Raw genomic sequence first — 57,671 nt, 5'->3', positions numbered from 1 at the left:
CGAACTGCCGGACGCCGGCCCCTTGCAGGGGGCCGGCGTTCTGCTGTCCGGGCCCTGCGACCGGCCGGAGCCTGCCGCCCACCGGTGTGCCCGGACGGTCGGGCCCGGAAGGTCGGCCGCAATCCTCACTGCTGTCGACGGGCGGATTCGCAGCAGTGAGGTTGCGCGCGAGCCGTCAGTCGGCGAGGGCGTCGAGGTCGGCGCCGCTGTAGCCCAGCTCCGTCAGCACCTCGCGGGTGTGGGCGCCGAGGGCGGGGACGGTGCCGTCGGGGGCGGGCCAGGCCGAGGAGTCGACGGGCGGCACCGCCATCGGCACCGTCGCGCCGCCGGGGACGGCCACCGGGCGCCACCGGTCCCGGGCGACGAGCTGCGGGTGCGCGGGCAGGTCGGCGACCAGCCCGACCCGGGTCCAGGCGATGTCGGCCTCGTCGAGCAGCTCGCCGGCCCGCTCGGCGGTGATCGTCGCCAGGCGGCGGTCGATCTCGTGGTGCAGCGCGTCCCGGTCCGCGACGCGGCCGCGCACCGTCGTGAAGCGGGGGTCGGTCGCCAGGGTCGCGTCGCCGAGGACGACGGCGCACAGCCGCGCCCACTCGCGTTCGTTCTGGACGGCCAGGTGCACCGAGACGCCGTCGCCGCAGAGGAACGGCCCGTAGGGGGCGATCGAGGGGTGGTGCCCGCCGGTGCGCGGGGGCGGCGCGCCGGTGCCCAGCGCGTAGAGCATCGGCTGGTGCATCCACTCCGTGAGCGCCTCGAGCAGCGAGATGCGCAGGGTGGCGCCCTCGCCGGTGCGCTCGCGGTGCAGCAGCGCGGCGAGGACGGCGGCGTGGACCTGTACCCCGGCGGCGATGTCGGCGACGGAGATGCCTGCGCGGGCGGTGACGGGACCGTCGCCGGTGAGCTCGAGGAGCCCTGCCTCGGACTGCATGAGGGCGTCGTAGGCCTTGCGGCCGGCAGCGGGTCCGCCGTCGCCGTAGCCGGTCAGCTCGCAGGTGACGAGCCGGGGGAGCCGGGCGCGGAGGGTGTCGCCGTCGAGGCCGAGCCGGGCGGTGGCGCCGGGGCCGAGGTTGGCGAGCACGACGTCGGCGGTGTCGACGAGCCGGTGCGCGGCCGCGAGCCCGGCCGGTGACTTGAGGTCGAGCACGACGGACCGCTTGCCGCGGTTGATCCATGCGAAGTAGGAGGAGACGTCGCCCGCCGCCGTGTCGTAGAAGCGGGCGAAGTCGCCGCCGGGCCGCTCGACCTTGACGACATCGGCGCCCAGGTCGGCGAGCAGCCGCCCGGCGTAGGGGACGGACACGGCGTGGTCGAACGTCACGACGCGGATGCCGTCGAGGGGGAACGTCATGGTCCGAGCCAATCACGCCCGACCCGGAGGCCCGAGCCCGACACGGGACTGCCCGCGACCGTGGCCGGACATCCGCCGCGCCGTCTTGCCGCTGGAGAAGGGCCTGAACATCTCCGGTGTCGCGAGCTCGCTGCCGTTCCAGCTGGGCAGGGTGATGCTGGGACTGTCGGCGGCGGTGTTCGGGACGCGTGTCGACCGCAACGGGCCGCGCTGGGCGACGCTCGTGTCGTCGATCTGCTTCGTCGCGGGCTTCCATGTCCGAGTCGTACCTGTTCGGGCACCTGAGTGGTCTGCGTCACCAGTACTGTTCCCGTGGGGCGAGGTGCTCGCCGTCGTCCTGGGGCTGATCGCGTTCCCGGTGCTCGGCATCGGCACGCCGTGGGGGTTCGGGTCGGGACTGTCCCTGGTGCTCGGGGTCGTCGGCATCGCCTACGGGCCGGTCGGTGGGCAGCTGCCCGAGCTGTTCGCGACGCGCTACCGCTACACGGGCGCCGCCATGGCCTACAACCTCGCCGGGGTGCTGGGCGGGCGCGGTCACCCCGCTGCTGGCGACGCAGCCGGTCCCGACGTTCGGAGGTCTCGCCGTCGGCCTCTACCCGGCGTTCGTCGCCGTGGTCAGCACGGTCGCATCGCTGCTGGTGAGCGACACGCGCAGTGCCGGCCTCGCCGAGGACCCCGTCGGCGCCCGGGTGTGAGCGCAGGCCCTGTGGGTAGGTTCCGGGCGTGAGCGACGATTCGAAGGCCATGTCCGAGTGGGTCACCGCAGTGCGCCGGGAGCTGGGGCTGGAGGACGCCGTCGACGCGGACGCACTCGTCGACCGGATCCTCGACCTGACCGCCGACGTGGCCCACGGCGTCAGCCGCCCGGCCGCCCCGGTGACCGCGTACCTCCTGGGCCTGGCAGCGGGCCGGGCCGCCGACCTGACCGTGACGACCAACGACTTCGCCGGCGTCGTGAGCAGGCTGGCGGAGGGCTGGGACGCCGACTCCGAGCGCGGCGTCGCCGCCGACGAGCAGGCGGAGCGCGGCTAGTCAGCCCGCGACCGCCATGTGCGCGATGACCTTGGTCGGGCGCAGGCGCACGACCAGCTCGCCGGGCACGCCGTTGCGGCGGCCGTACTCCTGGGCACGGTCGGTGCCCATGTAGCGGGCGCCGAGCGCGGTCGCGGTGCGGACGAGCTCGCCGGGATCCTCGCTGGTCTCGGCGACGCCCTGGACCTGCACGAACGCGAACGGCGGCTCGGCGACGTCGACGACGAGGGTCACCCGTGGGTCGCGAGCCAGCGCGCGGCCCTTGGCCGTGGCGGCGCCCGTGTTGAACACGAGCGCCCCGTCCTCGACGACGAACCACACCGGCGCGGCCAGCGGGCGCCCGTCAGCGGCGGTGAACGCGAGGATGCCGGTGCGGGTGCCGGTGGACAGGAAGTCGACGACCTCGGGGGACAGGACTGCCGGCGCGGCGTCGGTGCTGCTGCTCATCCCCGCCGAAACCCCGGACGCCCGGGATAGATTCCCCGGGTGCGGACGATCTCGGGGTTCGGGCGCCGGGTGCAGGCGCTTCTCGGTGGTGCGCCACGGGCGGCGATGACCGCGTCCGTGGGCCCGGCCGTGGCCGGGGAGACGGTGCGGCCCCTGGCGATCCCGGGACGCCCGCTGCTGGACGACGAGCCGGGGGAGCAGCGCCGCGGCGGGGTCCGTCTCGACCAGGTCGACGGGACGACGTGCGGCAGCGCCGTGCTCGTCGCGCTCGCGGCGTGGGCGGCGCCCGATGAGCTGGCACGGCTGGAGCCCGACGGGCCGGACCCGGTCGTCGGCGGCATCCGGCGCGGCTTCGGTGCCCGCTACGACGCCCGGCAGAAGCAGGTCCACCGCGAGACCAACCGGCTGTGGCCGCAGGCGCTGGGCACGACGCCGTGGGCCATGGTCCGCTGGCTCACCCGCAACGTCCCGGCCGCCGGGCGGTACCGGGTGCGGCTCGTCGACGACAGCTCGGCGCACGACGTCGGTCCGCTCGTCGACGAGGTGGGCGCCGCCCTGGCCGTCGGCAGGCCGGTGCCGCTGCTCGTCGGCACCGCGGTGCCCCGGCACTACTGCCTGGCCCTCAGCGCCCGCGACGACGGGTACTGGCACGTCTACGAACCCACGTCCGGGCAGGTCAGAGCCCTGGACCCGCAGCTGATCGGCCGTCGGGCGCTCGGCCCGGTCCTGGGGTTCGACCACCTGCACACGGCCCTGCTGCCCCGGGTGTGAGCCGCCGGAAACCGGATGTGCCGGGCTCGTAGACTTGACAGCGTGACCGAGACCCTCCCACCGCGCACGTCCGACCTGCCCGCCAAGTGGAACCCGGGCGAGGTAGAGGGCGGCATGTACCAGCGGTGGGTCGATCGCGGGTACTTCCAGGCCGATCCGACGTCGGACGCCCCGGCCTACAGCATCGCGATCCCGCCGCCCAACGTCACGGGCAGCCTGCACCTGGGCCACGCGATGGACCACACCCTCATCGACATCCTCACCCGCCGCCGCCGGATGCAGGGCTACGACACGTTGTGGCTGCCCGGCATGGACCACGCGGGCATCGCGACGCAGAGCGTCGTCGAGCGCCGGCTGGCCGAGGCGGGCGAGCCGTCCCGTCGTGAGCTGGGCCGCGAGGAGTTCGTCCGGCGCGTCTGGGAGTGGAAGGCCGAGTCGGGCGGCGCGATCCTCGGCCAGATGACGCGCCTGGGCGACGGGGTCGACTGGTCGCGCGAGCGCTTCACCCTCGACGAGGGGCTGTCGCGCGCGGTCCAGACCGTCTTCAAGCGGATGTTCGACGACGGGCTGATCTACCGGGCCGAGCGCCTGGTCAACTGGTCACCCGCGCTGCAGAGCGCGATCTCCGACATCGAGGTCGACCACAAGGAGGTCGAGGGCGAGCTCGTCTCCATGCGCTACGGCGACGGCGACGCCTCCATCGTCGTCGCCACCACCCGCGTCGAGACGATGCTGGGCGACACCGCGGTCGCGGTCCACCCGGACGACGAGCGCTATGCCCACCTCGTCGGCACCACGATCCGGATGCCGATCACCGGCCGCGACATCCCCGTCGTCGCCGACCCGTACGTCGACCCGGCGTTCGGGTCCGGCGCGGTCAAGATCACCCCGGCGCACGACCCGAACGACTTCGAGATGGGCCGCCGCCACGACCTGCCGATGCCGACGATCATGGACGAGTCGGGTCGCATCGCGGGCACGGGCACCCGGTTCGACGGCATGGACCGGTTCGAGGCGCGCGAGGCTGTCCGTGAGGAGCTGCGCGCGCAAGGCCGCATCGTCGCCGAGAAGCGCCCCTACCTGCACAGCGTCGGGCACGACTCGCGCACCGGCGCCGTCATCGAGCCGCGGCTGTCGCTGCAGTGGTTCGTCCGCGTCGAGACCATCGCGAAGGCGGCGGGCGACGCCGTCCGCAGCGGAGAGACCACGATCCACCCGCCGGAGATGTCGTCGCGGTTCTTCGACTGGGTCGACAACATGCACGACTGGTGCATCTCCCGGCAGCTGTGGTGGGGCCACCGCATCCCGGTCTGGTACGGCCCCGACGGCGAGACCGTCTGCGTCGGCCCGAACGACGAGGCGCCGACCGGCGAGGGCTGGCGGCAGGACGAGGACGTCCTCGACACCTGGTTCTCCTCGGGTCTGTGGCCGTTCTCCACGCTCGGCTGGCCCGACTCCACGGCCGACCTCGAGCGCTACTACCCGACGTCCGCGCTGGTCACCGGCTACGACATCCTGTTCTTCTGGGTCGTCCGGATGATGATGTTCGGGACGTACGCGATGGGCGCGAGCCCGTTCGAGCACGTCTACCTGCACGGGCTGATCCGCGACGAGCACGGTCGCAAGATGTCGAAGTCCAAGGGCAACGTCATCGACCCGCTGGAGCTTATCGACGCCTACGGTGCCGACGCGCTGCGCTTCACCATCGCGCGCGGCTCCAACCCCGGCACCGACATGTCGCTGTCCGACGAGTGGGTCGCGGCGTCGCGCAACTTCACGACGAAGCTGTGGAACGCCACCCGCTTCGCCGTCGCCAACGGTGCCGACGCCGCCGCCGGGCTGCCCCCGGCCGCCGAGCTCACCGACGCCGACCGCTGGATCCTCGGGCGTCTGCACCAGGTCCGCGACCAGACCGACGCGCTGCTGGAGGACTTCCAGTTCGCCAAGGCCACCGAGGGGCTGTTCCACTTCACGTGGGACGAGCTGTGCGACTGGTACCTCGAGCTGGCCAAGCCCCAGCTGGCCGACACGGCCGGCACCACCGCCGCACACACCCGGGCGGTCCTCGGGCACGTCTTCGACGCCCTGCTGCGGCTGCTGCACCCGATCACCCCGTTCATCACCGAGGCACTCTGGACGGGCCTGACCGGCGGCGAGTCCGTCGTCGTCTCCCCGTGGCCCGCCGACGCGGGCCTCGCGCCCGATCCGGCGGCCACCGAGCGGGTCCTGGTCGTGCAGCGGCTCATCACAGAGGTCCGCCGGTTCCGCACCGAGCAGGGCCTGCCCGACCGGCGATCGGTCGCCGCGCGGCTCGTCGGCCTCGACGCGGCCGGCCTCGGCGGCCACGAGGGCGCGGTCCGGTTCCTCACCCGCCTCGACCTTCCGGGCGACGACTTCTCGCCGACGGCGACCGTCGAGATCGGCAACACCCACGTCGAGCTCGACACCTCGGGGGCGATCGACGTCGCCGCAGAGCGGGCCCGGCTGGGCCGCGACCTCGCCGCCGCGCAGAAGGAGCTCGACGCGGCCGACAAGAAGCTCGGGAACCCCAGGTTCACCGAGAAGGCCCCGGCCGACATCGTCGACGGCATCCGCGCGCGCCGGGAGGCCGCCGCCGCCGACATCACGCGGGTCACCGCACGCCTCGAGGCGCTGCCCGCATCGTGAACGACCACGATCCGGGACACGACGACGACCTCCCCGAGGGCGGCGTGGACGGCTACGCCGACGAAGGCGACCTGCCCGAGGGCGAGGGCGCGGTCGCCTCGCCCGAGGAGGCCACGGAGGACGCGGTCATCGCGCACGTCCTCGACGCGATCCGCGGCGCCGACACCCCCGACGTCGTGCCCGTGGGGTCGACAGTGGCGGGGTTCGCGGAGTTCCTCGCCGTCGAGGCGGTGCTCGACAAGCGCTGGCCCGAGACCGTCATGGAGCCCTCGCTCGACCGGATCGCCGCGCTCGTCGACGCGCTCGGCGAGCCTCAGCGCGGGTACCCCGTCGTCCACATCACCGGCACCAACGGCAAGACGTCGGTGGCCCGGATGGTCGACGCACTGCTCTCGGAGATCGGGCTGCGCACCGGCCGCTACACCAGCCCCCACCTGCAGCGGGCCACCGAGCGGATCAACCTCGACAACCGGCCGGTCCCGGCAGAGCGCTACGTGTCGGTCTACCGCGAGGTCGAGCCGTTCGTCGAGCTGGTCGACGCCAAGCGCGGCGAGGGCGAGCCGGCCCTGTCCAAGTTCGAGGTGCTCACGGCGATGGCGTTCGCCGCGTTCGCCGACGCACCCGTCGAGGCGGCCGTCGTCGAGGTCGGGCTGGGCGGACGCTGGGACGCGACCAACGTCGTCGACGGCACCGTCGCCGTGATCACCCCGATCGGGCTCGACCACGCCGAGTTCCTCGGGAACGACATCCTCGGCATCGCCCGGGAGAAGGCCGGCATCATCAAGCCCGGCTCGATCGCCGTGCTCGCCACCCAGGAGCGCGACGTCGCCGCGGTCCTGCTGGAGCGGGCCGTCGAGGTCGGCGCCCAGGTCGCCCGCGAGGGCGCCGAGTTCGGGGTGCGGGAGCGCGAGATCGCCGTCGGCGGGCAGCGCCTGGAGCTGCAGGGCCTGTCCGGCCGTTACGACGACATCTTCCTGCCGCTGCACGGCGAGCACCAGGCGTCCAACGCCGCCATCGCACTCGCTGCGGCGGAGGCGCTGATCGGGGCGGGCCCGGCCCAGCCCCTCGACGCCGACGCCGTGCGCGCCGCCTTCGCGTCGGTGCGCACACCGGGCCGGCTGGAGCGGATGCGCAGCGAGCCGGGCACCCCCACCGTCCTGATCGACGCCGCGCACAACCCGCACGGCGCCCGCGCCCTGGCGGCCTCGCTGCTCTCGGAGTTCCGCTTCACCCGGCTCGTCGGCATCATCGGCGTGATGCGCGACAAGGACGCCCGCGGCCTGCTCACCGAGCTGGAACCCGCGCTGCACGAGATCGTCGTCACCGCCGCCGACACCGCGCGCGCGATGAACCCCGACGAGCTGGCGGCGCTCGCCGTCGAGGTCTTCGGCGCGGAGCGGGTCAGCGTCGAACCCCTCCTCGCACGAGCGATCGAGCAGGGCGTCGAGCTCGCGGAGGAGGGCGGCGACTCCGGGGTCGGCGTCGTCGTCACCGGGTCGGTGGTCACGGCCGGTCAGGCCCGCGCGCTCTACGGGAAGGAACCGGAGTGAGCACCCCGGAGACCCCGCCCGCGGTCCCGCCGCCCGCGACCGACCCCATGAAGGGCATCCGCGGGGTCTTCGCCATGACGTTGGTCCTCGAGGCCGTCGTCGTGCTGCTCGCGATGCTGGTGCTGCCCAAGTTCGGCGAGGGCGCCACGACCGAGGGGGTCGTCTCCATGACCGTCCTCGCGGTGGCCATGATCGTCGGCTCCGGGCTCCAGCGTCGTCCGTGGGGGCTGGCCTACGCGCTCGTCCTGCAGATCGGCGTGTTCGCCTGCATCGCGTTCGTCCCGGCGATGTGGGTCATCGGGATCGTGTTCGTCATGGTGTGGGGCGGGCTGCTGCTCCTGCGCCGTGACGTCGCCCGCAGGATGGCGCGCGGGGACCTCCCCTCCCAGCGGACCTGAGTCCGCCGCTCAGGACGCGTCGGCCTCGCTGCACGTCTCGTGGCCGGGGCAGCTGCGCACCAGGTGCACCTCCGGCGGCGCCGTGACCGTCCGTGGCGCCGCGCCACCACCGGGCCAGTGGATCGACACCACGATCGACGACGAGTTGTTCTCGTAGTCCTTCTCCAGGAGCTGCCGGTCCGGGTTCACCGTGTTGACCAGCGTGTACGTCCCCGACGGCACCGTCGTGACGTCGAGCCACTGGTAGTCGACGGTGTAGTCGTAGTTGTCGCCGCTGCCCACCGAGATGCCCTCGGCGACGTCGAGCGCCTCCGGGTGGTGCATCCGGCAGTCGTTGGCTGCCAACGCGTCGCCCAGCACCGCCTGCGGCGATCCGTCGTCGGTGACGATGTGGGCCAGCGTGTCCGTCGTGTAGATGTCGTAGCGGTCGCCCAGACAGAAGCCGTTCTTGCGGTCCGACACCACCGTGTGGCCGTCGGCGGCGACGAGCCGGAACCGGTCGAACGCCAGCAGGTGCCAGTGCTGGTGCATCGTCGCCGGCTCGTAGTACATCGACGCGCCCGGGACCGGCCGCTGGGCGTCGGCGAACGACGCGGGCAGCGGCGCATCCTCACCGGGCTGCAATGCCTGGCGCACCGCCATGGTCGGCGTCGCCGTCGAGTCGCGGTGGCCGTAGAGCAGCAGGGGACCGTCGCCGACGTTCTCCTCCGACGACGTGAACCGCAGCCGCACCTGCCGCATCGGGCCCGACGTCACGCACTTCGCGTGCGGGTTCTGCGGGTCGGCGACCGGGCACACGTCCCAGGCCGTGCAACTGCCGGGCGCGATCTCGGTGGCCGGGGCGCACCCCACCGGGGCCTGGGTGAGATCGGGCAGCAGCGGCGGGTCGAGGTCCTGACACGCGGCGAGGAACGTCGTCGCCAGACCGATCACGAGCGCCGCGGCCACCGCTCGTGCCCGCGTCCGCCGTCTGCTCCTCGCACCGAACCCCACATCCACGTCCAACGAGCGGGCACGCGGGCGGTGGCGGGGCCGAACAGGTGACGGGCCCGTTCCCGGGGACGCGACGGTGCGTCGATACGCTGACGCGGTGACTGAACGCACCCTGGTCCTCGTCAAGCCCGACGGCGTCGAGCGCCGCCTCATCGGCGAGGTCGTCTCGCGCATCGAGCGCAAGGGCCTCTCGCTCGTGGCGCTCGAGCTGCGCGCGGTCGACCGTGAGCTCGCCTCCCAGCACTACGCCGAGCACGACGGCAAGCCCTTCTTCGAGTCGCTCCTCGAGTTCATCACCTCCGGCCCGGTCCTCGCGGCCGTCGCCGAGGGCCCGCGCGCCATCTCGGCGTGGCGTCAGCTCGCCGGGGGCACCGACCCCGTCGACAAGGCGGCCCCCGGCAGCATCCGCGGCGACTTCGGCCTCGAGGTGCAGTACAACCTGGTGCACGGCTCCGACTCGCCCGAGTCCGCCGCCCGCGAGATCAAGCTGTGGTTCCCGAATCTCTGAGTCCGTCGACGTACGTCGTCGCCGACCCGGGCGCCGAGCTCACCGAGGCCTTCGCCTCGCTGTGGCTCGAGGTGACCCGGGCCGGTGGCGCGGTCGGCTTCCCTGCCGACGCCCCCGCGGCCGACGTCCGCGCCCTCGCCGCCCGCACCCTCGACCAGGTCCGCGCCGGGCAGCTGCACATGCTGGCCGTGGGTGAGGAGAACGACCTGGCCGCCGTGGTCTTCCTGCGCCGCGGCGCCGGCCCCGTCGTGTCCCACCGCGCCGAGATGATCCGGCTGATGGTGCGGCCCGACCTGCAGGGTCGCGGGCTGGGCGGCTCACTGATCGACGCCGCGATCCGCCGTGCCGGCGAGCTGGGCTGCGACCAGCTGCTCGCCTCGGCGCGCGGCGGTACCGACCTGCCCGGCTTCTACGTCGCCCGCGGCTGGGTGGAGGTCGGCCGGTTCCCCGCCGCGCTGCGCATCACCCCCGATGACGTCCGTGACGAGCACTGGCTGCAGTACCGCATCCGCTGACCGTCCGACACCGCTGCGCGGCGGCGCTGCGGGAGTCGGGGCGCCCGCCTCCCGGTAGACGGGCCGCCCCTGCGCGGTCATCGCGGGGTGTTCGCGGTCGGCGGCGATGCCACGACCCGCGCGCTGACCCCACTTGCCGGCGCGCCATGCGCGTGGCGCAGGTGCGGTGTGCGAGGTGCGGCCGGTGATCGCTGCGCGTCCTGTCGGTGCGCCGGGTTACGGTCTGGTCGTGTCCGACGCGCTCGTCCAGGCCCGAGGTCTGCGTAAGAGTTTCGGCGCGGTCGAGGCGGTCCGGGGGATCGACGTCGATGTCGCGCCGGGTGAGGTGTTCGGTTTCCTGGGCCCCAACGGCGCCGGGAAGTCGTCGACGATGCGGATGATCGCCTGTGTGTCGCCGCGCACCGGCGGCACGCTGTCGGTGCTGGGGATGGACCCGGGCGCCGACGGGCCGCGGATCCGCGCCCGCATCGGCGTCGTCCCGCAGCTCGACAACCTCGACGCGGAGCTGTCGGTCCGCGAGAACCTGGAGATCTACGGCCGATACTTCGGGCTGCCGCGCCGCCACGTGCGGGAGAAGGCCACGGAGCTGCTGGAGTTCGCCCAGCTCACCGAGCGGGCGGGCGACACGGTGGAGGAGCTTTCCGGCGGGATGAAGCGCCGGCTCACGATCGCCCGGTCCCTGGTCAACGACCCGGAGCTGCTGCTGCTCGACGAGCCGACCACGGGGCTCGACCCGCAGGCCCGGCACCTGCTGTGGGACAGGCTGTACCGGCTCAAGCGCGAGGGCGTCACGCAGATCGTCACCACCCACTACATGGACGAGGCCGAGCAGCTGTGCGACCGGCTCGTCGTCATGGACGGTGGGGTGATCGCCGCCGAAGGCTCCCCGGCCGAGCTGATCAGCCGCTACTCCACCCGCGAGGTCCTGGAGCTGCGGTTCGACCCCGAGCGCCGCCCGGGCGCCGCGGCCCTGGAGCGCCACGCCGACCGGGTGGAGGAGCTGCCCGACCGCTTCCTGCTCTACACCGCCGACGGCGAACGCACCCAGGGCGACGTCGTCGGTGCCGGGTTCGTGCCGCTGTCGTCGCTGGTACGGCGCTCGTCGCTGGAGGACGTCTTCCTCCGTCTCACCGGCCGGACCCTGGTCGACTGATGGCGGTTCCCACGGTGGCCGCACCCTCGACGGGCTTCGCCCCGACGGCGCTGGGCGGCGTCGGGCGCGTCGTCGAGCACCACTGGCGCTGGTACCGGCGCAACTGGCGCGCCACGGCGGTGTCGTCGATCCTGCAGCCGCTGCTGTTCCTGCTGGCGTTCGGCGTGGGTTTCGGGGCGCTCGTCGGCAGCGGACCGAACGCCGCGGCGGCGACCGGCGGGGTGCCCTACCTGGTGTGGCTCGCGCCGGCGCTGCTGGCGATGTCGGCGGCGCAGAGCGCGGCGTTCGAGTCGACGTACCCGATCCTGTCGGGCTTCAAGTGGCAGCGGATCTACGTCGCGATGGCGTCGGGTCCGCTCACCGGGGCGCAGATCGGGCTGGGTGTGCTGTCGTGGACCGGGCTCAAGATGCTCGGCTCCGGCATCGTGTACGTGCTGGTCATCGCCGTGTTCGGCGGTGTGGCGGGCCCGGGGATCGTGGTGTCGTTGGCGGCGGCGGTGCTCACCGGGCTCGCGGTCGCGTCGCTGATCACGGCGTTCGCGGCCACCGTGGAGAACGAGGGCAACGCGTTCAGCGCGCTGTTCCGGTTCGTCGTCATCCCGATGACGCTGTTCTCCGGGACGTTCTTCCCGGTCGACCGGCTGCCCGAGTGGGTCCGGCCCGTCGTCTGGGTCTCCCCGTTGTGGCACGGCACCGAGATCGCCCGCGGCGCCGCGCTGGGCACCTGGACGCTGGTGCCGACGCTGGGTCACCTCGCCGTCCTGCTCGTGCTGCTGGCGGTCGGAGGGGTCCTGGTGGCCCGGCTGTTCACCCGCAGGCTCGCCGCATGAGTGCTCCCACCGTGCCACCGGCGCCGCAGGTGTGGCGGTTGCTGCCCGCGGGCAGCTATGCCGGCCGGGCCAGGATGATGATGGTCCGCTCGGCCGCGGCGTCGCGGCGGACGTGGCTCGCGTTCGTCTCGGGCTTCTTCGAGCCGCTGTTCTACCTGCTCGCGATGGGCACCGGGCTGGGCTCGCTCGTCGGTGACCTGCCGGGACCCGACGGGCAGCCGATCTCGTACGCGGCGTTCATCGCGCCCGGCCTGCTGGCGGCGTCGGCGATGAACGGCGCGGTGTTCGACTCGACGTACAACGTGTTCTTCAAGCTGCACTACGCCCGCCTGTACGACTCGATGCTCGCCACCCCGCTCGGGCCGGTCGACGTCGCGCTGGGGGAGATCGGCTGGGCGCTGCTGCGCGGTGGCCTGTACGCCACGGCGTTCCTGTCGGTGATGGCCGGGTTCGGGCTGATCGCGTCGCCCTGGGCGCTGCTGGCGCTGCCCGCGGCGCTGCTGGTCGCGTTCGCGTTCGCCGCGGTCGGGATGGCGGCCACGTCGTTCATGCGGTCCTGGCAGGACTTCGACCTGGTCACCCTCGCGGTGCTGCCGATGTTCCTGTTCTCCACGACGTTCTACCCGCTCTCGGTCTACCCCCGCTGGCTGCAGATCGTCGTGGAGTGCCTGCCGCTCTACCACGCCGTCGAGCTGATGCGGGGGCTGACGACGGGCGTCGTCGGTCCCGGCCTGCTCGCGCACCTGGCGTACTTCGTGGTGATGATCGGCATCGGGGTCGTGATCGCGTCGCGGCGGCTGGAGAAGCTCCTGCTGCGCTGATCCCCGCCTGCCGGCCTCGACCCGGCAGGCCCGTCCTGTCGCGGCCACCGGGTTCCACGACGGGCGGGTTCGCAGGCGGGGCTCGTCGGGACCGGCGCGTCCGTCGCGGCGGGGACGCCGCTCGTCGGGATCGAGTGACCGGTGTCGGACGACGTCCGGCGCGCCGCGACCGGGCGCGCCGGGATCCGACTGGCCGGACCGGCCTCGCGGCGGGAGCATGGCGCCATGACCGTCACGGTGCCGCGCAGCACGATTCCCGATCTCGTCCGTGGGGCCGTCGTCCTCGTACTGGCAGTCGTGCAGACGGTCGTCGCCACACTCGGCGGCTCCGGCGCGATCGGGGAGGGCGTCGGCGTCGTCGCCAACGACTACCAGACGCCGCTGCTGGCCGCGGGCTGGGCGTTCAGCATCTGGGGGCTCGTCTACCTGGGTTTCCTGGCCTACGCCGTGTTCGCGTTGCTCCCGTCGCAGCGGTCGCGGGCCGTGCACCGGCGCACCGGCTGGTGGCTCGCGGTGTCGGCGGTGCTCAACCCGCTGTGGATCCTCGCGTTCGGCACCCGGCACGTGCTGGCGGCGGAGATCGTCATCGTCGCGCTGCTCGTCTGCCTGGCGACCGTGTTCGGCCGCCTGTCGCAGGAACCGGCGGCGACCCCGCTCGAGCGGGCCCTGTTCCGGACGCCGCTGGCCGTCTACACCGGCTGGGTGTCGCTCGCGACGGTGCTCGGCACGGCCGCGACCGGTGTCGCCGAGGGACTGCCGGGCGAGGGGGCCCTGCCCCTGGCGGCTGCCGTCACCGTGCTGCTGGTGACCGCCGCGATCGTCTGCTGGGTCGTCAGCACCGGGACGTCGATCCTCGGGTACGCGGCCGCGGCGGTGTGGGCGCTCGTCGGTGTCGCGACCAACGACCGCCCGCTCGCGGTGTCGGTGACCGCGCTGATCGCGGCCGCGATCATCGTGACGGTGACCGTCCGCCGGGTCGGCCGTTCGGTGCAGCCCACGCAGCTGGCCTGGGGCTGACCGGTCCGGGGCCGCACGTGGCCCGGACCACGGGGACTCGGCCGGACCGACCCGGCCGGGTAGCGTCGTCGCCCGGCATCCCGGCCCGGCGCGAAGGACGTACACCATGATCACCGGCAGCATCGTCGCCATCGTCACCCCGATGCGGGTGGACGGCACCGTCGACATGGACGCCCTGGCCAAGCTGGTCGACCGCACGATCGAGGCCGGTACGGCGGCCGTCGTGTCGGTCGGGACGACGGGGGAGTCGGCGACGCTCTCGGTCGAGGAGCACACCGACGTCATCCGCCACACCATCGCCGTCTCCGCCGGCCGGGTGCCCGTCATCGCCGGCACGGGTGCCAACAGCACCACGGAGGCCATCCACCTCACCCGGGCCGCGAAGGCCGCCGGAGCCGACGCCGCCCTGCTCGTCACCCCGTACTACAACAAGCCTCCGCAGGAGGGCCTCTACCGGCACTTCAAGGCCGTCGCCGAGGCCGTCGACCTGCCGCAGTACCTCTACAACGTCCCGGGCCGCACCGCCTGCGACATGCTGCCGTCGACCGTGGAGCGGCTCGCCGAGGTCGGGAACATCGTCGGGCTCAAGGAGGCGAAGGGCGACCTCGACCGGGTCCGCGACCTCGTCGCGCTCGGCCTGCCCGACTTCGCCCTCTACTCCGGCGACGACGGCACCGCCCGTGCCAGCATGCTGGCCGGCTTCCACGGCGACATCTCGGTGACGGCCAACGTCGCCCCCGAGGCGATGGCGAGGATGTGCAACGCCGCCGTCGCCGGTGACGACGAGACCGCGTCGGAGATCGACGCGACCCTGGCCGGCCTGCACCGCGCGCTGTTCTCCGAGCCCAACCCGATCCCGGTCAAGTGGGCGCTGGCCGAGCTGGGGCTGATCGAGCCGGGCATCCGGCTGCCGCTGGTCCCGCTCGACGAGATGCACCACGAGGACGTCCGCGCGGCCCTGCGCTCGGCGGGCCTGCTGGAGTAGCCGGACCGCAGTCGCGCGTTCGCATGCGCACAGGCCTCGGGGGCGGCGGCGTCGCCCCACGGGCCACGCGACTACCCTCGCGTTGCGTGACCTCCGTGTTCCCCGACCTCGAACCGCTGCTGCCCCGCGTCTCCAAGCCGGTGCAGTACGTCGGCGGCGAGCTCAACGCCCAGGTGGCAGACGAGGACGAGTGGGACGCGACGCCGGTCCGCTGGGCGTTGATGTACCCCGACGCCTACGAGGTGGGGCTGCCCAACCAGGGCATCATGATCCTCTACGAGGTCCTCAACGAGCGCCCGGACGCGCTGGCCGAACGCTGCTACGCGGTGTGGCCCGACCTCGAGGCCCTGATGCGCGAGCACCGGGTGCCGGCGTTCACCGTCGACGGGCACCGCCCCGTCGGGGACTTCGACGTCCTCGGCGTCAGCTTCTCCACCGAGCTCGGCTACACCAACCTGCTGACGACGCTCGACCTCGCGGGCATCCCACTGCACACCGTCGACCGCGACGAGACCCATCCGGTCGTCCTGATGGGTGGGCACGCCGCGTTCAACCCCGAGCCGATGGCCGACTTCGTCGACGTCGTCGCGCTCGGCGACGGTGAGGAGGTCGTCGGCGACATCACCGACGTCGTCGCTGCGTGGAAGGCCGAGGGCGGCCCGGGCGGGCGCCGGGAGCTGTTGCTGCGACTCGCCGGCACCGACGGCTGCTACGTCCCCGGCCTCTACGACGTCACCTACGACGCCGACGGTGCCATCGCCGCGGTGGAGCCCGCCGACCCGCGGGTGCCGCGCAGCGTGCAGAAGCGCACCACCCGAGACCTCGACGACTGGCCCTACCCCAAGGCGCCGCTGGTCCCGCTGGCCGAGACGGTCCACGAGCGGGCGAGCGTCGAGATCTTCCGGGGCTGCACCCGCGGCTGCCGCTTCTGCCAGGCCGGGATGATCACCCGGCCGGTCCGGGAGCGGTCGCTGGAGGGCATCGGCGCGATGGTCGACTCGGCCGTGCGCGCCAGCGGTTTCGACGAGGTCGGCCTGCTGTCGCTGTCGAGCGCCGACCACTCCGAGATCGCCGAGATCACCAAGGGGCTCGCCGACCGCTACGAGGGTTCCAACACCTCGCTGTCGCTGCCCTCGACCCGTGTCGACGCCTTCAACATCGACCTGGCCAACGAGATCTCCCGCAACGGCCGCCGCTCCGGGCTGACGTTCGCCCCCGAGGGCGGGTCGGAGCGCATCCGGCGCGTCATCAACAAGATGGTGTCCGAGGAGGACCTCATCCGGACGGTGTCCGAGGCGTTCGCGCAGGGCTGGCGACAGGTGAAGCTCTACTTCATGTGCGGCCTGCCCACCGAGGAGGACGAGGACGTCCTCGAGATCGCCGGGATGGCGCACCGGGTCATCAAGGCCGGGCGGGCGGCGTCGGGGCACAACGACGTCCGCTGCACCATCTCGATCGGCGGTTTCGTCCCCAAGCCGCACACCCCGTTCCAGTGGGCCCCGCAGGCCCACCCCGACGTCGTCGACGAGCGGCTGCGCAAGCTGCGTGAGGCCGTCAACTCGGACCGGCGGCTGGGCCGCAACATCGGCATGCGCTATCACGACGGCAAGCCGTCACTGATCGAAGGCCTGCTCGCCCGGGGCGATCGGCGCGTCGGCCGGGTCGTCGAGCGGGTGTGGCGCGAGGGCGGCCGGTTCGACGGCTGGAGCGAGCACTTCTCCTTCGAACGCTGGACCGGCGCGGCCGAGGCCGAGCTCGGCCCGCTCGGGGTGTCGCTGGACTGGTTCACCACCCGGGAGCGCGAGCGCGACGAGGTCCTGCCCTGGGACCACCTCGACTCCGGCCTGGAGCGCGACTGGCTGTGGGACGACTGGCAGGAGGCCCTCGCCGGCGGCGAGCAGGACGACTGCCGCTGGACGCCGTGCTTCGACTGCGGTGTGTGCCCGTCGACGGGCCAGGACATTCAGGTGGGCCCGACCGGGACGCAGCTGCTCCCGCTGACGGTCGCGAACCCCGTCGGCGGGAACCGGTTCGGGAGTGCCTGAGCCCGCATCGGCCCCCGCGTCCGGCTCCTGGGGGCCGGGCTCGGCGGCGCGGCCGGAGTTCGTCGTGCGGGTCGCCGACGAGCGCGACGTCGAGGCGCTCGCCGCGCTGCGCCGCGCGTGGCTGGAGGAGCGGGCGGGCGCACCCGTCGACGACCCGGGGTTCGAGGCCGCCTTCGCGCAGTGGTGGCGCACCGAGCAGCCACGACGGACGTTCTGGCTCGCCGAGGTCGGGTCCGACCGGGCGGGCTGGACGCCGATCGGGTCGATCAACGTCGTCGAGATCGTGTCCATGCCGCGGCCGGGGTCACGAGGTGGCCGGGTCGGGCAGGTCGGGAACGCGTTCGTGCTGGCCGGGTTCGCCGACCGGGGCGTCCCGCGCGCCCTGCTGGAGGCGGCCGTCGACCACGCGGGGGAGCGTCGCTACCGGCGGCTGATGCTCGCGCCGACGGCGGGCAGCGCGTCGTTCTACCGGCGGGCCGGGTTCGCGCCCGCGGGGGAGACGCTGCTGGTGCTCGACCCCTTCGCCGCCCCGGATCCGGGCTGACCGGCGCCACCTCCGTACCCTTGCGGGTATGGCGCGCGTGCGGCCCGGCGAGGCGGCGAACCCGGCACCCCCGACGGTGCAGCGGATTCGGCTGCGCTTCGCCAAGCGGGGCCGGCTGCGCTTCCTGTCGCACCGCGACATCGCCCGGGCGTTCGAACGTGCGGTGCGCCGCGCGGGGGTCCCGGTGTCGCACTCGCACGGGTTCAGCCCGCACCCGCGGCTGTCCTGGATCGGCGCCGCGCCCACCGGCACGGCCAGCGAGGCCGAGTACCTCGAGATCGGCCTGACCCGCGAGGTCGACCCGGCGGTGCTGGTCGACGCGCTCGACCGGGCCCTGCCGTCCGGTCTCGACGTGCTGGAGGCCGTCGTGGCATCGCCACCGGCGCTGGCCGACCGGATCGACGCGACGCGCTGGGCGATCGAGCTGCCGGGGGTCGCCGAGGCCGACCTGCGCGCGGCGGTCGACGCGCTGCTGGCGGAGGAGTCCGTCGTCATCGAGCGTGTCACGCCGTCGGGTCGCAAACAGATCGACGTACGCAAAGCCCTGGTCAGCGCCACCGTCGTGACCGCGAGCAACGGTCCCGGGCTCGTGAGTGGCGCCGCAGCGGTTGCGGGCTGTGCGATACTGACCGTGGTCGTACGGCAGACGACACCCGCCGTTCGACCCGACGACGTGTTGGGTGCGCTCGACGTTGTCGCAGGCCTCACGCCGCCGGTCCCCGCGAGGGCGACCCGGATGGCGCAGGGACTGCTCGACGACTCGGGACACCTCGCCGATCCGCTCGGCTCGGACCGGGTCACCGCCCAGATCTGAGCGGCTCGACGTGAAGCGGCGCCCCCTGCGCCGTGTCTCGGCCGCCGTCGAGATTCACCGCAGCTGAGGATTGCTCCCCGCGCACCGCGTGGGGAGAGAACGAATGACGCATGGCCCCTGCGCGGCCGCCCCCTCACCAGGAGGCGCCCGGGGGCGAAGGAGCTGAATGTCGAACAACGATGCGCCCGCCGGTAGCACCGGCGGGCCGTCCGTGCTGGCCGATCTGCCCGCCAAGCTGCGGGTGCACGCCCTGGCCAAGCTGATCGGACGTACCAGCCGCGAGGTGCTCGCGACCCTGTCGGAGCTGGGCGCCGAGGTGCGCAGCCCGCAGTCGAGCGTCGACCGGTCGCTCGCGGAGCGGGTCGTCACGGCGCTGCTGCCCGATGCGGGCGCCGAGGACGAGACCGCTGTCGTCGACGACGCCTACGAGGACGCGACGACGACGGTCCCCGCGCCTGCGCTGCCCGACATCCCGGCCGGCCTGCTCACGGAGCCGGCCCCGGCCGCGCCCGTGAGCGAGGCCGCCGCGCCGCCGCCACTGTTCGCCGCCCCGGTGTTCCAGGCCCCTGCGGCCGAGCGCCGCGCCACCCGGCGCGCCCGGGCCGCGTCGACGGCCCCCGACGCCGCCGACCCGTTCCGCGTCGTGACGCCCGCCCACAGCACGGGTCCGGACGCCGCCGCCGAGGACCCGACCGACGACGCCGTGACCGACGCGGACGACGCCGCCGACGACATCGCCGACCCGTCCGATGACACCGCCGACGACCGGACGGACGACTCCGCCGACGACACGGCCGACGGCGCGGACGACTCCGACGGCGACGACGAGGACGGTGCGGGCCGCAGGCGCCGGCGTCGTGGCCGTCGTGGCCGCGGCCGCGGCAAGGGGTCCGACGCCGAGAACGGCGACGGCTCCGACGACGACACCGACGCCGCGACCGGCGGCCCGTCCGACGACCCGGCCGCCGGCGACGACCCGACGTCCCAGGACTCGTCGTCCGAGGACGACTCCGACGACGACGAGGACGACTCCGACGAGGCCTCGGACGACGCGGGCAGCTCGCGCCGCCGGCGTCGCCGCCGTCGCCGCCGTGGCAGCGGCGACGACTCCGACTCGTCCTCCGACGACCCGCCCGGCACCGTCACCCGCGTCCGCGCCCCCCGCGAGCGCGGCAACGACGACGAGGCCTCCGACGGCGTCCAGAGCGTCCGCGGCTCGACCCGGCTCGAGGCCAAGCGCCAGCGCCGCCGCGACGGCCGCGACGCCGGCCGCCGTCGCGTCCCGATCCTCACCGAGGCCGAGTTCCTGGCCCGCCGCGAGTCCGTCGACCGCTCGATGGTCGTCCGCGAGCACGGCGACCGCATCGAGATCGCCGTCCTCGAGGACGATGTGCTCGTCGAGCATTTCGTCGCGGGCGGCACCGCCGACGGCAACGGCCCTTCGGGCTCGTCGATGGTGGGCAACATCCACCTGGGCCGCGTGCAGAACGTGCTGCCCAGCATGGAGGCGGCGTTCGTCGACATCGGTCGTGGCCGCAACGCCGTGCTCTACGCCGGCGAGGTCGACTGGGACGCCGCCGGCCTCAACGGCAAGGCCCGTCGCATCGAGCAGGCCCTGTCCACCGGCGACAGCGTCCTCGTCCAGGTCACCAAGGACCCGATCGGGCACAAGGGTGCCCGGCTGACCACGCAGATCAGCCTGGCCGGGCGCTTCCTGGTCTACGTCCCGTCCGGCGGCACCGCCGGCATCAGCCGCAAGCTGCCCGACACCGAGCGCAAGCGGCTCAAGGACATGCTCAAGGAGATCGTCCCGTCCGAGGCCGGGGTGATCATCCGGACCGCGTCCGAGGGTGTGACCCAGGAGGCCCTGGAGCGCGATGTCCGCCGCCTGCAGGCGCAGTGGGACGTCGTCAAGACCAAGGCCGACACCACCGGTCCGGGCCGGGTGAAGGCGCCCGCGCTGCTCTACGAGGAGCCGGACCTGCTGGTCAAGGTCGTCCGCGACCAGTTCAACGAGGACTTCACCCGCCTGGTCGTCTCCGGTGACGACGCGTGGGAGACCGTCTCCAACTACATCCGCCACGTCGCCCCGGAGCTGTCCGAGCGGCTGCACCGCCACACCGGCCCCGGTGACGTGTTCACCGAGTTCCGGGTCGACGAGCAGCTGCTCAAGGCGCTCGACCGCAAGGTGTGGCTGCCCTCCGGCGGCACCCTGGTGATCGACCGCACCGAGGCGATGACGGTCGTCGACGTCAACACCGGGAAGTTCACCGGGTCCGGCGGCAACCTCGAGGAGACCGTCACCCGCAACAACCTGGAGGCGGCCGAGGAGATCGTCCGTCAGCTGCGGCTGCGCGACATCGGCGGCATCATCGTCGTCGACTTCATCGACATGGTGCTCGAGGCCAACCGCGACCTGGTGCTGCGCAGGCTGACCGAGTGCCTGGCCCGCGACCGCACCCGCCACCAGGTGGCCGAGGTGACCTCGCTGGGGCTGGTGCAGATGACGCGCAAGCGCGTCGGCGGCGGGCTGCTGGAGCACTTCTCCACGCCCTGCGAGCACTGCCGCGGCCGTGGCGTGATCGTGTCGACCGACAACGGCGAGTCGAGGAGCGACCACAAGCACGACCAGAAGGGGGCGCAGAACGAGCGGGAGGGCCGTCGCGGCCGCAACCGCAACCGTCGCGACGACGCGCACCAGGAGCAGGGCGAGGAGCGGCACGTGGCCTCGGACGCGATCGCCGCCGTGGCTGCCTCGATCGCGTCCGATGCCAAGGGCGCGGCGGCCGAGCCGCCCGCGCTGCGGCTCGCGGGTGCCGACGACCCGGACGGCGCTCCGGCGCCTGCGGTTGTGTCCGAGCTCCCTGCGTCCGAGGCCCCTGCGTCCGAGGCCCCTGCGTCCGAGGCCCCTGCGTCCCAGGCCGCTGTGGTCTCCCAGGCCGCTGTGGTCTCCCAGGCCGCTGTGGTCTCCGAGGCCGCCGGGGTCTCCGCGGGAGCCGAGGTTCCGGAGGTCTCCGAGGTCGCTGTGGCGGACGCACCGGTCGCGGAGGTCGAGGCCCCGCGGGGCCGGTCCCGCCGGGTCCGGGCCCGTCGTGGGTCCGCTGCCGCGTCACCCGCCGGGCCGGTCACCGAGCCGGCGGCCGAGACGCCCACCGGGACGTCCACCGGGACGTCCGGGGCGACTCCCGAGCCCGTCGACGCGGCCGTCGCCGGTGTCGCGGCTGCCGACGAGGCGCCGCTCGCGTCTGCTCCGGCCACGACCGACGACACCCCCGTTGCCGTCGCCGGTCACGCCGGGCGCAACGGCGCCCCGGATCGCAACGGTGCCGCCCCGGCGGCGCTCGACGGACGCGGCACGTCGCACAGCGACGTGCCGGCCGGCACTGCCGCCGGCAACGGTGCCGCACCCGGCGGAGCGGCCAACGGTGTCGCGCCGCACGACGACGAGGAGACCGCCGACCCGGGCGGGCGTCCGCGTCGCCGCCGGGGCCGTGTCACCCGCACCGCGGGATCGCCGAGCGGGGCGGCCGCGGCCGTCATCACCGCGCCGGTGCCCGCACCCGCGACGGAGGAGGCTGCTGCGGTCCCGGTGACGGTGCCGCCGCAGCCCGAGCCCGTCACCGAGGCACGTCCGCGCAGGCAGCGGCGTACCGCATCACGTCCGGCGGGTCCGCCCGCCGGGGCCGAGGAGTAGACCGGGGACCCGGTTTGACCCTGGGAAATCCAGTTCCGTACCCTGGGACATCGGAGCCGCGCCCGCGCCTGTCGACGGGATGTGGCGGCGCGCACGCAGCGTGCCTCGAGTCCCCCGATATTCAGGAGTCGTGCGTCAACGATGTACGCGATCGTCAAGACCGGCGGCAAGCAGTACAAGGTGGCCGTGGACGACGTCCTCACCGTCGAGAAGATCAATGGTGAGCCCGGCGCCGAGATCAGCCTGCCGGCCCTGCTGCTCGTCGACGGCGACCAGCTCACCACCGACGCGGACGCGTTGGCCAAGGCCTCGGTGACCGCCACGGTCGTCGAGCACACCAAGGGCCCGAAGATCCGCATCCACAAGTTCAAGAACAAGACCGGGTACCACAAGCGTCAGGGCCATCGTCAGCCGCTGACGAAGGTCCAGGTCACGGCGATCAGCAAGTAAGGAGACCTGGACATGGCTCACAAGAAGGGTGCGTCCAGCTCGCGCAACGGGCGTGACTCCAACGCTCAGCGGCTCGGCGTCAAGCGGTTCGGCGGCCAGACCGTCAACGCGGGCGAGATCCTCATCCGCCAGCGCGGCACCAAGTTCCACCCCGGTGACGGGGTCGGTCGCGGTGGCGACGACACGCTGTTCGCCCTGGTCGAGGGTGCGGTCGAGTTCGGCTACAAGCGCGGTCGCAAGATCGTCAACGTGGTCCCGGTCCCGGTCAGCGTCTGAGGCCTGCACCACCGCGAACGTTCCTACAGACGGCGGGCCGCCCTTCCGGGTGGCCCGCCGTTCTGTGTTGCATGAGGGTTCCATGAGGTAGGAGAAGTCAGATGTCTCGGTTCGTCGACCGGGTCGTGCTGCACGCCATCGCCGGTGCGGGTGGCAACGGGTGCGCCTCGGTCCACCGGGAGAAGTTCAAGCCGCTCGGTGGTCCCGACGGCGGCAACGGCGGCCGTGGTGGCTCGATCGTGCTCGTCGTCGACCCCGGGGTGCACACCCTGCTCGACTTCCACCACCGCCCGCACGCCAAGGCGCGCCACGGCAAGGAAGGCCAGGGGAGCTTCCGGGCGGGCGCCAACGCCGAGGACCTCGAGCTCGCCGTCCCGGACGGCACCGTCGTCTTCACCGAGGACGGTGAGATCGTCGCCGACCTCGTCGGGGCCGGTACCCGGTTCATCGCCGCCGAGGGCGGGCGCGGAGGGCTCGGGAACGCGGCGCTCGCGTCGGCCGCCCGCAAGGCCCCCGGCTTCGCCCTGCTCGGCGAGGAGGGCGAAGCCCTGGACCTGGTCCTCGAGCTGCGGTCGATGGCCGACGTCGGCCTGGTCGGGTTCCCGTCCGCGGGCAAGTCGTCGCTGGTCGCGGCCCTGTCCCAGGCCCGCCCGAAGATCGCCGACTACCCGTTCACCACCCTCGTCCCGCAGCTGGGCGTCGTCACCGCGGGGGAGTCGGTGTTCACCGTCGCCGACGTCCCCGGCCTCATCCCCGGCGCGTCCGAGGGCCGTGGTCTGGGTCTGGACTTCCTGCGCCACATCGAGCGCTGCTCGGTGCTCGTGCACGTCGTCGACTGCGCGACGTTCGAGCCCGGTCGCGACCCGGTCGCCGACGTCCGTGCCCTCGAGGAGGAGCTCTCCCGCTACACCCCGGCCCTCGGCGGCGAGCTCGCGTCGCGGCCGCGGCTGATCGCGCTCAACAAGATCGACGTGCCCGACGCGGCCGACCTCGTCGACATCGTCACCGCCGACCTGAGCGCGGAGTTCGGCTGGCCGATCTACCCGATCTCCACCGCCAGCCGCGCCGGTCTGCGTGAGCTGTCCTTCGGGATGGCCGAGCAGGTCCGCGAGTACCGGGCGGCGCAGCCCGTCGCCGAGCCGACGCGCATCGTCATCCGCCCGCAGGCCGTCGACGACTCCGGCTTCACCGTCGACGTCGATCCCGAGTCCGAGGGCGGCTTCATCGTCCGCGGGGCCCGTCCCGAGCGCTGGATCCGGCAGACGAACTTCACCAACGACGAGGCCATCGGGTACCTCGCCGACCGGCTCGCCCGGCTCGGCGTCGAGGAGGCCCTCGCCGCCGCGGGTGCCGTCCCCGGCTGCGACGTCACGATCGGCGACGTCACGTTCGAGTGGGAGCCGAGCACACCGGCCGGGGTGGCGACGATGATGTCCGGCCGCGGCACCGACCGGCGTCTCGACCAGAACGACCGCGTCAGCGCCCACGTCCGCAAGGCGGCCCGCATCGACCGCCGCCGCCACCGCACGGACGAGGAGCTGGCCGCCGAGGCCGAGGCCGACCTCGGCGACGACCCAGACGACCCCGCCCCGTCCGCCGCCGTCGAGGAGGACCCCTGGGACGAGGGCGTCTGGTCGGAGGAGCCCGGCCCCGACGACGCGCACGCAGGCCGACGATGACACCACGCGCGGCCCCCACGCCACGGGAGCAGCTCGCCGCGGCGCGGCGGATCGTCGTCAAGGTGGGGTCGTCGTCGCTGACCAGCATCGACGGCGGTATCGACCCCGCCCGGCTCGACCGGCTCGTCGAGGCCCTCGCCGACCGCCGCGCGTCCGGGACCCAGGTGGTGCTCGTCTCCTCCGGGGCCATCGCGGCCGGGCTCGCCCCGCTGCGGCTGACGCGCCGGCCCCGTGACCTCGCCACCCAGCAGGCCGCGGCGTCCGTCGGGCAGCTGCTGCTCGCGCACGCCTACTCGGCGTCGTTCGCGCGGTTCGACCTCGCCATCGGCCAGGTCCTGCTCACCGCCGACGACATGATCCGCCGCTCCCACTACCGCAACGCGCAGCGGACCCTGGAGCGCCTCCTCGGGCTCGACGTGCTGCCCGTCGTCAACGAGAACGACACGGTCGCCACCGACGAGATCCGCGTCGGCGACAACGACCGGCTCGCCGCCCTCGTCGCGCACATCGTCGGGGCCGACGGTCTCGTCCTGCTCTCCGACGTCGACGGCCTCTACGACGGCGACCCCCGCAAGTCCGGGTCGTCGCTGGTCGCGGAGGTCGACGACCCTGCCGACCTGCAGGCCGTCCAGATCGCGAAGCCCGGCCAGGGCAGCCTGGGTCGCGGCGGGATGGGCACGAAGATCACCGCCGCCGCGATGGCGTCGGCCGCCGGCATCCCGGTGCTGCTGACGTCGGCCGAGGAGGTCGCCGCCGCACTCGACACGGCCGCCGACGGGCCCAAGACCGGCACCGCGTTCCGGCCCTCGGGACGACGCATGTCGGCGCGCCGGTTCTGGCTGCGCCACGCCGCCGACGTCCACGGCCGCCTCGACCTCGACGCGGGCGCCGTCGCCGCCGTCATCGGCCGCCGCCGCTCCCTGCTCGCCGCGGGAATCCACGGCATCTCCGGCGACTTCGTGGCGGGCGACGTCGTCGACCTCGTCGGACCGGAGGGTGTCGTCGTGGCCCGTGGGGTCGTCGGCTACGACGCCGCGGAGCTCCCCGGGATCATCGGCCGCCGCACCTCGGAGCTGCCCCCCGAGCAGCGCCGCGAGGTCGTCCACGCCGACGACCTCGTCCCCCTCACCGCGCCGACCCGCTGACCCCGGCCCCGGCCCGCACCGCCAGGCGGCCGACCCCTCCCGCCGAGTCCGGCACCGGCCTGGTTCTCATGGCGTGTGGATCAGTCCCTCGTCGAACTCGGCGGAGGGGGCGGTGATCGTTCGGGCTGCCCGAGTGGGCGCGCGGTGGCACACTCCCGCGGATGGACTCCGCGCGTGGGGCGCGGGCGCGCATGGTCGACGCGCTGCGCCGCGACGGGCGGCTGCGGTCGGAGGCGGTCGCCCGGGCGATGGGTGAGGTGCCGCGGCACCTGTTCCTGCCGGAGTCGACCGTCGAGACCGCGTACGCCGACGCCGCGGTCGTCACCAAGCATGCCGGCGGGGTGGCGGTGAGCTCGGCGTCGCAGCCGTCGATGGTCGCGATCATGTTGGAGCAGCTGGACCTGCGGCCCGGGCAGCGGGTTCTCGAGATCGGGGCCGGGACCGGGTACAACGCGGCGTTGATGGCTCACCTGGTGGGGCCGGAGGGGTCGGTGACGTCGGTCGACATCGACGACGACCTCGTCGTCTCGGCGGCGGCACATCTGGAGGCGGCGGGCAGCGGGGACGTCACGCTTGTCGTCGCCGACGGCGCGGCGGGCCACCCTCCGGGGGCGCCCTACGACCGGATCGTGCTCACCGTCGGCAGCGCCGACGTCCGCCCCGAGTGGGTGGGCCAGCTCGCGCCGGGCGGGCGGCTGTTGCTGCCGTTGCGGGTGCGGGGGAGCCAGGTCTCGGTGGCGTTCGACCTCGGCGGCGACGGGGTGCTGCGCAGCTCGTCGGTGCGGGCGTGCGCCTTCATCCGGCTGCGCGGGATCGGGGCCGGTCCGGACGCCGCTGTCACGCTGGGCGCCGGCTGGACGGCGGACCCGGTCGTCGACCACACCGCGGTGGAGGGCAACGGCGCAGGCGATCTGTCGACGTCGCTGCGTGCGGCCCTGGGGCTGCCCGGCGCCGAGCGGGAGCTGGGCATCCGGCTCTCACCCGCCGACGTCTGGGACGGGCTGGGGCTGTGGCTGTCGCTGGCCGAGCCCTCGACGGTGCGGCTGGTCGCCCGCGACGACGCGGCGGGATCGGCCGCGGCGGACGGGTTCGTCGACGTCGGGGGGGCGCGGGTGGCGCTCGTCCTCCCGGGGCCGACGGGCGGGTTCGCGGCGATAGTGCAGGACCCCGACGGCGGGCCCGCGCGGGTCCGCGACCACGGCGCGCCGGGTCCGGGCCCGGCAGAGGTGCTGGCGGCACTGGTCGAGGGGTGGGTGGCGGCCGGCCGGCCGCAGGCCGCCGACCTGCGCATCCGCGCCCGCCCCCGGGACGCCTCGGTATCCGTGGGCCCGGGCGAGGTGACGGTCGAGCTGGGCTCGACGACGCTGGCGGTCACGATGACGACCCTCGGGTGAGCCAGGCGCCCGGCCCGGGCGAGCCGGGCGCGCGGCCCGGTGAGCCAGGTCCCTCAGCCCGACTGCGCCAGCGCGAACGGCAGCACGGCCGGGGCCCCGGCGAGACGGACCGCGCGGGCGGCGACGGTCATCGTCCAGCCGGAGTCGATCACGTCGTCGACGAGCAGGACCGGTCCGTCGAGCCCGTCGAGCGGTGGGAGCGAGCCGGTGTCGAAGGCGTCGGCGACCGCGGCGAGGCGCTGCGCGGAGTTGTCGCGGGCGGGCGGGCGCTCGCCCGCCGGCGCGAGCGTCCCGAGCAGTGGGAGCCGGCCGATCTCGGCGATCCGCCGGGCCAGGTGGTCGAGCTGGTGGGGCCGGGTCCGCGACCCGATGCCGACCACCCCGACCGGGCGCGCCGCCCAGTCCCACCCCTTGAGCACGGTGACGACCGCGTCGAGCACGTCCTTCCCGACGGGCTGGTCGTCGCCCTCGACGAGCTCGCGCAGCCGGGTGCCCCAGCCGATGTCGGAGAGGCGGCCGATGACGCGACCCTCGTCGGCGACCTCGCCAGCGGAGATGCGCCCGGAGAGTGCGATCCCGACGTCCTTCATGCCGCTGGGCCACTGCTTGCGCGGCGCGACGACGACGCCGGGCCGGGCGATGCGGGTGGCCGCGGCGGTGGCGGCCGCCGCGTCGACGTCGGGGGAGAACACCTGCCCGGTGCAGATGTCGCAACGGCCGCAGCGGGGGTCGTCGTCGGCACCCGGGTCGTCGAGCTGGGCGCGCAGGAACGCGAGCCGGCACCGGTCGGTGGCGATGTAGTCGAGCATCGCCTGCTGCTCGACCTTGCGGGCCGCGGCGATGCGCTGGTGGCGTTCGGCGTCGTAGAACCAGGGTTCGCCCGTGGAGATCCAACCGCCCTTGACCCGTTTGGCGGCGCCGTCGCTGTCGAGGACCTTGAGCAGCATCTCCAGGCGGGTGCGCGACAGGTCGACCCGGGTCTCGATCGAGGCGGTGGACAGGGCGGAGTCGGACAGCACGTCGAGCGTCTGGCGGACCAGCGGCTCGGGCGGGAACGCCAGCGAGGCGAAGTAGTTCCAGATGTCGCGGTCCTCGCGGCCGGGCAGCAGGACGACCTCGGCGTGGTCGAGCGCGCGCCCGGCACGGCCGATCTGCTGGTAGTAGGCCACGGGCGACGCCGGTGCCCCCAGGTGCACGACGAACCCGAGATCGGGCTTGTCGAAGCCCATGCCGAGCGCGGACGTCGCCACCAGTGCCTTCACGCGGTTCCCGAGCAGGTCGGCCTCGGCCGCGAGGCGGGCGTCGGGGTCGGTCTTGCCGGTGTAGGAGGAGACGGCGTAGCCGCGTTCGCGCAGGAACGCCGCGACCTCCTCGGCGGCCTGGATCGTCAGCGTGTAGATGATCCCCGCGCCCGGCAGGTCGTCGAGCCGGGAGGCGAGCCAGCCCATCCGTTGCGCGGGGGTGGCGAGCGGCACGACGGACAGGCGCAGGCTGTCGCGGTCGAGCGTGCCGCGCAGCACCAGCGGCTCACCGGAGGCCAGCCCGAGCTGCTCGGTGACGTCGACGACCACCCGGTCGTTCGCCGTCGCGGTGGTGGCCAGGACGGGGATGCCGTCGGGCAGGTCGGCGATCAGGTTGCGCAGCCGGCGGTAGTCGGGCCGGAAGTCGTGCCCCCAGTCGGACACGCAGTGCGCCTCGTCGACGACCAGCATCCCGGCGCTCGCGGTGAGCCGGGGCAGGACGCGGTCGCGGAAGTCGGGGTTGTTGAGGCGCTCGGGGCTGACCAGCAGCACGTCGACCTCGCCGGAGTCGATCGCGGCGTAGGTGGCGTCCCAGCCGTCGACGTTGGCGGAGTTGACCGTGACGGCGTTGATGCCGGCGCGGGCCGCGGCGTCGATCTGGTTGCGCATCAGGGCCAGCAGCGGTGAGACGATGACGGTGGGTCCAGCGCCCTGCTCGCGCAGCAGGCCGGTGGCCACGAAGTAGACCGCCGACTTCCCCCACCCGGTGCGCTGCACGACGAGCGCGCGCCTGCGCTCGGCGACGAGGGCGTGGATCGCGGTCCACTGGTCCTCGCGCAGCCGCGCGCCGGGCCCGGCGAGGCCTGCGAGCAGCTCCTCCGCGCGGTCGCGCAGGGCAGGGGCGGTGAGGGGAGCCATGACCCCATCGTGCCCGCTCCCCCCGACGGTTTCGCGGCGGCGTCGTCCTGTGACGCCCGCTACCCGTGCATCCGCCTCTGGGCGGAACGGGCCCGCGGCAGGCAGGATGCGAGTCGTGAGTCCTCTCCAGTCGCCGTCTTTCGGCTCGGTCGCCGACGTGACCGAGCGGCTGGCGGGCGCCGGCTACCTCGCGTCGACGGCCGTCGCCACCACCGTGTTCCTGGCCGACCGGCTCGGCAAGCCGCTGCTCGTGGAGGGTCCGGCGGGCGTCGGCAAGACGGAGCTGGCCAAGGCCGTCGCCGAGTCGACGAAGTCCGAGCTGGTGCGGCTGCAGTGCTACGAGGGCATCGACGAGTCGCGCGCGCTCTACGAGTGGAACCACGCGAAGCAGCTGCTGCGGATCACCGCGAGCCAGGGCTCGGAGAGCTGGGACCGCACGCGTGACGACGTGTTCTCCGAGGAGTTCCTGCTGCCCCGCCCGCTGCTCACCGCGATCCGCCGGGCGGAGCCGACGGTGCTGCTGATCGACGAGATCGACAAGGCCGACGTCGAGGTCGAGGGCCTGCTGCTGGAGGTCCTGTCGGACTACCAGGTGACCGTCCCGGAGATGGGCACGATCACCGCGACGCGCAAGCCGTTCGTGCTGCTGACGTCGAACTCCACGCGTGAGCTGTCGGAGGCGCTCAAACGCCGCTGCCTGTTCCTGCACCTCGACTTCCCGGACGCCGACCTGGAGCGCCGGATCGTCGCGAGCCGGGTCCCGGAGCTGGCCGATGCCCTGACCGACGCCCTGGTACGCACCGTGCGGGTGCTGCGCGGGCTGGAGCTGCGCAAGGCGCCGTCGGTGGCCGAGACGATCGACTGGGGCCGCACCCTGCTCGCGCTCGGGATGGACACGCTCGACGACGACGCCGTGCGCGCGACGCTGGGTGTCGTCCTCAAGCACCAGTCCGACCAGGTCAAGGCCGCCGCGGAGCTGAGGCTGAACTGATGGCCCTCCTCGCGCCGCACGGGTTGCCCGGGCATCTCGTCGACTTCGTCGCCGCGTTGCGGACGCACGGGGTCGCGGTGGGGCCGGGGGAGACGATCGACGCCGCGAAGGTGCTCACCGCGCTGGACCTGCTGCACCGCGACCACCTCCGCGAGGGGCTGGCGGCGGCGGTGCTGCGCCGGTCGGGCCAGCGCAAGGTGTTCGACACGTTGTTCGACCTGTACTTCCCGGCGGCTCTGGGCGCGGGCTCCGGTGAGGTGGAGGTCCCGCGGGTCGGCGACGACGAGGACGGTGCCGTCGACGTCGACGCCCTGCGCGACGTGCTGGCCGACCTGCTGCGCGACGGCGACGACTCGGCGCTGGCCGAGCTGGCCCGCGCGGTCGTCGACGCCTTGGCGCGCACCGGTTCGGGTGGCCAGGGTGACCGGCCGGGGGCACAGCCGAGCTGGTCGGCCTACCAGGCCCTGCGGATGCTGTCGCCGGAGACGTTGCTGGCGCGGATCGTCGACGCGCTGCGCGACGCGGACGTCGAGCCGGGCTCGTTCGCCGACGAGGTGCTGCGCCGCGAGATCCGCGACCGCATCGCCCGGTTCCGCGACATGATCACCGACGAGGTCCGCAGGCGCACCGCGGAGACCCGGGGCCGCGAGCAGGTCGCGCGGACGTCGGTACCCAAGCAGGCCGAGCAGGTCGAGTTCCTCTCCGCCTACGCCGGTCAGCTCGCCGAGCTGCGCCGCACCGTGCACCCGCTGGCGCGCCGGCTCGCGGCCCGGCTCGCGGTGCGTCGCAAGCACGCCAAGCGCGGCGAGCTCGACATGCGCCGCACCCTGCGTCGCTCGATGTCGACCGGCGGGGTGCCGATGAACCCCGCGTTCAGGGCACGTCGGCCGGGACGGCCCGACCTGGTCGTGCTGTGCGACGTCTCCGGCTCGGTCGCCGGGTTCAGTCACTTCACGTTGCTGCTGGTCCAGGCGCTGCGAGAACAGTTCAGCAAGGTGCGGGTGTTCGCGTTCGTCGAGCGTGCCGACGAGGTGACGCACCTGTTCGAACCCGGAGCGGAGCTGTCCGGGGTGATGAACCGGGTGCTGCGCGAGGCCTCGCTGGTCGCGTTCGACGGCCACTCCGACTACGGCGGCTCGTTCGGCAGCTTCGCCGAGTACTGGTCGGACGCGCTCACCCCGCGCAGCTCGTTGCTGATCCTGGGCGACGCCCGCACCAACTACCGCGACCCCAACCTGACGGTGCTGCGCCGCCTCGCCGGGCAGGCCCGGCACACGCACTGGCTCAACCCGGAGCCGCGCCGGCAGTGGGGGACGGGCGACTCGGCCGCGCTGCGCTACGCGGACGTCGTCCCGATGCACGAGTGCCGCACGGCGGCTCAGCTCGCGACGGTCGTGGAGTCCCTGCTCCCGATCTGAGCCGACCGGCCGCACGTCCTGGGGTTCGACGCGGCGCCCGGCGAGCCGGGCGACACCGTCCGGCTCGAGCTGCGCGAGGGCACGGGCCACGGCGCGCGGCTCGTCCTGCGCGTGACGGGTGCGGACCCGGCGGAGCGCGACGCCGCCGTCGACCAGTGGGGGGCCGGTGCGGTCGCCCACGTCGCGTCGGAGGCCGCCGCCTGGGCACACGCCCACGCCTGAGTGCCGGGTACCCTCGCCGGGTGAAGATCGTCCCCGCGGTCGGTGACCGGTGAGCTTTCGTCGACCCGGCCGTGACCACGCCGCACGCCCCGGCCGCTCCGGCGCCCCCTGCCGCGTGACCGTCTGCCGGGGCTGCTGCTGCGGCACCGAGCGCAAGCACCCGGGCGTCGACCACCTCGCCCAGCTCGACCGGCTCACCGACGGCGTCGGTGACACCGGCAGGGTCCGGGCCAGCGACTGTCTCGACGTGTGCGCCCAGTCCAACGTCGTGGTGGTGTCGCCGTCGTCGGCTGGGCGGGCCGCCGGAGCCCGCCCGGTGTGGCTGCGCGAGGTCCTCGACGACGATGTCACCGAGGGCGTCGTGGAGTGGGTGCGGGCCGGCGGTCCCGGCGTCGTCGATCCGCCGGACCTGGTGAGCCTGTTCATGTTCTCGCCGTCGCGGAAGGTGCGCTCCCAGCTCCCCGGCTGATCACGATGCACGTCCGGAGGGTCCGTATCGTGGCGTCCGTGGTCACGGTGTCCGTCCTCGGTCCGCTGCGCGCGGACGTCGACGGTCGACCTGCCGACCTCGGCGGGCCGCGGCAGCGCGCCGTGCTGGCGCGGCTCGCCGTCGCGGGCGGCCAGCCCGTCTCGGCCGACCTGCTCGTCGAGGACATCTGGTCGGGTGAGCCGCCGCCGCGCGCGCTGGCCGCGCTGCAGGTCCACGTGTCGCACCTGCGTCGCATCCTCGAACCGGACCGCCCACCGCGGGCCCCCGCGACGGTGCTGGTCAGCGTCGCGCCCGGCTACGCACTGGCGCTGGAAACCGACGGCCTCGACGCCCGCCGCGCCGCCCGCCTCCTCCACGACGCCGCCGCGCTGCCGCCGGCCGCCGCGATCGCGCCGCTGCGGGCCGCCCTCGACTGCTGGAGCGGGCCGGCCTACGCCGAGTTCGCCGACGAGCCGTGGGCCGCGCCCGAGGCCGCCCGGCTCGCGGAGCTGCGGCTGCACGCCGTGGAACGCCTCGCCGAGGCCCGGCTCGCGACGGGGGAGGACGCGGCGGTCGTCCCGGACCTCGACCGGCACGTCCGCGACCATCCGCTGCGGGAACCGGCGGTGCGGCTGCTGGCGCTCGCGCTCTACCGGGCCGGGCGCCAGGCCGACGCGCTCGCCACGCTCGCCGGGGCCCGCCGCAGGCTGGCCGACGAGCTCGGCGTCGACCCCGGACCGGCACTGCGGGAGCTCGAGCGCGACGTGCTCGCCCAGGCGCCGCACCTGGGTGCCGCCACGGCCGCGCCCGTCGCGCCGCCGGCACCGCCCGTCCAGGCCGTCCCGGTCGTCGACCCGCCCCTGCTGCTCGGTCGCGATGTCGAGCTCGACCGGCTCCGGGCGGCCGCCGCACGGGCCGGGACCCCGGGGCCCCAGGTCGTGCTCGTGTCGGCCGACGCAGGCGTCGGCAAGTCCACGCTGGTCGAGGGTTTCCGCGCGGAGCTCGCCGCCGGCGGCTGGGAGACCGTCGTCGGCCGCTGCCCGGAGGCCGAGGGCGCGCCGCCGGGCTGGCCGTGGCGCGAGATCGTCACCGCCCTGACCGCGGCGCACCCGCCCGCCCCCGACCTGGCCGAGCGCCTGGCTCCGCTGCTCGACGCCGGCCCCATCACGCCCGACCGCACCTTCTGGCTGGCGACGGCCGTCGCCGACCTGCTCGCCTCGCACGCCGGCGCCGCGCCCGTCCTCGTCGTGCTGGAGGACCTCCATCGTGCCGACGGCGAGTCGCTGCAGCTGCTGCGCACCGTCGCGGGAGGCCTTGCGGGACATCGGCTCCTCGTCGTGACGACGCTGCGCCCCGCGGAGGCGGGCGAGGACCTGGCCGCCACCTTCGCCGCGCTGGCCGGGCCGATCGGCGACCGGATCGAGCTCACCGGCCTCGACCGTGCCTCCATCGTGGAGCTTTTGCGCCGCAACGGTTCCGGCGAGCTGACCGACGAGCAGGTCACCCGCGTCGCCGACCGCACCGACGGCAACCCGCTGTTCGTCCGCGAGACCGCGCGGCTGGCCGCTGCCGAGGGCTGGGGTACCGCCGCGACCGCCGTTCCCGCCGGGGTCGGCGACGTACTGCGCCGCAGGCTCGCCCGGCTGCCCGCCCCGGCACGCACGGTGCTGCGTCAGGCCGCGGTGCTGGGCCGCGACGTCGACGTCGACACCCTGCTCGCCCTGGTCGGCGACGCGGGCGAGGACGAGACGCTCGACGCTCTGGAGCTGGGCGTCATGTCGGGGCTGCTCACCGAGCCCGACCCCACCAGTGTGCGGTTCGCCCACGTCCTGGTGCGCGACACGCTCTACGAGGACATGCCACGGCTGCGTCGGACGCGGGCGCACGCAGCGGCGCTGGAAGCCGTGTCCGCTGTTCGGCCCGACGACCGCAGCGCGCTGGCCCACCACGCGCTCGCCGCGGGCGCGGCGGTCGACGCGGGCCGCGCCGTCGTCCTGGCCTCCGACGCCGCGCGCGCCGCCGCGGCCGCCGGCGCCCACCGTCAGGCGGCGGGGTTGTGGGCCGCCGTCGCCGACCGGTTCGACCGCGCGGGGCTCGATCGTGGGGCGCGGCTGGACGTGTTGTGCGCGCACGTGTCCGCGCTGGCGCAGTCGGGCGCGACGGGGCCCGCCGTGAGCCGCCGGGCCGAGGCGCTCGACCTCGCACTCGCCGGGTCGCCGGTCGCCGACACCACGTTGACACGGGTCGTGACCTGCTACGACGCCCCCGTGTCGTGGACACTGCGCGCGGACAACACCGTCGACACCCGGCTCGTGGAGGTCCTCGAACGGCTCCTCGAGCGGACGCCCGCCGGCGACACCGCCGACCGGGTCCGGCTGCTCACCTCGCTGGTGTTCGAGATCGAGGGGGAGCAGGAGGAACGCGTCCGCGAGCTGACCGCGGAGGCGCTCGCGCTGACCTCCGGTGACGGCACCGACCCCGCCCTGCGCTGCCTCGCGCTCAACGCCCGCTTCTACGCGATCTTCGGGCCGGACCTGTGGCACGAGATGAAGGGCGTCGGCACCGAGCTGGTCGAGCTCGGCGAGCGCGCGGGCCTGCCCGGCTACCGCGCCCAGGGACTGCACCTGCTGTTCATGGATGCTGCGTCGGAACGGGATCTCGACGCAGCACAACGGCATGTCGACGCCGCCGTCGCCGCCGCACCGGGCGGGCAGCTCGGGTTCACCCTCGGCTGGTCGGCCATCTTCGCGGCGCTGCGGGCGCTCGTGGCCGGCGAGTTCGACGCCTCAGAAGCGGCCTACGCCGAGATCGGTGCACGGCTCGAGGCAGGCGGGGTCACCAACGCCGGGCTGATCGCGGTCCTCGGCGGGCTCGCCGTCGCCCACGCCCGGGGGACCATCGGTGAACAGCTGGTCGCCGTGTTCGCGACGGTGCACGACCGGGCTCCCGTCGAGGCGGCCGAGTCGTACGCGCTGGCCCTGGTGCTGGCCGGCGACCTCGCGCGGGCCCGGGAGGTGTGGCGGCCCGACGTCCCGCAGCGTCGTACCTACTACTGGCAGCTCGGGATGGCGATGCGGTCGGAGGTCGCCGTCGCGCTCGGCGACCGCGACGTCGCCGCCGAGTGCTACGACGCGTTGCGCCCCTGGGCCGGGACACTCGCCGGGCTCTCCAGCGGGACGGTCAGCCTCGGACCCGTCGACGAGACGCTCGGCCGCCTCGCGCGACTGCTCGACCTGCCCGCCGACGACCACTTCCGTGCCGCCGCGGCGCTGGCCCGGGGCCTCGGTGCGCAGCACTGGGTGGCGCGCGCCGAGTCGCAGCTGTCCTGAGGCTCACCCGAAGACGAGCCGGACCCGGCGGTTGTAGGCCGGGGTGATCACGGCGAGCAGGGCGACGAGCACCGGACCGGCGACCTTGCGCATCGCCGTCATCTCCTCGGGCGTGGTGGCGGCGACGATCCGCGGCACCTGGAACGCGATCCCCGGGCCGCCCTTGCGCTTCTGCACGGCGGCCTCGACGGCCTTCCACTCCTGCGCCGGGACGTAGCGTTCGATGACGGGGAAGACGTCGCGCTCCTCGTCCTCGATGTGCTCGTCGAGCTCGTCACGGATGACGCGCAGTGCCGCGGCCAGCTCCGAGGCCAGTGCGGGCTGCTCCTCGCGGCGGCCGGTGGCCAGGGCGTGGGACGCGGCGCGCAGCCGGTCGAGCAGCGGGTCGAGGGCGGCGTGGTCGTCGGAGAGCTCGGTGAGGTCGACGGCGGCACCGGCCCGGGCCGCGATGACCGGCCACGCGTCGAGGTCCTCGGCGGTGTGGTGGTGGTGGATCTCGGCGCACAGGTCGCGCACCCACTTGTCGATCGCCTTGGCGCGCCGGGGCGAGCACCCGGTACGGACGTCGGCGAGCTGCTCGGCCATCGCGGTCGTGCGGTGCAGCTCGGCGCGCATCGCGCGGTGCAGGAGTCGCAGTCCGAGCAGGTCGGGGGTGCTCGCGGTGGCGGCGGTCATCGGTCTCTCCGGTCCTTCGTGCGGTCGTGTCGCTTGCTGACACGACGAGGATGCGACGCCCCACTTGCGGCCGACTTGTTCCCCACTTGCCGGTGATCCACCAGACAGCCACGGTTCTTGACCGGCCGGTCAGTCAAGGCGCAGACTCAGGACATCGTCAGGAAAGAAGGTGATCGCTATGACCACCAGGTCATGGCAACGCTGGCAGGACTGGGCAGCAGTGGTGATAGGCGTTCTGGCGGCACTCTCGCCGCTGGTCCTCAGCGTCGACTCCGCGGCCGTGTGGGCACTCGTGGTCCTCGGGGTCCTCCTCGCGGTGAGCGGCCTCTGGTCGCTCGGCGCGCCGGGATCCGTCGCGAGTGAGTACGTCCACGCCGTCCTGGGTGTGCTGCTGTTCATCTCGCCGTGGGTGCTCGGGTACAGCGACCTCCTCGGGGCGTCGTGGACGTCCTGGGTCGCCGGCGTGCTCGCCGTCGTGGTCGGACTCACCGCGATCCCGGCAGCTCAGCACAGTCACGGCGGGCTCACCGCGCAGCACTGACCATTCAGTGGTAGCGACGGCCGCGACCCCGGGGTCGCGGCCGCTGCGTGCGTCCTGATCTGCGACCACCTGATTTCTGACGCACGGCCGACCACGAGGCGGGAATGACCGGATGACCGACGACGCGCGGCCCGCCCGCGAGCGGATCCTCGATGCCGCCGAGACCCTGTTCGCCGAGGCCGGCTTCGAGGCCACCCCCACGTCGAGGATCGCCGACCGCGCGGGCGTGCCCAAGGGACTCGTGCACTACTACTTCGCGCGCAAGCCCGACCTGCTCGAAGCCCTCGTCGAGCGGCTACCCGACGAGCGGGTCGACCCGGCGGCCGTCGTCGTCGCCGGTGACGTCACCGAGAGCCTGAACCGCCTCGTCGACGCTCTCGACGCCTCCCTCGACTCGTCCGCCCTGCTGTCGCACCTGCTCTGGCGTGAGGCCGACACCCACCCCGCAGTCCTCGATGCGCTGCGCACCCGCTTCGACCTGCTCGTCCACCAGATCCGCGACGTCATCGTCGCCGCCCTCCCGCGCTGCGGCGCCGACGTCGACAGCGCCGCGCACCTCCTCGCCGCAGCCGTGAGCTACCGGCACTCCGTCGCCCGCCACGACGACGCCGACGCCGCTGCCATGCGCCGCGAGCTCACCTTCCTCGCGTCGGCCCTCGGCCAGCCCTCCTGACGATTCGTTCGAACTTACGTTCGAAGACGTGTACCGTGTCCGGCATGGTCATCGACCTCGCCTGGCAGCCGTCGCTGCTCGACGACACCGGACCCGGGCCCGACCCCGACGTCGACCGCGGCTTCGGGACAGTGCGCCGCCACGACCTCGGCGACGGCGCCTGGGTCGACCACGGGTCCGGGTGGCTGCGCGGGGCCGACCGGTTGTTCGCCACCCTCCTCGCCGAGACGCCGTGGTCGGGGCGGACCGTCCGGATGTACGACCGGATGGTCGCCGAACCCCGGCTCACCCACCGCTGGAGGCTCGAGGACGCCCCGGCCGCGCTCGCCGGGCTCGCGGACGTCCTGAGCCGCCGCTACGGCGTCGAGTTCACGCAGGTCGGGGCCAACCTGTACCGCGACGGCGCCGACAGTGTCGCCTGGCACGGCGACCGCGTCGCCCGCGAACTGCCCGAAGCCGTCGTCGCGCTCGTCTCCCTCGGCGCCCCACGCCCCTTCCGGCTGCGACCCACCGATGGCGGGCCCGGCGTCGGTTTCCTGCCCGGCCCGGGCGACCTGCTCGTCATGGGCGGGACCTGCCAGCGCACCCGCCGGCACAGCGTCCCCAAGGTCCGCACCGCGCCACCCCGGATCAGCGTCCAGTTCCGGCACGCCTACCCGCGATGATCGCCCCGGACGTTGTCTAAGCTGCGCCGATGCAGCCCGGGACCGGTGGTGGACGCAGGATCGGTGTGATGGGCGGGACGTTCGACCCGATCCACCACGGGCACCTCGTCGCGGCCAGCGAGGTCGCCGACCGCTTCGAGCTCGACGAGGTCGTCTTCGTCCCCACCGGCCAGCCCTGGCAGAAGACGGCCGAGGAGGTCAGCCCGGCCGAGGACCGCTACCTCATGACGGTCATCGCCACCGCGTCCAACCCGCGGTTCTCCGTCAGCCGCGTCGACATCGACCGCGGCGGCCCCACCTACACCGCCGACACCCTGCGCGACCTGCGCACCCTCAACCCCGACGCGCAGCTGTTCTTCATCACCGGCGCCGACGCGCTCGAGCAGATCCTGTCCTGGCGCAAGCTCGACGAGCTGTTCGAGAACGCTCACTTCATCGGCGTCACCCGGCCCGGATACGAGCTCGACGCGGAGCACCTGCCCGACGGGTCGGTCTCTCTCGTCGAGGTCCCGGCCATGGCGATCTCGTCCACCGACTGCCGCCGCCGGGTCGCCGAGGGCCACCCCGTCTGGTACCTCGTCCCCGACGGTGTCGTGCAGTACATCTCGAAGCGGTCGCTCTACCGGAAGGCCCCCGACCGGCCCAGCTGAGGGCGCCGCACCCGTCCTGGGACAATCGTCGGTGTCGCGCCGTCCCGATCCCCGGGCCGCGCGGGAAGGGGAACCGTGACGGCGACCGATCAGGCGATCGAGATGGCACGCGTGGCAGTAGCCGCGGCCGCGGACAAGAAGGCCGTGGACATCCTGGTACTCGACGTCTCCGAGCAGCTCGTCATCACCGACTGCTTCGTGCTCGCCTCCGCGCCCAACGAGCGCCAGGTCTCGGCGATCGTCGACGGCGTCGAGGAGAAGCTGCGCGCGCACGGCGTCAAGCCGACGCGGCGCGAGGGCACCCGCGAGGGCCGATGGGTGCTGCTCGACTTCACCGACATCGTCGTCCACGTGCAGCACACCGAGGAACGCGGCTTCTACGGCCTCGACCGGCTCTGGAAGGACTGCCCGGTCCTCGACTTCCCGGAGGCGCGCGTGGAGCCCGACGACGACTCCGCCGGCGCGGCCGGATGAGCCTGCGCAGGGTCGTCCTGCTGCGGCACGGGCAGACCGACTACAACGTCGACGGCCGCATGCAGGGCCACGTCGACTCCCGACTCACCGCCGCGGGCCTCGCCCAGGCCCGCGAGGCGGCGCCCGAGCTCGCCCGGTTCAAACCCACCCGGCTGCTCAGCTCCGACCTCACCCGGGCGGCCGACACCGCCGCCGAGGTCTCCGCCGTCACCGGCATCCCCGTCGCGCACGACGCCCGGCTCCGTGAGACCGACCTCGGCGACTGGGGCGGCCGGGCCATCGTCGACATCGAACGCGACAGCCCCGGCTCCATCGCCGCGTGGCGGTCCGACCCTGCGTGGCGCCCGCCCTCCGGCGAGACCCGCATCGAGGTCGTCGCCCGCTCCGTGCCCGTCGTCGAGGAGCTCGACCTCGAGTTCGCCGACGACAGCACCGACGTCACCGCCCTGCTCGTCGCCCACAGCGGCGTCATCGCCGGCATGGTGTCCGGGCTGCTCGCCCTGCCGCACTCGGTGTGGCCCTCCGTCGGCGGCATGGGCAACGCCCGCTGGGCCGTCCTCACCCGCCGCCCCGGCCACACCATGTGGCGCCTCACCGGCTACAACATGGGCTTCAGCCAGTGACGACGGGCGGGTCGGCACTGCTCGTCATCGCCGACTCGCTCGCCTTCCACGGCCCCGAACGCGCCGAGCCCGCCGACGACCCGCGGCTGTGGCCCAACGTCGCCGCCGCCGCGCTCGGCGCCCGCACCGAGCTCGTCGCGGGGGCCGGTTGGACCGCCCGGCACGCCTGGCACGCGCTCACCCACGATCCCCGGGTCTGGGCCGCCGTGCCGCACACCCGCGCGTTCGTCCTCGGCGTCGGTGGCATGGACGCCCTCCCGTCGCCGCTGCCGACCGCCCTGCGTGAGCTCATCCCGGTGCTGCGCCCCGAACGGCTGCGCCACCGGGTCCGTGACGGTTACCTGCGGGCCCAGCCGTGGCTCGCGCGAGCCGGAGCGAGGCTGCCGGGCGGCGGCCCTGTCGCGCTCCCGCCGCGGCTCACCGTCGACTACCTGGAACGGTGCCGGGCCGCCGTCACCGCGCTGCGCCCGGACGTGCCCGTCGTCGCCACCCTGCCCGCGCCGCACCGGGCCGCGGTCTACGGCGGCGTCCACCCGGGCCGCTCCGCCGCCGACCGCGCCACGCGCCGCTGGGCGGCCGCGACCGGGGTCCGGGTACTCGACGTCCCCGCACTCGTCGGTGACCACGTCAGGGGCGGTCACGGCAACCCCGACGGCATGCACTGGGGCTGGGCTGCGCATGCCGCGGTCGGCGCGGCGCTGGCGGAGCTGGTCGGGTCCGTTGTGGACTCGTCGCGCCGTCGTCCGTAGTGGGTGCCGGGCCGTCGTCCGTGAGCTGCTGGGCTCCGTCGCTCGTGACCGTGCTCGGCAGCCGCTCGTGACCGGGCTGCGCCGGATGTGTCCGGATACGGGGTCGAGGCGCTAGGGTCCGTCGTCGTGCCCGTCGCCGTCGTCACCGACTCGACCGCCTATCTCCCCGCCGGACTCGCCGCCGAACGCGGCATCCGCGTCGTCCCCCTCGAGGTCCGGCTCGGCGACCGCAGCGGCCGCGACGGCGACGACATCGGCCCGGCCGAGCTCATCACCGCGCTCGCCGACAAGACCCTCGCCGTCCACACCTCCCGGCCCACCCCCGCCGCCTTCGTCGACGTCTACCGCGAAGCCCTCGACGCCGGTGCCACCGGCGTCGTGTCCGTCCACCTCTCCCGCGAGCTCTCCGGCACCTGGGACGCGGCACGGCTCGCCGCCGAGGAGGTCGGCCCCGACCGCGTCCGTATCGTCGACTCCCGCGCCGTGGCCATGGGACTCGGTTACGCCGTCCTGGCCGCCTGCGACGCCGCCGACGCGGGCGCCGACGGTGCCGACGTCGAGGACGCCGCCGCCGACGTGGCGTCGCGCTGCCGCGTCTTCTTCTCCGTCGACAACCTCGAACGGCTCCGCCGTGGCGGCCGCATCGGCGCCGCCGCCGCGCTCTTCGGGACCGCGCTCGCCGTCAAGCCGCTCCTGCACCTGTCCGAGGGCAGGATCATGCCGCTGGAGAAGGTGCGAACCAGTGCCCGTGCGGCCCAACGGCTTCTCGACCTCGCCGTCGCCGCGGCGGGGGAGGGGGCCGACCTCGCGGTGCACCACCTCGGCGCCGCGGCCCGGGCCGAGGACCTCGCCGCGAGACTGCGGGAGAGGCTGCCGTCGGCGGCCCGGCTGCTGGTCTCGGAGGTCGGTGCCGTGATCGGCGCGCACGCGGGACAGGGGCTGCTCGGGATCGTCGTGGTGCCGCGTCGCGCGGCCCCCGATGCCGGACCCGATGCCGCACCTGTTGTCGACCAGGGCTCCCGCGCGGGCGACGGGACGGCCGAGGCGGGCGTCGCCGAGCGCTGACCGGCCGGGGACCAGGTGGGGCCGCATCCGCCGACGGCCGGCCGTGCGTCCCTCCTCGGGACGCGCGACCCCCGCCGAGCCTTGCACACCTCCCCGACTCGAACCCCACTCCCGGGGTGTGTGGGCCGCAGGCTGTCCACATCGCCGTCAACCATCCACAGTGACCGGTCGAGGTACCGCCGGCACCACCGTCCGCTCCTACCGTCGACCGGGTGACAGGTGTGGTGGATCCCGGACGGCGGCTTGCCGGTGCGCTCGCCGCGCGCCCGCTGCCTGTGGATCCGGCACCGCGCGAACGGCGCGGTCCGCATGCGCGGGTCGGCTCCGCACCGGGCCCTCCGGCGAACGGTGAGGGCGAGTTCTGGGACGACCAACCTGAGTGGATCGTCGAGCCCGACACCGTCGACCTGCCCGGGGCCGTCCCGCCGGCCGCTCGGCCCGGATGGGGTGGGCGGCTGCGTGACCGGTTCCGTCGCCGGCGCGGCGCCGCGGTCCGGCGCTGGGTGCCGGAGCCGGTTCAGCGGGCGCGCCTCGATCCGGGCCGTCCCGGGGCCGTCGCGCTGACGATCGTCACGGCTCTCGCCGCGCTCGCCGCCGCGGTCGGGGTCTGGCTCGACCGTCCCCGGGCCGAAGCGCTCCCGCCCGGGCCGGTGGCCGGCCTCTCGCCGATCGCCGATGCACCTGCGGGTACCGCGCCACCCGGAGGTACACCCGGCGGCCAGATCGTCGTCAGCGTCGTCGGCACCGTCGCGCGGCCAGGGCTGGTCCGGGTGCCCGGCGGCGCGCGGGTCGCCGACGTCGTCGACGCCGCGGGTGGCGTCCTGCCCGGCACCGAGGTCGCGGGTCTGAACCTTGCGCGCCGGGTGTCCGACGGGGAACAGGTCGTCGTCGGCGCGGCCGCCCCCGACGCGGTCGCCCGGCCCGGAACGGCTCCACCGGAACCGGCGACCGGGACGGGGACCGGAGCGGCCGGCGGGAAGGTCGACCTGAACTCCGCGAGCGTCGCCCAGCTCGACGGGCTGCCCGGCGTCGGTCCGGTGACGGCACAGCGCATCGTCGACTGGCGCACCCGCAACGGCCGGTTCAGCCGCGTCGACCAGCTACGCGAGATCGACGGGATCGGCGAGCGCAAGTACGCCCAGCTGCGTGAGCTGGTGGTCGCGGGATGACGGCGGCGGTGCGCGATTCGGTCGACGAGGAGACCGCGGTCCCGCCCGATCTCCGGCTCGTGCCGGCCGCGCTGGTGGTGTGGGCCGTGACGGTGACCGGGCTGCTCGGCGGCGTGGTCGGGGTGGTCGTCGTCGCGGGCCTGCTCCTCGCGGCCGCCGGCGTGCTCGCCCGCCGTGCCCGCGGGCGCCGCTGGGGCGCCGGTGCGGTGGGCGCGCTCGGGTGTGCGGTCGCCGCACTGGTCGTCACCGGGGCGAACGTGGCGTTCCTGGCGGGCCATCCGCTGGCCGCGGCGGTCTCGACCGGGGCATCGGCGACGCTGCGGGCCACACTGACCGACGATCCGCGCCCGGTCCGCCCCGCCGTCGGGGTTCCCGTCGCCGGGGCCCGGCAGGTGACGATCTCCGCCGCGCTGGAGGAAGCGGCCGTCGGGGCCGGAACCTGGACGACGGGCGGGCGGGTACTGCTGATCGCCCCGGCCGAGGGCTGGTCCGGGCTGCTGCCCGGCCAGTCGGTGCGGGCCGAGGGCCTGCTCGCACCGCCCACCCGCAGCGACCTCACGGTCGCGGTGCTGCGGGTCAGGGGCACGCCCGCGGAGGTCACGGCGCCGCCGTGGTGGCAGCGTGCCGCCGGGACGCTGCGCGACGGGCTGCGGACCGCGTCGGGCGTGCTGCCGGACCGGTCGGCGGGGCTGCTGCCGGGCCTGACGGTTGGCGACACCCGCGACCAGTCCCCGGAGGTCGCAGACGACTTCCGCGCCGCCGGGCTCACCCATCTGACCGCGGTGTCGGGGGCGAACCTCGCCGTCGTGGCCGGCGCGGTGCTGCTCCTGCTGCGGCTGCTGCGTGCCGGGCCACGAGCGTGCGCGGTGGGTGCCGGGCTCGCGCTCGTCGGGTTCGTGGTGCTGGCCCGGCCGTCGCCCAGCGTCCTGCGCGCCGCAGTCATGGGCGGGGTGGTGCTGCTCGCGCTGGCCGTGGGCCGCAGGCGATCCGCGGTTCCCGCGCTGGCGGCGACGGTGACGGCCCTGCTGCTGTGGGACCCCCGCCTCGCCGTCGACCCCGGGTTCGCGTTGTCGGCGGCGGCCACCGCGGCACTGGTGCTGGTCGCGCCCGGGTGGGTGCGCAGGCTGCGTGAGCGGGGCTTCCCGTCCGGCGTCGCCGAGGCGCTCGTCGTCCCCGCGGCCGCCGGGATCGCCACGGCCCCGCTGATCGCCGGCCTGAGCGGCACCGTCAGCCTGGTCTCGCTGTCGGCCAACCTCCTCGCCGCGCCCGTCGTCGCGCCGGCCACGGTGCTCGGGGTCCTGGCTGCGCTGCTGTCGGTCGTGAGCCCTGTCGCGGCCCAGGCCTGTGCGTGGCTCGCCGGACCGGAGGTGGCCTGGCTGGTCCTCGTCGCCGACCGCGCCGCCGCGGTGCAGGGCGGGGTCGTCCCGTGGCCGTCCGGGTGGGTCGGGGCGCTGCTGCTGGTCGTGGTGATCGTCGTGCTCGCGGTGCTCGTCCGGTCGCGGCGGCTGCGAGCCCTGCTGGTGGCCGTCCTGGTCGGCCTGCTGCTCGTCCTGGTGCCGACACGGGTCGTCACGCCCGGCTGGCCACCCACCGGCTGGGCCGTGGTCACGTGCGACGTCGGGCAGGGCGACGCGCTCGTGCTCGCCACCGGGTCACCGGGTCATGCGGTGCTGGTCGACGCCGGTCCCGACGACGGCCCGGTCGACGCGTGCCTGGCCAGACTCGGGGTGCACTCCCTCGACCTGGTCGTGGTGAGCCACCTGCACGCCGACCACATCGGCGGGATGTCCGGAGCGTTGCGGGGCAGGGCGGTCGGCGCGATCGCAGTCGGGCCGTCGCGGCAGCCGGGAGCGGCACTGCGACGGCTCGCGGTACAGGCGCGGGAGGCCGGCACCACCGTCGTCGCGCTGGGCCCGGGGCAGCGGCTGGCATGGCCGGGCCTGGTGCTCGACGTGCTCGGCCCGATCCACCCGGCCGCCGACGTCGATCCCGGCGACGGCACCGCCGTCAACGACGGTTCGCTCGTCGTGCGGGCCGGGACCCGGGCAGGTTCGGTGCTGCTGACCGGCGACGTCGAGATCGCGGCCCAGGCCGATCTCCTCGCCGCCCGGGTGCCGCTGCGCGCCGATGTGCTGAAGATGCCCCACCACGGCTCGCGCTACAGCCTGCGCGAGTTCCTCGCCGCGGTGTCACCGAGGGTCGCCCTCGTCTCGGTCGGGGCCGGCAACAGCTACCGGCATCCCGATCCGGGGCTCCTCGACGTCCTCTCCGCGGCCGGGGTCGCCGTGCGGCGCACCGACCACGACGGCGACACCGCGGTCGTCGCGGCACCCGACGGCGCGCCGGGTGACGACGGGCCGTCGCTCGTGTCGCGCGGCGACCCGCTGCCGGGCCGCCGCCGTCGTGGGCGGCCCGGTCGGTGCCGACGGCGGAGCCCGCGCGGGTCCGGGACGCGGCGGACCTCGTCGTCAGCCGCGGGCGGCGAGTGCTTCGCGAACGGCCTTGCTGGTGGCCGCCACGGTGGCGGTCGGGGCGACGCGGTCGGCGACGGCGTCGAGCGTCTTGAGGCCGTCGCCGGTGATGAGCAGGACGGTCTCGGCGTCGGGGTCGATCTTGCCGGCCTCGATGAGCTTCTTCGCGGTGGCGACGGTGACCCCACCCGCGGTCTCGGCGAACACACCCTCGGTGCGGGCGAGCAGCTGGATTCCGTCGCGCACCTCGTCGTCGGAGACGTGCCCGATCGACCCGCCGGTGCGGCGCACCGAGTCCAGGACGTACGGGCCGTCGGCCGGGTTGCCGATCGCCAGCGAGCGGGCGATCGTGTCCGGCTTCACGGGCCGGATGACGTCGTGGCCCTCCTCGAACGCCGTCGCCACGGGGGAGCAGCCGGTCGCCTGCGCACCGAACATCTTGTACGGGGTGGGCTCGACGAGGCCGAGCTTGCCGAACTCGGTGAAGCCCTTGTCGATCTTGGTCAGCTGTGAGCCGGACGCGATCGGCACGACGATCTGCTCGGGCAGGCGCCAGCCGAGCTGCTCGGCGACCTCGTAGCCCAGCGTCTTCGAGCCCTCGGCGTAGTACGGGCGGACGTTGACGTTGACGAACGCCCACTCCTCGTGCTCCGCCGCGAGCTCGGTGGCCAGGCGGTTGACGTCGTCGTAGTTGCCGTCGACGGCCAGCAGCGTGCCGCCGTAGACCGCCGTGGTGAGGACCTTGGCCTTCTCCAGCGACGACGGGATCAGCACGACGGAGTCCCACCCGGCGCGCGACGCCGCCGCGGCGACGGCGTTGGCGAGGTTGCCCGTCGACGGGCAGCACAGCACGGTGAAGCCGAGCTCGCGGGCCGCGGCGAGGGCGACGGCGACGACGCGGTCCTTGAACGAGTGGGTCGGGTTGCCGGTGTCGTCCTTCACCCACAGGGAGCGCACACCCAGGGCGGCGGCGAGCCGGTCGGCCTTGATCAGCCGCGTCATGCCCGGCTCGGTGTTGGCGTGCGACTGCACGTCGGCCGGGACCGGCAGCAGGTCGCGGTAGCGCCAGATCGACTGCGGGCCGGCCTCGATGGACCGGCGGGTGACCGCCGGGAAGTCGTAGGCCACCTCGAGGGGCCCGAAACACTGCGGACAGGCGAACTCCGCCGCCAGCGGCGTCTCGTGGCCGCACTCGCGACAGGCGAGGGCGCGGGCGGAGCCGAGGTCGAGGCCGGTCGTCTGGGCGGACGCAGTAAGAGTCATCGGAGGATCTCCTCATCTTCCCCGCACGAAGCGGGTCGGATTTGGCACCGTGATCGTCACACGCGATGGTCGTGCGACGCCGGTTGCCGGGGTTTCAACGGGCCGTTCCCTCTACCCCTCTGGATGAGCCATGTTCAGTTGTGCCGGGCCGGCGCGTTGCGACAGCGCCGATCTCCGCGACCCACGTTACGACATGCGTGTCGCCGACGCGAAGCCGAGCCCGCGATGTGGGAGGCGGCTCACGCCACCGGCGCGGGCTGGGCCACGATGAGGAGCGTGACCCCTCCGGCAGCCGACGCGACGCCTCCGCACCCGGTACAGCTCGTCGTGGGCGAGGAGGAGCTGCTCGCCGAGCGCGCCGTGCAGGACATCGTGACCCGGGCGCGCGCTGCTGATCCGGACACCGACGTGCGGCGGCTGCGCATCGGCGAGATCGCCCCCGAGGACCTGGCCGAGCACGTCAGCCCGTCCCTGTTCGCGGAGGGTCGCGTCGTCGTGCTCACCTCGGCGCAGGAGGCGAGCAAGGACATGGCCACCGCGGTGCTGCGCTACGCCGCCGAGCCGGCCGACGGGATCGTCGTCGTCCTGCTCCACCAGGGCGGCGCCCGCGGCAAGACGTTCGCCGACGACCTGCGCAAGGCCGGCGCCGAGGTCGTCCGCTGCGACCGGCTCACCCGGGCGGGCGAGCGGGCCGACTTCGTGAAGGCCGAGGTGCGCCGCCTCGGCGGGAAGATCACCGGCGACGCCCTCGAGGTCCTGATGGAGGCCGTGGGCTCCGACCTGCGCGAGCTCGCCGCCGCGGCGGGGCAGCTCGTCGCCGACACCGGCGGTGCGATCGACGACAAGGCCGTGCGGCGCTACCACCGCGGCCGGGCGGAGTCGTCGGGTTTCACCGTCGCCGACAAGGTCGTCGCGGGGGACCGGGCAGGAGCGCTCGAGGCGTTGCGGTGGGCGCTGGTGCTGGGTGTCGCGCCGGTGCTGGTCGCCGACGCTCTGGCCGACGCGGTCCGCACCCTCGCGAAGGTCGGCGCCGCGGGCCGGGGCGACCCCAATCGGCTCGCGAGCTCGCTCGGCATGCCGCCGTGGAAGATCCGCAAAGCCCAGGGGCAGGTGCGGTCGTGGCGGCCGGAGGGCATCACGGCGGCGTTCGCGGCAGCGGCCGAGGCCAACGCGGACGTGAAGGGTGCCGCGGCCGATCCCGAGTTCGCCCTGGAGCGCGCGGTCCGCCGCATCATCGACGCCCGCGACCTCCGCTGACCCGGCGGACCGCCACACCCCGAGTGTCGAGCCACGCCCCACCGAGTTCGACGTCGGAACGGACCGGTCCGGTGCCGGTTCGGCGTGAACGGCGTGCTCTGGTCAGCCGACGGGCCGGACGCGGAGATGCCGAAAGCGCCGTCCGCGGGGTGCGGGCGGCGCTTTCGGGAGTTCGGACCGGCGCCAGGGCGCCGGAGGCTCAGCTCGCGGAGCTGAGGGCGTCCGCGCGCTTGGCGATCGCCGACTTGCGGTTGGCGGCCTGGTTGCGGTGGATCACGCCCTTGCTGGCGGCCTTGTCGAGAGCCTTGGCCGCAGCGCGCTGCAGCTCGACGGCCTTCTCGGTGTCACCGGCCGCCTCGGCCTCACGGAAGCGGCGGATCGCGGTGCGGACCGACGACTTGACCGCCTTGTTGCGCTGGCGGCGCTTCTCGTTGGTCTTGACCCGCTTGATCTGGGACTTGATGTTGGCCACGCGTCTGCCTCGAGTCTTCCTACCTGGAACGTGTACGGGGGGCCGGCGTTACGACCCGTACCGCGGATCGTGAGACCCGGATCGAGCGAGCACGCCGTGCGCTCGGTCATTCATGTTAACAGCGGTCCCGCCGCCCCCTCACACACCCCCGTCGGGTGATGCTCGGAGGCGCGAAACCGTGGGCCCTGGTGGCTACGGTTCACCCATGACCGTAGTCCTCGTGCACGGCAACCCGGAGACCGCCGCGATCTGGGGCCCGCTGGTGGACCACCTGGGCGACGACGACCCGGTGGTGCGGCTGTCGCCCCCGGGCTTCGGCGCCCCGGTGCCCGACGGGTTCGCGGCCACGTGGGAGGCCTATCGGGACTGGCTGGTCGCGGAGCTGGGTGCGGCGCCGGTCGTGCAGCGGGGGCAGGGGCTCGCGGCGCAGGGCATGGACGCGGGGGTGGCCGACAAGGTCGCCGCGGCGTTCGATCCCGCGATGGGCGAGTGCATCCTGCGGCTCTACCGGTCGGCCGCGCAGCCGGCGATGGCCGATCTGGGCGGCGGGCTGGAGGCCGCGGCGCAGGTGCCGGGCCTGGCGCTGGTGCCGACGGAGGACCCGTACGTCGGTACCAGCGAGCAGAAGGCACGCGCCGCCGCCCGGGCGGGTGCCCGGGTCGAGGAGCTCGACGGGCTCGGGCACTGGTGGATGATGCAGGACCCGGCCCGCGGGGCGGCGGCACTCACCCGGTTCTGGTCGGGGCTCTGACCCCACGCTCGGAGCGGGATCAGACGGCCCGCAGGTCCAGCGTCAGGGTTGTGGGCGCGTCGTCGACGATCACGACCGGGATGCCCCAGTCCTGCTGGTAGCGGTGGCACGCCGCGTAGATGCCGTCGCCCTCGTCGCAGGCCGCGGCGGCGACGCTGATCGAGAGCACCCCCTCGGTGACGTCGCCGGCGAGCTCGAGCGTGCGCACCAGGCCGGGCGCGGTGCCGGCCCCGCTCACCAGCAGGGACGGCGGGGACGCGGTGACGGTCAGCGACGTCGGGTCGCCGAAGCGGTCGTCGAGGTGCTGGCCCGACGGCGGGGTGAAGGCGACGGTGAGCTGCAGCGGGCCCGGCGCGAGGTCGGTGCGGGCGCGGCGGACGCGATGGGCGCCGGCGTCGACGCGGGCCCCGGCGGGGATCGGCATCCGCACGAGCCGGTGCGCGGCCGACTCGACGACGACGAGCGTGTCCCCGTCGACGAGCACGTCCGAGGGTTCGGCCAGGTCGCGCGCGAGCGTCGTCACGGTGCGGGTCGTGGGGTCGTAGCGGCGGATCGCGCCGTTGTAGGTGTCGGCGATCGCGACGGACCCGTCGGGCAGGACGGCGACGCCGAGCGGGTGCTGCAGCAGGGCCTCGTCGGGGGCGGGGCCGTCGCGGAACCCGAAGTCGAACAGGCCGAGCCCGACGGCCGTCGTGACGGCGGCCCCGGCGGCGGGGGCGGCGACGACGGAGCGCAGTGCGGAGGTCTCGGGGTCGGCGACCCAGAGCGTGCCGTCGGGGCCGGCGGCGAGGCCGGAGGGCTGGGCGAAGAACGCGTCGGAGGGCGGCCCGTCGCGCAGGCCCTCGTTGGTCGTCCCGGCCAGCACCGACGACTGGCCGGTGCGCGGGTCGAACGACCACAGCTGGTGCGACCCGGCCATGGCCACGACGACCTGCCCCTCCCACCACGCGACGTCCCACGGTGTCGAGAGCTCCTCGGCGGTGTCGCCGACGGCGACCCGGTCGCGCAGCTGCACACCGGTTCCGGCGACCCTGCGCAGCTCCCAGGACGACAGCGACAACCCTTGCAGCGCATGGTTCACCGAGTCGGCGACGACGACGTCGTAGCCCACCTCGGCGGCGACGTCGGTGGGCAGCGCGACGAGCCCCTGCGGTTCCGACAGCGGCCCGCGCACGCCGGTGCCGATCCGCCGGCGCTCGGTCACGAGGTCCGCCTCCAGCTCGACGAGCTGGTGGTGCGCGCTGTCGGACACCAGGAACGTGCCACCGGGAAGGGCGATCACCTTGCCGGGGAAGCGCAGCGCCGTCCGCGGCTCCGGGGGTGCGACGTAGGGGCCGTCGCCGCGGTGCAGCGTCCCCGCGGCCTCGTGCTCGGCGACGAGCTCGCCGATGAGGACGTCGAGACCGTGGGCGTGGCCCTCGCCGGACATCTGGGCGACGACGTAGCCCGTCGGGTCGACGACGACGAGCGTCGGCCAGGCGCGTGCGGCGTAGGCGTCCCAGGTGGTGAGGGTGGGGTCGTCGAGGACCGGGTGCCCGACGCCGTAGCGCTCGACGGCGGCCTCGACGGCGGCGGGCTCGCCCTCGTGCACGAACTTGGGGGAGTGCACTCCGACGGTGACGAGCACGTCGGACCAGCGCTCCTCGAGCGGACGCAGCTCGTCGAGGACGTGCAGGCAGTTGACGCAGCAGAACAAGGGTTGGAGTACATCTTGTCTCGCCGCAAAGCTGCACGTCACAGACTCACGGGTCACGGTCAGTGGCACCACCCGACACCTCGACGCCGGACGCGTCGGGTCGCACTGCTCGTCGTTGCAGTACTGCTCATCCTCGCCGCAATCGTCACGACGGTTGTCGTTGCTTGTGCTGAGGACAGCGTGCGCCTCAAGGTCGACACCGTGACCGTTGTCGGTGTCAGCGACCGCACTTGGACGTGTCTCCGAGATCGGGGGTACGCGGGCACCCCGGGAGACGGTTTGGAAGCACTGAGCGTCCCGTTCGACCAGCTCCACGAGTGCGCTCGTGGGGACACGCTGAGCGCGTAACGCGCGATCGTGCGCAACCGACCAACCTGCGACCGAAAGGAATCAACACATGTACTGCTGTGACCGCTGCGGCGGGGAGGTCTCTGTTCCCGAGCACCTCACTGGGGGCGACGACTGGTCCGACGACTTCGTGATCATGTTTGACGCGCATGTGAGATACCGCTTCGAGCTGCACGAGCGGGTGTGCGCGGGATGACCGCGTGGCGACCTAAGCGAGCCGGTGACTCAGTGGAGGGTGTCGTCACGGCGATCGAGCACACGACGTCCCTGCACACATCGGACCCGATCCCGGTGGTTCACCTGCGTACCGACGCGGGGGAGCCGGTCGCAGTTGCTTGCTATGCCGCTGGACTCCGCGCGGAAGTGCATCGGGTGAGTCCCGGAGTCGGTGACCGCTTCGCGGTTCGGTACGACGGGAAGCGCGTGAGCGTCAACGCACGCATGGTGTTCCACGACTACAGGTGCTCAGTGGAAGCCGCGTAGCACGACCCTGCGACGCAAGAGAACCCCCGAACCTGCTGGTATCAGGTTCGGGGGTTCTTTGTTGGGGTCGGACACCCCCGACGCGAACGACCCCGCGAGCGAGTGTGTCAGAAACCCCGCGCGTTGCGGACGTTGATCCACTCAGCGAGCGGGAGCGTGTCGCTCGGTTCCCCGTACAGGGCAGCTCGCTTCCCCGCCGCATAGGCGACCATAAGATCAGTCGGAGCGTGCTCACCTGCACTGACGCACACCGCTTCACGCTCGCTGAGGTAGTCGATTGCAGGGATGGGGAGTTGCACGCACTCCACACCGTCAGCGGTGAGGATGTGCGCGGGAACCTCGCTGAGCTTCATGCGCGTCACCGTAGCGGATGAAGCTGACAAGTCTCACTCACCGCGGACTAATAGCGGTCGGGGAATATTTGCCTCAGAATGTCCTGATCCATCCCGATGAAATCTGCTGAACGACCCAATTTTCCGCCAATCGCAGCGAACTGTTCGCGGGTGATTTCGACGATTGGGAGCGTCCCCCAGCGGAACCAGGGAACCATAGCGTTGTCTATACACATGTACCCGACCACCCCGAGACCCTCCGTGGTCATCGGCGAGTCAGGGAGGATCTTCGCTTTTCCGGGTGGAAAATTGAGCAACGATGTCGCGTTAGCGGTCGAATCCCCGTTCTGTATCCACACTGACAGAGCATGGACTGGGACGTTTGAGTCGTTAGCGACGGTGTAATGTGTGTCCCACTCCGTGACCCAAACTCCCAGCTTTGAAATCTGTTCAGCACGCTTGTCTTGCTTGAGTTCAGCGAGCTGCTCACCTTGCCGCTTGAAACTCCGGAAAGCGAACCAACCGCCGATACTCGCGACGAAGAACGCCGCGACTCCCGTCCACGCAGACACCTGCGCTGAGAGCGTCCCCCAGTCCGCTCCGAGTATCGCGACTACCTGACCCGTGATCATCGCGCAACTCTACTGGGTGAACGCAGAAATCCCCCGCACCTGGGTGACCGGGTGCGGGGGATTCAACTTGAGTTCTTGCGACTATTGCACGAGCGACACAGCACCCGCAGGAGACCCGAGCCATTCCCGCTCGCAGCTACCGACACCACGTGATCCGCGGTGAGGTCGCTGCTCGCGTGTGACTCGACTTGGTATCCGGGACACCAGTCACCGAATTGTGCGCGGTGCGCTGCGACCACTTGAGCGCGTCGCTTCTGCTCCGCGTAGGTGCGGGTGCGCTTCGTCGGTGTCGTGCGTCGCTGGTGGGAGTCGAGCTGCGACGCGTGGTGCGCGCACCTCCCGAGACGGTGCACCGGGTCTCCGCAACCCAGCTCGCGACAGGGACGCTTGGTGACTCTGCGGCTCACTGCTGCTCTGCTCGCTGGTGTTCGATGTTCTCCCGCAACATCTGCTGGTCAGCGGGAGATGGTTTCTCCCACGAGCGAGCTACCGCAATCCAGTCATCCGGGTAGCCGGTTCCTAGCTTGCGCGGGGTGTAGAAGCAGCAATACCGGTGATCGGGGAACTCCGGACATGGTTTCGCGTTCGGTGGTCGCACATAGCTCACTTCGCTCCCTCAGTCACAGCGACTCCATGAAGTCATCCCACGAGTCGCCCGCGTCACCGAGCGAGTAGGTGAGACCTAGGTTCTTCGCTCCCACCGCAGACAACCCCAGGTCGCTGCGAGCACCTCGGAGCTGCGCGAGCATCGGAGCGGTGGGACTCGTCTCGCAGCGGATCGACAGTCGAACGAACATCGCTAGCTCGCGGACAACTCCGCGCTTGGTCCACCACTCATTGAGTGGGTGCGTGTTCCACAGCTCATCCCAGTATTCGAGTTCAGGAGACTTCGGGTCTCGCAAGGGGAATGGTGGAATTGGAATACTTGGATTACGGGTAATGGTATCGGGTGAAATCCCGCGACCCGCAACGTTCGTGTTATTGCGTACTCGTGCAGGCATACTGATCCAATAGTAACGATTCGGTAACGTCTATTGCGGGATGCGTCGCGATCCCGAGCGGCGTCGGAGTCACAGCTCATCACGGGGAGCGATCCCCTTCCCCGCGGCGGGGGCGCCTTGTGGGTGGGGGAGGGGCTACCCCACCCCCGGGCGCCCCGGTGGCTCGCAAAGCAGAGTGAACAATGCAATCAATCGATCAATCAATGCAGCATGAATGCATTGTTCACTCTGCTATCTGTTAGCTCAGTCGCTCATATACTTCGCGACCATGCGTCGCTCTAGCCGCACCGCGCGTGCGTACCCGAGTAGCGATCCGAACCAGAGTCCACCGACGAGACCAACGAGCAACGTCATCGCACACCTGGTCGCACCGTGAACGGACGCTTGCGTACCGATGGAGGGGTGAGCATCAGCACCTCGCGTGACGTCAGCGCCAAACCTGACGCAGCTGAGCTAGTCAGCTCGTAGCTGTAGTTCGGGAACGTCTCAGCCCGGACCCCGATACCGCCGGTGCCGACGGAGGTGAGAGCGCGAGCCACCACCTGCGCCGCTACCGCAACCACAGCGTCGGTGCTCAGGAGTCCGTCAGCGATCCACGAGTCAACCTGCGGGAGTCGAGACCGGATCAGCGCTGACACGTCATCGCACAACGCGGACACCTGTTGCAGCTCAACACCTTCGTAGCTCGTATCGAGTCGCACCGCGAGGTCATCAGGTGTCACGAGCGCAGTCACTCGGTACCGCCGGTACCAGCTGCGGGGGTCACGGTCTGACGGGTGCCGTTCTCCCACTCCCGGACAACCTGAGCCGCCACTTCGTCACCCCGCTTCGCACGAGCGCGCAGCTCGCCGAACAGCAGCGTCCCGGGTTCAGCTGCGTACACCTCGACCTGAGTCGCGGAACCCGGGTGGTTGACGCGTTGGTACAGCTCGCGACCGTTCTCGACGCTCACGCGTCACCATCCACGATGCGAGCAGCGATGTCCGGGGTGACATGGAAGCGGTACTGCGTGGGACCGCCGACGCTCGCAGTTGCGGTCTCCCACCTACCGCAAGCAACCTGCTCAGCGTGCTCACGCTCTCTGTCACCGAGCATGGGAGAGAGCAGAACGGAGCGCGCATGATCACGCTCAGCCTGATCTTGCTGTTCCTGCGCAAACTCATCCGTCGTGGGAACCCACACCCCGAACTCCCCACCGAAGGGGAGAGCTGCGAACTCCCGCAGGTAGGCGAGGTCAAACACTGGACGAACCACCGCGATATGGGTCGACACCCTCCAATGCGTTGACGACTCGTGCAGGGTGCGCAGGTCGAAACCCCGCACGTATCCGTGAAGCTCCACGGTGGTCGAAGCGAGCATGTCATCTCGCAGGCACAAGAGCTTCCACTGAGCCTGTCGCGCAGCGTGCAGCTCCCGGGTGAGCGCGGTGACCTGCTTCCACTCACCCGCGAGACCGAAGTTGATCACCTCAAGCTCACTGCTCACTGAACCAAGAGCGGGGAGAACCTCTCGCGCGCGCTCGTGGATGCGCTGAACCTCCGTGCGGACGACCTCAAGCGCGCTGTCTACGCCGGTAGAGAGTAGCGACGGACGACCCTGCTGGAGCGAGGTCAACGCGGTGTGAGCTGCGTCCTGCGCACGCTGACGTGCACCGTCCGTCTGTACATCCTGAGCCGCTCGCGTCATCAGCTCATCAGGGTCAACGTTGCCGCTGACCACCTCCGCGAGAATATCCATGCGCCGGGGAACCGCGTAGTTGTTCCTCACTGCGTCGTAAAGCTTCTGTGCGCGACTGACCTGCTCGTCCAGCTCGCGAACACCGGGGATCGCAGCAATAGCGTCATCGTAAATCGTGCTCAATGTGTTTCAACCTCATCGGTTTCGATATCGGCGGGAAGCTCATGCTGAGCTTCCACCTGGTTAACCTTTTCAATCGCAGCATCCTTGAGGAACCTGCTGCGGGAAATCCCGAGCGCGTAAGCCGCTCGAATAATGCGCCGGTGGAGTCGTGGAGAAAGCGTCACCCACACCCGCGCGTTACTCACGCGGACTCTCTACGATGCCGTTACGAGTCGACATGTAGTCATGCCAACTTCGATACGTCAAGTGAAGTGTCTGCGAATGGAATCCGTTTCCATCCCACTTGCAGCCGTTGCAGCGACGCTCGACCTCTTGAGTCTCAGTCCGCTCAAACATTCTTTCCCCTGCAAGCGCGTACCGTTTCCTCACAGGTACTCGCTCCGACCGTAGTAACCGTCATCGTCGTCGGGGTGCCACGGGAGTTGAACTTCCTCCGGCTCGTAAGGCTTCATGATCATCGCTTCGTGTTCGACAACATGCTCAATCCACTGAGCCGGTGACATTCCGTAGTTCTCCGCGCACGCAACGATGTCGTCGTACACATCAGCGTTGAACCACACTTCCAGTCTCACCGGCGCCCCACTTGCGGAATATCCATCTCGTTGCGCACCGCTGCTGTGACGAACTCGCGAAGCGTCATCCTGCGCCGCTTAGCCTCCGTGCGAACCTGCTGAGCAAGCTCGCGAGCAATCCAAACCGTCATATTCAGTTGTTCCTGTGTTAGTGGAATGAAGTGACGGGGATGAGCGCGTGACTCATCCCCGTCACCTTGTTAACGACTGCCAGGGGTACCCAGCCGCGCCTATCTGCTAAATGCACCCAATTGGCTCAACGTGCGAAGCTCCCGCGTGAGAGTTGCGGAAGCACGCTCAGCAATCGGGTTGTTGACCGTCTGCTGAATGAGCACCTCGCGTCCGCTGCTCACCGCGCTGATTAGCTGTGACAACTGCTGCGGGGAGAACTCCGCAACACTCGAACCGTTGAACCGAACATTACGAGCGATAGACGAACGCAGCGACTGAGCGAACCCACCATCAGCGAAGTTGCGCGTCACCGAGTAGCCCATGCGCCGCGCGGTCTCTTCGAAGATCGCAAGCGAGCGCGGAGACTTGTTGATCGGAATGTACGCTTCGTCATCCTTCACGCGGTCACCGACGACCCTGTAAGTACGCGGAGGAACAATCTGTGCGTAGGGAGACATCTTCCGCAGCGTGTGACCATTGAACTTCATCCCACCCGCAGCGAACCCGAGAACACTCCCGTTCGCTTGCGCGGAGACAATGTCACCCTGCGCCTTCGGACCAACGACAGCAGTCGTCACCGTGGCGCTGATGTTCATGAGCACCGTGCGAGACGCAGCAAGGATCGCAGCGGAGATAGCTCGCATCGCTGCGGAGTTGTCACCCGCGATCTTAATGGTTCCCGTTTGACCATTCGCGTAGGTTACGGTTCCATTAATAGAACCGTCAGCCGGATTCCGGTTACCGTCAATCGTAATGGTCCCCTTAGAACCATCCGCGAAGACAACCGCAGACTGAACCTTCTCATTCACCAGTGACGGTTCACCGTCGAGCTTGATGTTTCCGGTTGAACCATCAGCGAACGCGACTGACTCAACGATGGTTCCGTTCACCTTTGTCGGATCACCGACAAGGGAAATCTTTCCTTCCTTGCCGCTGATGCTCGCGATGAACGCGTCAAGCTGACGACCCGCTTCCTCAGTGGGAGCGGTGATCTTGACGGTTCCATCCTTGAGGTGCTCCACCTTGAACCCGAAAGTCTCAAGCTTCTGCTGAGCTTCCTCAGTAATGGAGCGGATGGTCACACTCTTGCCCGCAGGGAGCTTCCCGATTTGCGCGTCGAGGGTGATCAGTTCCGCAGTCACACCCGTTGCGTTAGTGCGGAAAATAGTTTCCGCAGCAGCAGGGATCAGACCAATTTGATTCGCGAGTGCCTCAGCAGCTTCGCGGCTACCAAGTGCAGCCTCAGCCTGAGCAACGAATGCCTCACGTGACTTAGCCATCGCGTCGCGAGCTGCAACCGCACCCGACTCCACGGAGCCGGTGAACTTGAGTGCATCCTGACCAGCTTGTTGAGCGCTCTTACCGGCTGCTGCTGTGACGTCGGAGAGCATCTTGAGAACCGGTGCGGTTGCGGTTG

The 57,671-nt window shown here is 72.6% G+C and carries 52 protein-coding genes, 1 pseudogene and 1 riboswitch (1 of these 54 running past the window's edge); of the genes and pseudogenes, 38 read left to right on the top strand and 15 right to left on the bottom strand.

Going from position 1 to position 57,671, the window contains the following annotated elements; all coding sequences use genetic code 11:
- Window positions 1-175 precede the first annotated feature (175 nt).
- Entirely contained in the window at window positions 176-1,345 is a 1,170-nt protein-coding gene (locus tag TOK_RS25655; RefSeq protein ID WP_098960529.1) for a CaiB/BaiF CoA-transferase family protein, read from the bottom strand.
- A gap of 85 nt (window positions 1,346-1,430) precedes the next feature.
- Between TOK_RS25655 and TOK_RS25650 the strand changes: the two genes are divergently transcribed.
- Together TOK_RS25650 and TOK_RS25645 are read left to right on the top strand one after the other, a co-directional pair.
- Window positions 1,431-2,072 (top strand): hypothetical protein, encoded by a 642-nt coding sequence (locus TOK_RS25650; protein ID WP_098960528.1) that lies wholly within the window; start codon window positions 1,431-1,433, stop codon window positions 2,070-2,072.
- Complete coding sequence (locus TOK_RS25645) at window positions 2,069-2,377, top strand: DUF6457 domain-containing protein (protein ID WP_141566543.1); 309 nt, start codon at window positions 2,069-2,071, stop codon at window positions 2,375-2,377. The genes TOK_RS25650 and TOK_RS25645 overlap by 4 nt, the downstream gene beginning before the upstream one ends.
- Here the strand turns inward: TOK_RS25645 and TOK_RS25640 are convergent, their stop codons facing one another.
- On the bottom strand, window positions 2,378-2,824 hold the full coding sequence (locus TOK_RS25640) for a PPOX class F420-dependent oxidoreductase (protein ID WP_098960526.1): 447 nt from the start codon (window positions 2,822-2,824) through the stop codon (window positions 2,378-2,380).
- A gap of 39 nt (window positions 2,825-2,863) precedes the next feature.
- On the opposite strand from TOK_RS25640, the gene TOK_RS25635 reads away from it, so the two are divergent.
- Genes TOK_RS25635 through TOK_RS25620 form a run of 4 tightly spaced genes read left to right on the top strand, consistent with a single transcriptional unit; the run spans window position 2,864 to window position 8,210 of the window.
- Entirely contained in the window at window positions 2,864-3,595 is a 732-nt protein-coding gene (locus TOK_RS25635) for a hypothetical protein (protein ID WP_098960525.1), read from the top strand.
- Window positions 3,596-3,637: 42 nt separating this feature from the next.
- Window positions 3,638-6,262, top strand: a complete 2,625-nt coding sequence (locus tag TOK_RS25630) for a valine--tRNA ligase (protein ID WP_098960524.1) — start codon at window positions 3,638-3,640, stop codon at window positions 6,260-6,262.
- Window positions 6,259-7,812, top strand: coding sequence for a folylpolyglutamate synthase/dihydrofolate synthase family protein (locus TOK_RS25625; RefSeq protein WP_374754929.1), 1,554 nt, complete (start codon window positions 6,259-6,261; stop codon window positions 7,810-7,812). The genes TOK_RS25630 and TOK_RS25625 overlap by 4 nt, the downstream gene beginning before the upstream one ends.
- Window positions 7,809-8,210: a DUF4233 domain-containing protein gene (locus TOK_RS25620; protein ID WP_253258633.1), complete on the top strand. Its 402-nt coding sequence runs from the start codon at window positions 7,809-7,811 to the stop codon at window positions 8,208-8,210. The genes TOK_RS25625 and TOK_RS25620 overlap by 4 nt, the downstream gene beginning before the upstream one ends.
- Window positions 8,211-8,219: 9 nt before the next feature.
- On the opposite strand, the gene TOK_RS25615 is transcribed toward TOK_RS25620, so the two are convergent.
- Complete coding sequence (locus tag TOK_RS25615; protein ID WP_253258632.1) at window positions 8,220-9,158, bottom strand: lysyl oxidase family protein; 939 nt, start codon at window positions 9,156-9,158, stop codon at window positions 8,220-8,222.
- Window positions 9,159-9,300: 142 nt separating this feature from the next.
- Here TOK_RS25615 and ndk point away from each other — a divergent pair, with 142 nt between their 5' ends.
- The 16 genes from ndk to TOK_RS25535 all read left to right on the top strand — a co-directional run bounded on the left by ndk (window position 9,301) and on the right by TOK_RS25535 (window position 27,073).
- A complete protein-coding gene (gene ndk / locus TOK_RS25610; protein ID WP_098960522.1) occupies window positions 9,301-9,711 on the top strand; it encodes a nucleoside-diphosphate kinase in 411 nt (136 codons plus the stop codon).
- Window positions 9,693-10,226, top strand: a complete 534-nt coding sequence (locus tag TOK_RS25605; RefSeq protein ID WP_098960521.1) for a GNAT family N-acetyltransferase — start codon at window positions 9,693-9,695, stop codon at window positions 10,224-10,226. Before ndk ends, TOK_RS25605 begins: the two co-directional genes overlap by 19 nt.
- A 229-nt stretch (window positions 10,227-10,455) precedes the next feature.
- Window positions 10,456-11,379 (top strand): ABC transporter ATP-binding protein, encoded by a 924-nt coding sequence (locus TOK_RS25600; protein WP_172457782.1) that lies wholly within the window; start codon window positions 10,456-10,458, stop codon window positions 11,377-11,379.
- The gene (locus TOK_RS25595; RefSeq protein WP_098960520.1) at window positions 11,379-12,209 is read left to right on the top strand and encodes an ABC transporter permease; all 831 of its coding nucleotides are present in this window, start codon (window positions 11,379-11,381) and stop codon (window positions 12,207-12,209) included. The genes TOK_RS25600 and TOK_RS25595 overlap by 1 nt, the downstream gene beginning before the upstream one ends.
- On the top strand, window positions 12,206-13,030 hold the full coding sequence (locus tag TOK_RS25590; RefSeq protein WP_098960519.1) for an ABC transporter permease: 825 nt from the start codon (window positions 12,206-12,208) through the stop codon (window positions 13,028-13,030). The genes TOK_RS25595 and TOK_RS25590 overlap by 4 nt, the downstream gene beginning before the upstream one ends.
- 225 nt (window positions 13,031-13,255) lie before the next feature.
- Window positions 13,256-14,047 (top strand): tryptophan-rich sensory protein, encoded by a 792-nt coding sequence (locus tag TOK_RS25585; protein ID WP_098960839.1) that lies wholly within the window; start codon window positions 13,256-13,258, stop codon window positions 14,045-14,047.
- 106 nt (window positions 14,048-14,153) lie between these two features.
- A complete protein-coding gene (gene dapA / locus TOK_RS25580) occupies window positions 14,154-15,032 on the top strand; it encodes a 4-hydroxy-tetrahydrodipicolinate synthase (RefSeq protein WP_098960518.1) in 879 nt (292 codons plus the stop codon).
- Between the two features lie 86 nt (window positions 15,033-15,118).
- Window positions 15,119-17,077 (top strand): TIGR03960 family B12-binding radical SAM protein, encoded by a 1,959-nt coding sequence (locus TOK_RS25575; protein WP_098960517.1) that lies wholly within the window; start codon window positions 15,119-15,121, stop codon window positions 17,075-17,077.
- Window positions 17,070-17,621 (top strand): GNAT family N-acetyltransferase, encoded by a 552-nt coding sequence (locus TOK_RS25570; protein WP_098960516.1) that lies wholly within the window; start codon window positions 17,070-17,072, stop codon window positions 17,619-17,621. The genes TOK_RS25575 and TOK_RS25570 overlap by 8 nt, the downstream gene beginning before the upstream one ends.
- Window positions 17,622-17,649: 28 nt before the next feature.
- On the top strand, window positions 17,650-18,435 hold the full coding sequence (locus TOK_RS25565; protein ID WP_172457781.1) for a TIGR03936 family radical SAM-associated protein: 786 nt from the start codon (window positions 17,650-17,652) through the stop codon (window positions 18,433-18,435).
- Between the two features lie 166 nt (window positions 18,436-18,601).
- Window positions 18,602-22,129, top strand: coding sequence for a translation initiation factor IF-2 N-terminal domain-containing protein (locus TOK_RS25560; RefSeq protein WP_098960515.1), 3,528 nt, complete (start codon window positions 18,602-18,604; stop codon window positions 22,127-22,129).
- A gap of 141 nt (window positions 22,130-22,270) precedes the next feature.
- Complete coding sequence (gene rplU, locus TOK_RS25555) at window positions 22,271-22,579, top strand: 50S ribosomal protein L21 (protein ID WP_098960514.1); 309 nt, start codon at window positions 22,271-22,273, stop codon at window positions 22,577-22,579.
- A gap of 12 nt (window positions 22,580-22,591) precedes the next feature.
- A complete protein-coding gene (rpmA, locus tag TOK_RS25550; protein WP_098960513.1) occupies window positions 22,592-22,855 on the top strand; it encodes a 50S ribosomal protein L27 in 264 nt (87 codons plus the stop codon).
- A gap of 101 nt (window positions 22,856-22,956) precedes the next feature.
- Window positions 22,957-24,534, top strand: coding sequence for a GTPase ObgE (gene obgE, locus TOK_RS25545; protein WP_098960512.1), 1,578 nt, complete (start codon window positions 22,957-22,959; stop codon window positions 24,532-24,534).
- Window positions 24,531-25,679, top strand: coding sequence for a glutamate 5-kinase (gene proB, locus TOK_RS25540; protein ID WP_098960511.1), 1,149 nt, complete (start codon window positions 24,531-24,533; stop codon window positions 25,677-25,679). The genes obgE and proB overlap by 4 nt, the downstream gene beginning before the upstream one ends.
- 161 nt (window positions 25,680-25,840) lie before the next feature.
- Window positions 25,841-27,073: a methyltransferase domain-containing protein gene (locus TOK_RS25535; protein ID WP_098960510.1), complete on the top strand. Its 1,233-nt coding sequence runs from the start codon at window positions 25,841-25,843 to the stop codon at window positions 27,071-27,073.
- A gap of 53 nt (window positions 27,074-27,126) precedes the next feature.
- Here TOK_RS25535 and TOK_RS25530 read toward each other — a convergent pair whose 3' ends face one another.
- On the bottom strand, window positions 27,127-29,232 hold the full coding sequence (locus tag TOK_RS25530; protein ID WP_098960509.1) for a RecQ family ATP-dependent DNA helicase: 2,106 nt from the start codon (window positions 29,230-29,232) through the stop codon (window positions 27,127-27,129).
- A gap of 106 nt (window positions 29,233-29,338) precedes the next feature.
- Here TOK_RS25530 and TOK_RS25525 point away from each other — a divergent pair, with 106 nt between their 5' ends.
- The 4 genes from TOK_RS25525 to TOK_RS25510 all read left to right on the top strand — a co-directional run bounded on the left by TOK_RS25525 (window position 29,339) and on the right by TOK_RS25510 (window position 35,661).
- A complete protein-coding gene (locus TOK_RS25525) occupies window positions 29,339-30,223 on the top strand; it encodes a MoxR family ATPase (protein ID WP_098960508.1) in 885 nt (294 codons plus the stop codon).
- Entirely contained in the window at window positions 30,223-31,641 is a 1,419-nt protein-coding gene (locus tag TOK_RS25520) for a VWA domain-containing protein (RefSeq protein ID WP_098960507.1), read from the top strand. The genes TOK_RS25525 and TOK_RS25520 overlap by 1 nt, the downstream gene beginning before the upstream one ends.
- Window positions 31,642-31,978: 337 nt before the next feature.
- Entirely contained in the window at window positions 31,979-32,332 is a 354-nt protein-coding gene (locus TOK_RS25515; protein WP_216362101.1) for a hypothetical protein, read from the top strand.
- A gap of 38 nt (window positions 32,333-32,370) precedes the next feature.
- Window positions 32,371-35,661: a BTAD domain-containing putative transcriptional regulator gene (locus TOK_RS25510; RefSeq protein WP_216362100.1), complete on the top strand. Its 3,291-nt coding sequence runs from the start codon at window positions 32,371-32,373 to the stop codon at window positions 35,659-35,661.
- A 3-nt stretch (window positions 35,662-35,664) separates the two neighbouring features.
- Here the strand turns inward: TOK_RS25510 and TOK_RS25505 are convergent, their stop codons facing one another.
- Window positions 35,665-36,336: a hemerythrin domain-containing protein gene (locus tag TOK_RS25505; RefSeq protein WP_098960504.1), complete on the bottom strand. Its 672-nt coding sequence runs from the start codon at window positions 36,334-36,336 to the stop codon at window positions 35,665-35,667.
- A 178-nt stretch (window positions 36,337-36,514) separates the two neighbouring features.
- On the opposite strand from TOK_RS25505, the gene TOK_RS25500 reads away from it, so the two are divergent.
- From TOK_RS25500 to TOK_RS25455, 10 genes and pseudogenes are all read left to right on the top strand, one after another.
- The gene (locus TOK_RS25500; protein ID WP_172457780.1) at window positions 36,515-36,877 is read left to right on the top strand and encodes an SPW repeat protein; all 363 of its coding nucleotides are present in this window, start codon (window positions 36,515-36,517) and stop codon (window positions 36,875-36,877) included.
- Between the two features lie 112 nt (window positions 36,878-36,989).
- Window positions 36,990-37,550, top strand: a complete 561-nt coding sequence (locus TOK_RS25495; protein ID WP_098960502.1) for a TetR/AcrR family transcriptional regulator — start codon at window positions 36,990-36,992, stop codon at window positions 37,548-37,550.
- A 44-nt stretch (window positions 37,551-37,594) separates the two neighbouring features.
- Window positions 37,595-38,215, top strand: a complete 621-nt coding sequence (locus tag TOK_RS25490; RefSeq protein WP_098960837.1) for an alpha-ketoglutarate-dependent dioxygenase AlkB — start codon at window positions 37,595-37,597, stop codon at window positions 38,213-38,215.
- Window positions 38,216-38,244: 29 nt separating this feature from the next.
- Window positions 38,245-38,865 (top strand): nicotinate-nucleotide adenylyltransferase, encoded by a 621-nt coding sequence (gene nadD, locus TOK_RS25485; protein ID WP_098960501.1) that lies wholly within the window; start codon window positions 38,245-38,247, stop codon window positions 38,863-38,865.
- 75 nt (window positions 38,866-38,940) lie between these two features.
- Window positions 38,941-39,339, top strand: coding sequence for a ribosome silencing factor (rsfS, locus tag TOK_RS25480; RefSeq protein ID WP_098960500.1), 399 nt, complete (start codon window positions 38,941-38,943; stop codon window positions 39,337-39,339).
- Complete coding sequence (locus TOK_RS25475) at window positions 39,336-39,962, top strand: histidine phosphatase family protein (protein WP_098960499.1); 627 nt, start codon at window positions 39,336-39,338, stop codon at window positions 39,960-39,962. Before rsfS ends, TOK_RS25475 begins: the two co-directional genes overlap by 4 nt.
- Complete coding sequence (octT, locus tag TOK_RS25470) at window positions 39,959-40,711, top strand: diglucosylglycerate octanoyltransferase (RefSeq protein WP_098960498.1); 753 nt, start codon at window positions 39,959-39,961, stop codon at window positions 40,709-40,711. Before TOK_RS25475 ends, octT begins: the two co-directional genes overlap by 4 nt.
- 126 nt (window positions 40,712-40,837) lie before the next feature.
- Window positions 40,838-41,776: a DegV family protein gene (locus TOK_RS25465; protein ID WP_098960836.1), complete on the top strand. Its 939-nt coding sequence runs from the start codon at window positions 40,838-40,840 to the stop codon at window positions 41,774-41,776.
- 212 nt (window positions 41,777-41,988) lie between these two features.
- A complete protein-coding gene (locus TOK_RS25460; protein WP_253258631.1) occupies window positions 41,989-42,945 on the top strand; it encodes a ComEA family DNA-binding protein in 957 nt (318 codons plus the stop codon).
- A pseudogene (locus tag TOK_RS25455) lies at window positions 42,942-45,194 on the top strand (DNA internalization-related competence protein ComEC/Rec2); the annotation flags it as partial. The gene TOK_RS25460 and the pseudogene TOK_RS25455, both read left to right, overlap by 4 nt.
- Before the next feature lie 219 nt (window positions 45,195-45,413).
- Here TOK_RS25455 and thrC read toward each other — a convergent pair.
- Window positions 45,414-46,679, bottom strand: a complete 1,266-nt coding sequence (thrC, locus tag TOK_RS25450; RefSeq protein WP_098960497.1) for a threonine synthase — start codon at window positions 46,677-46,679, stop codon at window positions 45,414-45,416.
- A gap of 9 nt (window positions 46,680-46,688) precedes the next feature.
- A riboswitch (SAM riboswitch) is annotated at window positions 46,689-46,809 on the bottom strand.
- A 137-nt stretch (window positions 46,810-46,946) separates the two neighbouring features.
- Here thrC and holA point away from each other — a divergent pair.
- Complete coding sequence (gene holA / locus TOK_RS25445; RefSeq protein WP_216362114.1) at window positions 46,947-47,936, top strand: DNA polymerase III subunit delta; 990 nt, start codon at window positions 46,947-46,949, stop codon at window positions 47,934-47,936.
- 199 nt (window positions 47,937-48,135) lie between these two features.
- Here holA and rpsT read toward each other — a convergent pair whose 3' ends face one another.
- On the bottom strand, window positions 48,136-48,408 hold the full coding sequence (gene rpsT / locus TOK_RS25440; RefSeq protein ID WP_098960495.1) for a 30S ribosomal protein S20: 273 nt from the start codon (window positions 48,406-48,408) through the stop codon (window positions 48,136-48,138).
- Between the two features lie 205 nt (window positions 48,409-48,613).
- Between rpsT and TOK_RS25435 the strand changes: the two genes are divergently transcribed.
- Window positions 48,614-49,159, top strand: a complete 546-nt coding sequence (locus TOK_RS25435; RefSeq protein WP_098960494.1) for an alpha/beta fold hydrolase — start codon at window positions 48,614-48,616, stop codon at window positions 49,157-49,159.
- Between the two features lie 19 nt (window positions 49,160-49,178).
- Here the strand turns inward: TOK_RS25435 and TOK_RS25430 are convergent, their stop codons facing one another.
- The 8 genes from TOK_RS25430 to TOK_RS25395 all read right to left on the bottom strand — a co-directional run.
- Entirely contained in the window at window positions 49,179-50,855 is a 1,677-nt protein-coding gene (locus tag TOK_RS25430) for an NHL domain-containing thioredoxin family protein (protein ID WP_253258629.1), read from the bottom strand.
- Between the two features lie 938 nt (window positions 50,856-51,793).
- Window positions 51,794-52,039 (bottom strand): hypothetical protein, encoded by a 246-nt coding sequence (locus tag TOK_RS25420; protein ID WP_098960492.1) that lies wholly within the window; start codon window positions 52,037-52,039, stop codon window positions 51,794-51,796.
- 47 nt (window positions 52,040-52,086) lie between these two features.
- Window positions 52,087-52,650 (bottom strand): hypothetical protein, encoded by a 564-nt coding sequence (locus tag TOK_RS32035; RefSeq protein ID WP_141566541.1) that lies wholly within the window; start codon window positions 52,648-52,650, stop codon window positions 52,087-52,089.
- A gap of 1,731 nt (window positions 52,651-54,381) precedes the next feature.
- Complete coding sequence (locus tag TOK_RS32940) at window positions 54,382-54,603, bottom strand: hypothetical protein (protein ID WP_172457778.1); 222 nt, start codon at window positions 54,601-54,603, stop codon at window positions 54,382-54,384.
- On the bottom strand, window positions 54,600-55,511 hold the full coding sequence (locus TOK_RS25405; RefSeq protein ID WP_098960489.1) for a hypothetical protein: 912 nt from the start codon (window positions 55,509-55,511) through the stop codon (window positions 54,600-54,602). Before TOK_RS25405 ends, TOK_RS32940 begins: the two co-directional genes overlap by 4 nt.
- Entirely contained in the window at window positions 55,508-55,696 is a 189-nt protein-coding gene (locus TOK_RS32030; RefSeq protein ID WP_141566540.1) for a hypothetical protein, read from the bottom strand. The genes TOK_RS25405 and TOK_RS32030 overlap by 4 nt, the downstream gene beginning before the upstream one ends.
- Window positions 55,697-55,876: 180 nt before the next feature.
- Window positions 55,877-56,083, bottom strand: coding sequence for a hypothetical protein (locus tag TOK_RS25400; RefSeq protein ID WP_098960488.1), 207 nt, complete (start codon window positions 56,081-56,083; stop codon window positions 55,877-55,879).
- Between the two features lie 230 nt (window positions 56,084-56,313).
- Window positions 56,314-57,671 carry the end of a phage tail tape measure protein gene (locus TOK_RS25395; RefSeq protein ID WP_098960487.1) on the bottom strand. Its footprint extends 2,629 nt past the window's final position, so the window shows 1,358 of its 3,987 coding nt (coding positions 2,630-3,987); its start codon lies off the right edge, out of view — the gene reads right to left on this strand; it ends in the stop codon at window positions 56,314-56,316.

The sequence above is a fragment of the Pseudonocardia sp. N23 genome (assembly GCF_002583555.1).
Lineage (GTDB): Bacteria > Actinomycetota > Actinomycetes > Mycobacteriales > Pseudonocardiaceae > Pseudonocardia.
The sequence above is the reverse complement of the archived record's forward strand: the minus strand, read 5'-3'. Positions and strand labels throughout refer to the sequence as shown.

What these genes read in the sequence shown, in the direction of transcription:
- TOK_RS25595 (WP_098960520.1), top strand. Translation starts at nt 11,379, where the DNA reads ATGGCGGTTCCCACGGTGGCCGCACCCTCGACGGGCTTCGCCCCGACG.
- TOK_RS25475 (WP_098960499.1), top strand. Translation starts at nt 39,336, where the DNA reads ATGAGCCTGCGCAGGGTCGTCCTGCTGCGGCACGGGCAGACCGACTAC.
- TOK_RS25535 (WP_098960510.1), top strand. Translation starts at nt 25,841, where the DNA reads ATGGACTCCGCGCGTGGGGCGCGGGCGCGCATGGTCGACGCGCTGCGC.
- TOK_RS25590 (WP_098960519.1), top strand. Translation starts at nt 12,206, where the DNA reads ATGAGTGCTCCCACCGTGCCACCGGCGCCGCAGGTGTGGCGGTTGCTG.
- obgE (WP_098960512.1), top strand. Translation starts at nt 22,957, where the DNA reads ATGTCTCGGTTCGTCGACCGGGTCGTGCTGCACGCCATCGCCGGTGCG.
- holA (WP_216362114.1), top strand. Translation starts at nt 46,947, where the DNA reads ATGAGGAGCGTGACCCCTCCGGCAGCCGACGCGACGCCTCCGCACCCG.
- TOK_RS25530 (WP_098960509.1), bottom strand. Translation starts at nt 29,232, where the DNA reads ATGGCTCCCCTCACCGCCCCTGCCCTGCGCGACCGCGCGGAGGAGCTG.
- TOK_RS25565 (WP_172457781.1), top strand. Translation starts at nt 17,650, where the DNA reads ATGGCGCGCGTGCGGCCCGGCGAGGCGGCGAACCCGGCACCCCCGACG.
- TOK_RS25490 (WP_098960837.1), top strand. Translation starts at nt 37,595, where the DNA reads ATGGTCATCGACCTCGCCTGGCAGCCGTCGCTGCTCGACGACACCGGA.
- rpmA (WP_098960513.1), top strand. Translation starts at nt 22,592, where the DNA reads ATGGCTCACAAGAAGGGTGCGTCCAGCTCGCGCAACGGGCGTGACTCC.
- rplU (WP_098960514.1), top strand. Translation starts at nt 22,271, where the DNA reads ATGTACGCGATCGTCAAGACCGGCGGCAAGCAGTACAAGGTGGCCGTG.
- TOK_RS25520 (WP_098960507.1), top strand. Translation starts at nt 30,223, where the DNA reads ATGGCCCTCCTCGCGCCGCACGGGTTGCCCGGGCATCTCGTCGACTTC.
- TOK_RS25640 (WP_098960526.1), bottom strand. Translation starts at nt 2,824, where the DNA reads ATGAGCAGCAGCACCGACGCCGCGCCGGCAGTCCTGTCCCCCGAGGTC.
- TOK_RS25560 (WP_098960515.1), top strand. Translation starts at nt 18,602, where the DNA reads ATGTCGAACAACGATGCGCCCGCCGGTAGCACCGGCGGGCCGTCCGTG.
- TOK_RS32035 (WP_141566541.1), bottom strand. Translation starts at nt 52,650, where the DNA reads ATGATCACGGGTCAGGTAGTCGCGATACTCGGAGCGGACTGGGGGACG.
- TOK_RS25435 (WP_098960494.1), top strand. Translation starts at nt 48,614, where the DNA reads ATGACCGTAGTCCTCGTGCACGGCAACCCGGAGACCGCCGCGATCTGG.
- TOK_RS25495 (WP_098960502.1), top strand. Translation starts at nt 36,990, where the DNA reads ATGACCGACGACGCGCGGCCCGCCCGCGAGCGGATCCTCGATGCCGCC.
- nadD (WP_098960501.1), top strand. Translation starts at nt 38,245, where the DNA reads ATGCAGCCCGGGACCGGTGGTGGACGCAGGATCGGTGTGATGGGCGGG.
- dapA (WP_098960518.1), top strand. Translation starts at nt 14,154, where the DNA reads ATGATCACCGGCAGCATCGTCGCCATCGTCACCCCGATGCGGGTGGAC.
- proB (WP_098960511.1), top strand. Translation starts at nt 24,531, where the DNA reads ATGACACCACGCGCGGCCCCCACGCCACGGGAGCAGCTCGCCGCGGCG.
- TOK_RS25525 (WP_098960508.1), top strand. Translation starts at nt 29,339, where the DNA reads ATGCGAGTCGTGAGTCCTCTCCAGTCGCCGTCTTTCGGCTCGGTCGCC.
- TOK_RS25505 (WP_098960504.1), bottom strand. Translation starts at nt 36,336, where the DNA reads ATGACCGCCGCCACCGCGAGCACCCCCGACCTGCTCGGACTGCGACTC.
- TOK_RS25655 (WP_098960529.1), bottom strand. Translation starts at nt 1,345, where the DNA reads ATGACGTTCCCCCTCGACGGCATCCGCGTCGTGACGTTCGACCACGCC.
- thrC (WP_098960497.1), bottom strand. Translation starts at nt 46,679, where the DNA reads ATGACTCTTACTGCGTCCGCCCAGACGACCGGCCTCGACCTCGGCTCC.
- TOK_RS25420 (WP_098960492.1), bottom strand. Translation starts at nt 52,039, where the DNA reads ATGAAGCTCAGCGAGGTTCCCGCGCACATCCTCACCGCTGACGGTGTG.
- TOK_RS25500 (WP_172457780.1), top strand. Translation starts at nt 36,515, where the DNA reads ATGACCACCAGGTCATGGCAACGCTGGCAGGACTGGGCAGCAGTGGTG.
- TOK_RS25585 (WP_098960839.1), top strand. Translation starts at nt 13,256, where the DNA reads ATGACCGTCACGGTGCCGCGCAGCACGATTCCCGATCTCGTCCGTGGG.